This is a genomic window from Pseudomonas sp. CG7, from assembly GCF_023701885.1.
GTDB classification, from domain to species: domain Bacteria; phylum Pseudomonadota; class Gammaproteobacteria; order Pseudomonadales; family Pseudomonadaceae; genus Aquipseudomonas; species Aquipseudomonas zanjanensis.
In genome coordinates this window covers 48,489-89,471 of sequence record NZ_JABAEE010000018.1, presented here as the reverse complement: position 1 = coordinate 89,471, position 40,983 = coordinate 48,489, and the positions used below count along the sequence as shown (strand labels likewise).

Here is a 40,983-nt window from a genome sequence, read left to right as displayed (position 1 = left end):
TACTTCTTGGTCATGGAATATTCCTCAATAGGTGTAGTTTCACCTATTGAGGTGTCCGGGACTATTAGACCAGCTCAGGCCTCTTCGCGAGCAAGCCCGCTCCCACAAAGGCCTGCGTTGAGTCTGAGTTTTTAACCGCCCGGAGCCCGGCCCCATGCACAAGCTCGATCGCTACGACCTCAAGATCCTGCAGATCCTCGCCGAGGACGGGCGCATCACCAAGTCGAGCCTGGCCGAGGCCATCAACCTGTCGGTGACGCCGGCCTGGGAGCGGGTGCGCAAGCTGGAAGCGGCGGGCTTGATCATCGGTTACCGGGCGCAGATCGATTGGGGCGCGGTGTTCAAGCGCCAGCAGGTGCTGGTGGAGATCACCCTGGCCCGACACACCGCCCAGGACATGCGCCGTTTCGAGCAACGCATGATCGCCGCGCCGGAAGTGGCATTCTGTTACGCCACCGGTGGCGGTGTGGATTACCTGGCGATGATCCAGTCCCCGGACGTCGATGCCTATCAGCGTTTCGTCGACCAACTGCTGCTCGAAGACCTCGGCATCGAACGCTACTTCACCTACATCGTCACCAAGACCATCAAGACCGTCGGCGCGTTGCCGGCGGAGTTGGCGCCCTCTTCCTGAGCACCGCAGAAAACACGTTCCAGCAAGTCTTTTCCAGAAAAAAACCAAGGTATGGCCCTGCGCAAACACCCGAAAACCCAAGCATCGCTGCCCTAGCATGGATTCACGCAAACGGTCTGGAGTGAACGTCATGCCTTATCAACATCCGCTGCTGTTCAAAGCGCTTTGCTACATCGATGGCCATTGGGTCCACAGCGACAGTGGCCAAAGCATCGCGGTGCACAACCCTGCCGCCCGCACGGTTATCGGCCATGTGCCGATGCTCGATCAGGCGCAGATCGTCGCGGCGGTGGACGCAGCGCATCGCGCCTTCCCGGCGTGGCGCGAGCAGAGCCTGGAGACGCGCGGCGCGATCCTGCGGCGCTGGGCAGCGTTGATCACCGAACACAGCGAAGACCTCGCACACATCCTCAGCCTGGAACAGGGCAAACCGTTGGCCGAGTCCCGTGGCGAAATCGCCTATGCCGCCAGCTTCATCCCTTGGTTCGCCGAGGAAGCCCGGCGCCTTTACGGCCAGAACATCCCCAGCCATATCCCGAATGCGCACCTGGGCACCATCAAGGAGCCGGTGGGCGTCTGCGCGCTGCTCACACCGTGGAATTTCCCTTCGGCGATGATCACCCGCAAGGCCGCCGCGGCCCTGGCTGCCGGCTGCACGGTGGTGATCAAGCCCGCCCACGAAACACCGTACTCAGCGTTGGCCCTGGCGCAATTGGCCGAGGAAGCGGGCTTTCCCGCCGGAGTCTTCAACGTGGTCTTGGGCGAGCCGCAAATGGCCATGGAAACCCTGGTCAAGGACCGTCGTGTACACTCGGTGAGTTTCACTGGCTCGACCCGGGTCGGCAAACTGGTGCTGCAAGCGGCGGCCCATGACGTGAAGAAAGTCGCACTGGAACTGGGCGGCAACGCGCCGTTCATTGTCTGCGCCGATGCCGACCTGACGCTGGCAGTGAAAGTCGCTGTGGAAGCGAAGTTCCAGACCTCGGGCCAGGATTGCTGCGCGGCCAACCGAATCATGGTGCAACGCTCGGTGTACCCAGCGTTCCTCAGTCGTTTCGCCGCGGCGGTGCGTGGCTTGCGCGTCGGGCCGGCCATGGTCGGTCAACAGGAACAGGACGGGGATGTCGGGCCGTTGATGCACCAGGCGGCGTTCGATGCGACCGCTGATCGTGTCACCGATGCCCTGGCGCTGGGCGCTCAGCGCCTGGTGGGGGGCGAGGCCCATGCCTTGGGCGGGTTGTTCTATCAACCGACCGTGCTGGCCGATGTCACGCCGCAGATGCGCATCTACCGTGAAGAAAACTTCGCGCCCATTGCCGGGGTGATGCCGTTCGACACCCTGGACGAAGCCATCGAAATGGCCAACGACACCGAATACGGACTGGCGGCCTATATTTGTTCGAACCGCCTGGATGTCATTTATCCGCTGATCCGCCGTCTCGACCACGCCATGGTCGCGGTCAACGGCGTCAAGTTCACCGGCCACCCGATCCCCTTCGGTGGCATGAAAGCCTCCGGCCTCGGTCGTGAGGGTGGCAGCGAGGGCTTCGAGCCCTTTGTCGAAACCAAATATTTTTGCCTGCACCATCAAGGCCAGTTCCCAGGAGAGTCCGCATGAGCCAAGAACTCAATACGCTATTCGAACAAGACCGTGCGCATTTCATGCACCCCTCGACCCACGCCCATGACCATGCCAGCGGCGCGCTCAAGGGACGGATCATCAAGAGTGCGTCAGGCGTTCGCATTCGCGACCATGAGGGCCGTGAGTTCATCGACGCCTTCGCCGGCCTCTACTGCGTGAACATCGGCTACGGCCGCACGGAGGTGGCTGACGCCATCTATAAGCAGGCCAAGGAACTGGCCTACTACCACACCTACGTCGGCCACTCGAGCGAGGCGATCATTGAGCTGTCCAGTCGCATCATGGACTGGGCGCCGGAAGGGATGAAGAAGGTCTACTACGGATTGTCCGGCTCCGATGCCAACGAGACCCAAGTCAAATTGGTGCGCTACTACAACAACGTGCTGGGCCGGCCGCTGAAGAAAAAGATCATCTCGCGGGACCGTGGCTACCATGGTTCGGGCATCATGACCGGCAGCCTGACGGGGCTGGCGACCTTCCACCAGCATTTCGATCTTCCGGTGGAAGGGGTCAAGCACACCGTGTGCCCGCACTGGTATCGCAAGGCCCCGGTGGGCATGGACGAAGCGGCATTCGTGAGCTATTGCGCCGATGAGCTGGAGAAGATGATTCTCGCCGAAGGCCCGGACACCGTCGCGGCGTTCATCGGTGAACCGCTGATGGGCACCGGCGGCATCATTGTCCCGCCTGTCGGTTACTGGGATGCGATCCAGGCCGTGTTGAAGAAGTACGACGTGCTGTTGATTGCCGACGAGGTGGTCTGCGCGTTTGGTCGCCTGGGGTCGAAGATGGGCAGCCAGCGCTACGGCATGAAGCCGGACCTGATCACCACCGCCAAAGGCCTGACCAGTGCTTATGCACCGTTGTCGGCGGTGATCATCGGCGAGAAGGTCTGGAGCGTGATTGAAAAGGCCTCCCAGGCCGAAGGCGCCATGGGCCATGGCTGGACGTATTCCGGGCATCCGATCTGCGCGGCGGCGGCGTTGGCCAACGTCGACATCCTCGAACGGGAAAACCTCACGGCCAACGCCGAGAATGTTGGGGGCTACTTGAACCGTCGGTTGCGTGAAACGCTGGAAGGTCATCCGCTGGTGGGGGAGGTGCGCGGCGACGGCATGCTGGCCGCAGTGGAGTTCATGGCCGATCGTGAACAGCGCACGGCGTTCGACCCGGCACTTAAAGTCGGCCCGAAGGTCTCGGCTGCCTGCCTGGAGCGCGGCATGCTCGCCCGCGCCATGCCCCACGGCGACATCCTGGGCTTCGCCCCACCGCTGATCCTGACCCGCGAAGATGCGGACCTGATCGTCGACATCACCAAAGGGGCCATCGACCAGGTGGCGGGTGAGGTGTTGGCTTAACTGAGATGCCTCAGGACACCGATCCCTGTGGCGAGGGAGCTTGCTCCCGCTGGGCCGCGAAGCGGCCCCAAAACCAGGCAACTCGGTGTGTCAGGAAAATCGAGTTCGCTGCTATAGGGCTGCTTCGCAGCCCAGCGGGAGCAAGCTCCCTCGCCACGGGGGATCAAATTGAAATAGGGAATAGGAACCGATAAAAAGCCCGCCCGATCATGGGATCGGGCGGGCTTTTTGGTGTCGCTTGGAAATTACTTCTTCAAACCGTAATGCTCATCGAGCATGCCGGGCGAATTCGGGGCCTTTGGCGCGTAGTCCCGTGGCGGTTCCTGGATCCCTTTGGGTGGGGTCAGGCGTTCCCGTGGCGTCTGTGCCGCATCGGCTTGCAGGGCAGCCAGCAGGCGCTGGCGAGTCTGCTCGTCCAGGGCCAGGCGATTGGCACCCTCGGACAGATGATCCTGGACTTCCTGGTAGCTCTGGGTGAGTTTTTTCACCAGAGAGGCGGTGCTGTTGAAGTGGGTAACCACTTCATTCTGATAACTGTCGAAACGTTCCTGGATGTCGTCCAGCTGACGTTGGGTGCTGTTGGGCACCGCGTTGGGCAGCAGTCGGGCAAGCAGGAATCCAATGGCGACACCGGCAACCAGGGCAAGAGTAGGCAACAACCAAACTAAGAGCGAGTGTTCCACGAGTCCTTCCTCTATAAACGGCTTTGCTTTACGTTAACGGCTCGGACCTGCGCTGTATACCGCGAAGAACATCGCAATCATGCCAGGCACAGACTTTTAGCTAGACGAGTCGACCCCATTCGGGGTCACGGAGTTCTTTCCCTTGCTTATGCGCGAAACCCCTGTAGTCATCGATGGCCCCGTGGGCCAACTGGAAGCCTTGTACCTGGACAACGAGGCCCCCCGTGGCCTGGCGCTGATCTGCCACCCGAACCCGGTGCAGGGCGGGACCATGCTCAACAAAGTGGTCTCGACCCTGCAACGCACCGCCCGGGATGCCGGGCTGGTTACGTTGCGTTTCAATTATCGTGGCGTGGGCGCCAGTGCCGGCACTCATGACATGGGCACTGGTGAAGTGGACGACGCCCAGGCGGTCGCCCAATGGCTGCGGGAACAATACCCGCAATTGCCCCTGACCCTGTTCGGCTTTTCCTTCGGCGGATTCGTCGCCGCCAGCCTGGGTGGGCGCCTGGAAGCCCAGGGACAACCGGTCAAGCACTTGTTCATGGTGGCCCCGGCGGTGATGCGCCTGGATGAGCAGTCGCCCTTGCCGACCGGGGGCGACTTGACCGTGAGCCAGCCGGAAACCGACGAAGTGGTCGATCCGCAACTGGTCTACGCATGGTCCGACACGCTCCAACGTCCCCATGAGCTGCTGAAAGTGGCAGAATGCGGACACTTTTTTCATGGCAAGCTGACTGATCTCAAGGATCTGATCCTGCCGCGCCTCTCGAATTGACAGCAGTCTGACAAGCGATAACCCATGACGACGCGTACCCGTATCCTGACCGGCATCACCACCACCGGCACCCCGCACCTGGGCAACTATGCCGGCGCCATCCGTCCGGCGATCCTCGCCAGCCGCGACAGCAACGCCGATTCGTTCTACTTCCTGGCCGACTATCACGCCCTGATCAAGTGCGATGACCCGCTGCGTATCCAGCGTTCGCGCCTGGAAATCGCCGCCACCTGGCTGGCCGGCGGCCTGGACGTGGACCGCGTAACGTTCTATCGCCAGTCCGACATTCCCGAGATCCCGGAGCTGACCTGGCTGCTGACCTGCGTCGCCGCCAAGGGCCTGCTCAACCGCGCCCACGCCTACAAGGCCTCGGTGGACAAGAACGTCGAGACCGGCGAAGACCCGGACGCCGGCGTCACCATGGGCCTCTACAGCTACCCGATCCTCATGGCCGCCGACATCCTGATGTTCAACGCCCACAAGGTGCCGGTCGGCCGCGACCAGATCCAGCACGTGGAGATGGCCCGGGACATCGGCCAGCGCTTCAATCATCTGTTCGGCCAGGGCAAGGAGTTCTTCACCATGCCCGAGGCGCTGATCGAAGAAAGCGTCGCCACATTGCCGGGCCTCGATGGCCGCAAGATGTCCAAGAGCTACGACAACACCATTCCGCTGTTCAGCAGCGCCAAGGACATGAAGGACGCGATCTCGCGGATCGTCACCGACTCCCGCGCCCCGGGCGAAGCCAAGGATCCGGACAATTCGCACCTGTTCACCCTGTTCCAGGCTTTCGCCACTGCCGAGCAGTCCGCCGAGTTCCGCAGCGAACTGTTGCAGGGCCTGGGTTGGGGCGAAGCGAAGAACCGCCTGTTCCAGTTGCTCGACAGCGAGCTGGGTGAGGCCCGCGAACGTTATCACCAGTTCATCGAGCGTCCATCGGACCTCGAAGACATCCTGCAACTGGGCGCGAGCAAGGCCCGGGCCGTGGCAACGCCGTTCCTCAATGAACTGCGCGAGGCCGTTGGCTTGCGGTCCTTCGTCAGCCAGGTCCAGGTGGCCACCCAGACCAAAAAGAAAGCGGCCAAGGCGGCACGTTTCGTCAGCTTCCGCGAGGAGGACGGCAGTTTCCGTTTCCGCCTGCTTTCCGCCGAGGGTGAGCAACTGTTGCTCTCGAACAATTTTGCCGACGGCAAGACCGCAGGGCAGGTGACCAAGCAATTGCAGGCCGGCCAACCCCTGGACGTACGCAGCGACGAGCTGAGTTTCAGCGTCTGGCTCGAAGGCGAATGCGTGGCGAATAGCCCAGCGTTCACCGACAGTGCCGCCCGGGACGCGGCCATTGATGCCTTGCGCATTGCCCTGACGCCTGCCCAGGACTGATCCGGCGCGTCACCCGACCATCGGCCCGAATAAGGGCCGATTGCCATTCTTCCGGGCCATCGCTACAGTGACGGCCCGTTTTTGTTGCCTTGCTAACGAATATGACGCCCCTAGAACGATATCAAGCTGATCTGAAACGCCCGGAGTTCTTCCACGACGCAGCCCAGGAAACGGCGGTGCGGCATTTGCAGCGCCTGTACGACGACCTGGTCGCGGCATCGAAGAACAAGCCGGGCCTGTTGGGCAAACTGTTCGGCAAAAAAGACCAGGCGCCCGTCAAGGGCCTGTACTTCTGGGGCGGCGTTGGCCGTGGCAAGACCTACCTGGTGGATACCTTCTTCGAAGCGCTGCCGTTCAAGGAAAAGACACGGACACACTTCCACCGCTTCATGAAGCGCGTGCACGAGGAAATGAAGACCCTGGGTGGCGAAAAGAACCCGCTGACCATCATCGCCAAGCGTTTTTCCGACGAGCCCCGGGTGATCTGCTTCGATGAGTTTTTCGTTTCCGATATCACCGACGCGATGATCCTCGGCACCTTGATGGAAGAACTGTTCAAGAACGGCGTGACCCTGGTCGCCACCTCGAACATCGTGCCGGACGGCCTGTACAAGGATGGCCTGCAACGGGCGCGTTTCCTGCCGGCCATCGCGCTGATCAAGGAACACACCGAAATCGTCAACGTCGACAGCGGCGTCGACTACCGCCTGCGCCACCTCGAACAAGCGGAACTGTTCCACTTCCCGTTGGATGCCGCCGCCGAAGAAAGCCTGCGCAAGAGCTTCCGCGCCCTGACACCGGAATGCACCCAAGCGGTCGAAAACGACGAACTGATCATCGAAAATCGCAAGATCCGCGCCATTCGCACCTGCGACGACGTCGCCTGGTTCGACTTCCGCGAACTGTGCGACGGCCCGCGCAGCCAGAACGATTACATCGAACTGGGCAAGATCTTCCACGCCGTGTTGCTGAGTAATGTCGAGCAGATGAGCGTCACCACCGACGACATCGCCCGTCGCTTCATCAACATGGTCGACGAGTTCTACGACCGTAACGTGAAGCTGATCATTTCGGCTGAAGTCGAACTCAAGGATCTCTACACCGGCGGTCGCCTGACCTTCGAATTCCAGCGGACCCTGAGTCGCTTGTTGGAAATGCAATCCCACGAATTCCTGGCGCGGGCGCATAAGCCGTAGGGCGTTCGGAGCACAAAAAAAGGCCTGCGATTGCAGGCCTTTTTTGTGTGCGAGATTTAGCAGTCCTCCGCATAACCCTGTGGGAGCGGGCTTGCTCGCGAAGAGGGCGGCATGTTCAGCATCGATGCAAGCTGACCCACCGCTTTCGCGAGCAAGCCCGCTCCCACACTGGATTGTATTCAGCTCTGGTTCACGCCGCCTGCTGAAACTGCTGTCGATACTGGTTCGGCGACAGGTCGGTATGTTGCCGGAACAGTCGTGCGAAAAAGCTCGCGTCGTCGTAGCCGACTTCGTAGCTGATGGTCTTGATGCTCTTGCGGCTGCCGGAGAGCAGGCCCTTGGCGGTTTCGATCCGCAGCCGTTGCAGATAGTGCAGCGGTTTGTCGCCCGTGGCGGTCTGGAAGCGGCGCATGAAATTGCGGATGCTCATGCCATGTTCCCGGGCAACGTCCTCGAAGCGGAATTTATCGGCGAAGTGCTCTTCGAGCCATTGCTGGATCTGCAGGATGATCACGTCCTGGTGCAGTTTCTGCCCGCCGAAGCCGATCCGTCCTGGCGAATAGCTGCGTTGCACTTCATACAGGATGTCCCGCGCCACGGCCTGGGCCACGTTGGCGCCGCAGAAGCGTTCGATGAGGTAGATGTAGAGGTCGCAGGCTGAGGTCGTACCGCCAGCGCAGAACAGGTTGTCGGCGTCGGTCAGGTGTTTGTCCTGGTTCAGGTGCACCTGGGGGAAGCGCTCCTTGAAGGCATTGAAGAAGCGCCAGTAAGTGGTGGCTTCCTTGCCGTCGAGTAGCCCGGCCTCGGCCAGCCAGAACACCCCGGTGGCTTCGCCGCAGAGGACTGCGCCGCGAGCGTGTTGTTCGCGCAGCCAGGGCAAGACCTGGGGATAACGTTGGCAGAGGCCGGCGAAATCATCCCAGAAGGCTGGCAGGATGATGACGTCGGTATTTTCCAGGCCACCGTCCACCGGCATGATCACATCGCTGAAACTGTTCACCGGTTTGCCATCGGGGCTGACCAGCCGGGTTTCAAACGCCGGCGTCAGGCCGTGGCCCAGTTGTTTGCCATAGCGCAGGCTGGCCAGGTGGAAAAAATCCTTGGCTTGCATGAGGGTGGAGGCGAAGACCCGGTCGACTGCCAGGATGCTGACGCGCCGCAAGGGCGTGGAGGCGTGCATAGACATAATTCATCTTTATTTTTATAGGGGAAAGTGGTCAACAGACGGCTGGATCGTCTTATTTTTTGTCGGATGTGTCCAGTGTCCTGTCGTACGTCGCAGGCTTAGGCTCTGTCGGATAACCACGCCCAACAATAACCAAAGGTGCGCCATGATCCCAAGAACCCTGTTCAGTCCCGAGCACGAATTGTTTCGCGACAGCGTACGAACCTTCCTCGAAAAAGAAGCCGTGCCGTACCACAGTCAGTGGGAAAAACAGGGGCATGTCGATCGTCAACTCTGGAACAAAGCGGGGGAGGCGGGCATGTTGTGCTCGCACCTGCCAGAGGCCTATGGCGGGCTTGACGCGGATTTCCTCTACAGCACCGTGGTGATCGAGGAGATCGGCCGCCTGGGGCTGACGGGGATCGGCTTCTCGCTGCATTCCGACATCGTCGCGCCGTACATCCTGCATTACGGCAGCGAAGCGCTGAAACACAAGTACCTGCCGAAACTGGTGTCTGGCGAAATGGTCACGGCCATTGCCATGACCGAGCCGGGCGCCGGCTCCGACCTGCAAGGGGTGAAGACCACGGCGGTGCTCGACGGTGATGAATACGTCATCAACGGCTCGAAGACATTCATCACCAATGGCTTCCTGGCGGACCTGGTGATTGTGGTCGCCAAGACCGACCCCAAGGCCGGCGCCAAGGGCACCAGCCTGTTCCTGGTGGAGGCGGGCACCCCGGGCTTTGAAAAGGGCAAGCGCCTGGAGAAAGTCGGCATGAAGGCCCAGGACACGTCGGAACTGTTCTTCCAGGATGTCCGCGTGCCGAAGGAAAACCTGCTGGGGCAGGCCGGAATGGGCTTTGCCTACCTGATGCAAGAGCTGCCCCAGGAACGCCTGACCGTCGCCATCGGTGGCCTGGCTTCGGCCGAAGCGGCGCTGCAATGGACCCTGGACTACACCCGTGATCGCAAGGCGTTCGGCAAATCCATCGCCGACTTCCAGCACACCCGTTTCAAGCTCGCGGAAATGGCCACCGAAATCCAGATTGGCCGGGTCTTCGTCGACCGCTGCCTGGAGTTGCACCTGCAAGGCAAGCTGGACGTGCCGACGGCGGCGATGGCCAAGTACTGGGGCACCGACCTGCAATGCAAGGTGCTCGACGAGTGCGTGCAGTTGCATGGCGGCTACGGCTTCATGTGGGAATACCCGATTGCCCGGGCATGGGCGGATGCGCGGGTGCAGCGGATCTATGCCGGGACCAATGAAATCATGAAGGAGATCATTGCGCGGTCGCTTTGATAAGGGGGGGGGTTGAGTCGGCTATCGCGAGCTTGCTCGCGATGAGGCCTATGGATCAGGGCGCCGGGTTCGGCTGATCCTTGTGAATCGCCTCGATCCCCGCCAGCACTTCATCCGACAGCTTCAGATCGAAGCTGGCGATGTTGCTGTCCAGTTGCTCCAGCGTGGTGGCGCCGATGATGTTGCTGGTCACGAACGGCTGCTGGGTGACGAACGCCAGGGCCATCTGCGCCGGGTCCAGGCCGTGCTCACGGGCCAGGGCGACATAACGGCTGCAGGCGGCCTCCGACTGCGGGTTGAAGTAACGCATGAAGCGGCTGTAAAGGGTCAGGCGGCCCTTGGCGGGCCGTGCGCCGTTTTCGTATTTGCCCGACAGGAAGCCGAACGCCAGTGGCGAATAAGCCAGCAGTCCACATTGTTCGCGAATGGCGATTTCCGACAGGCCGATCTCGAAGCTGCGGTTGAGCAGGTTGTACGGGTTCTGGATCGACACCGCCCGCGGCCAGCCACGGGCCTCGGCCAGGGCGAGGAATTTCATGGTGCCCCAAGGCGTTTCGTTGGACAGGCCGATGTGGCGGATCTTGCCGGCGCGGACCTGCTCGTCCAGGGCTTCGAGGGTTTCCTCCAGCGGGGTGAACGTTTCGTCGGCCTTGTGCTGGTAGCCCAGTTGACCAAAGAAGTTGGTGCTGCGCTCGGGCCAATGCAGCTGGTAGAGATCGATCCAGTCGGTCTGCAGGCGCTTGAGGCTGGCGTCCACCGCTTCGACGATGTGGCGGCGGTTGTGCTTGAGGTTCTTGTCGCGGATGTAGTCGATGGTGTTGCCGGGGCCGGCGATCTTGCTCGCCAGGATCCAGTCGGCACGGTCGCCACGGCTCTTGAAGTAATTGCCGATGTAGCGCTCGGTGGTGGCGTAGGTATCGGCCTTGGGGGGGACCGGGTACATCTCGGCGGTGTCGATGAAATTGATGCCGGCACCCTTGGCGCGTTCGATCTGGGCGAAGGCCTCTGCCTCGCTGTTCTGCTCACCCCAGGTCATGGTGCCGAGGCACAGGGCGCTGACATTCAGATCGGTACGGCCTAGCTGGCGATAGTCCATCGGGAACTCCTCGGGCAAAACAATCATAAAAGCAGGTTGAAATATTTTTCGCAATCTGCATAATTGCGCACCTCTTTCTGCAGTGGAAGTGATGCGCCGCCGCCGAAGAATCTTGCCGTTGAACGGACGCGCCGACCCGAGCCCCCGAAAGCGTCTGTATCCGGCTGCCTTTGACTTGTCAAAGTACGCACTATTCAGTAAGATCCGCCGTCTAATTTACAGGGCGGCCCCTGAGGCTATAAAGAATGAAAACTTTTACTGCTAAACCGGAAACAGTAAAGCGCGACTGGTTTGTCGTCGACGCTGCTGGTCAGACCCTGGGTCGTCTGGCCACCGAAATCGCGAGCCGTCTGCGTGGCAAGCACAAGCCTGAGTACACCCCTCACGTTGACACCGGTGACTACATCGTCGTGATCAACGCTGAGCAAGTACGTGTTACTGGCGCTAAAACCACTGACAAAATGTACTACTCCCACTCCGGTTTTCCTGGCGGCATCAAGTCGATCAACTTCGAAAAGCTGATCGCCAAAGCCCCTGAGCGCGTGATCGAGACCGCGGTTAAAGGCATGCTGCCTAAGAACCCACTGGGTCGCGACATGTATCGTAAGCTGAAGGTTTATGCGGGCGCTGCTCACCCTCATACTGCTCAGCAGCCCCAAGAACTGAAGTTTTAACGGAATAGTTCATTATGTCGGCGACTCAAAATTACGGCACTGGCCGTCGCAAGACTGCAACCGCACGCGTTTTCCTGCGTCCGGGCACTGGTAACATCTCCATCAACAACCGCTCCCTGGATAACTTCTTCGGCCGCGAAACTGCCCGCATGGTAGTTCGTCAGCCGCTGGAACTGACCGAGACCGTCGAAAAATTCGACATCTACGTCACTGTTATCGGTGGTGGTGTAAGTGGTCAAGCTGGCGCAATCCGCCACGGCATCACTCGCGCCCTGATGGATTACGACGAGACTCTGCGTGGTGCTCTGCGCAAAGCCGGCTTCGTAACTCGCGATGCTCGCGAAGTTGAACGTAAGAAAGTCGGTCTGCGTAAAGCGCGTAAGCGTCCGCAGTACTCGAAGCGTTAATTTCGCTTCCGCTTTCAAAAGGCGCCCAGTTCCTCACGGAGCTGGGCGTTTTTTTATGGGCAAAAGAATTGCTCTGTGACAACTTGCCACATTCGTAGAGCCCCTATACTACAAGGCTTGGCGGTTTGGCCGCTTGGTAATTACCTTGTCAGAATTGGGGCTTTTCATTACCATTCGGCAAAATTTTTATAAGTTCAGATTTTTACTTAGTAGACGCCTGATCTAACAGGCCACAAAGCTGATGGGAGAGGACTGAATGAGCAATGACGGCGTGAATGCAGGCCGGCGTCGCTTCCTGGTAGCAGCCACATCCGTGGTGGGTGCTGCAGGAGCGGTGGGGGCTGCGGTCCCGTTCGTGGGGTCATGGTTTCCCAGCGCCAAGGCGAAAGCCGCAGGTGCACCGGTGAAAGTGAATGTCAGCAAGATCGAGCCAGGCCAGCAGATGATTGCTGAGTGGCGCGGCCAGCCGGTGTTCATCGTCCGCCGTACAGAGGAAATCCTGGGGAATCTGAAAAAGATCGAGGGTCAGTTGTCCGACCCGTCCTCCAAGAACTCGGTCCAACCGGAATACGTCAACCCTGAAACGCGTTCGATCAAGCCAGAGGTTCTGCTGCTGATCGGTATCTGCACGCACCTGGGTTGCTCGCCAACGTTCCGTCCTGAAGTGGCCCCTGCCGATCTGGGCAAGGACTGGGTCGGTGGCTATTTCTGCCCTTGCCACGGCTCCCACTACGACCTGGCCGGTCGCGTCTACAAATCGCAGCCTGCACCTCTGAACCTGCCAGTTCCCCCGCATTCCTATGAGACCGATGACATCATTGTCGTTGGCGTCGATACGGAGAAAGCGTGATGAGCAAACTTATGGATTGGGTTGATGCGCGCTTTCCCGCGACCAAGATGTGGGAAGACCATCTCAGCAAGTACTACGCTCCGAAGAACTTCAACTTCTTCTACTTCTTTGGCTCCCTGGCGCTGCTCGTTCTGGTCAACCAGATCGTCACCGGTGTCTGGCTGACCATGAGCTACACGCCGTCGGCGGAAGAGGCGTTCGCCTCCGTCGAATACATCATGCGCGACGTCGAGTACGGCTCGATCCTGCGTCTGCTGCACTCCACTGGCGCTTCGGCGTTCTTCATCGTGGTCTACCTGCACATGTTCCGTGGCTTGCTCTACGGTTCGTACCAGAAGCCCCGTGAGCTGGTGTGGGTCTTCGGCATGCTGATCTACCTGGCACTGATGGCCGAGGCCTTCATGGGTTACCTGCTGCCGTGGGGCCAGATGTCCTACTGGGGTGCCCAGGTGATCATCTCGCTGTTCGGTGCGATCCCGGTCATCGGCGACGACCTGACCCAATGGATCCGTGGTGACTACCTGATCTCAGGCATCACCTTGAACCGCTTTTTCGCCTTGCATGTCGTGGCCCTGCCGATCGTGATCCTCGGCCTGGTGGTGCTGCACATCCTCGCGCTGCACGAAGTCGGTTCGAACAACCCCGACGGCGTGGATATCAAGAAGCACAAGGACGAGAACGGCGTACCGCTGGATGGCATCGCCTTCCACCCGTACTACACCGTGAAAGACATCGTCGGCGTGGTGGTCTTCCTGTTCATCTTCTGCTCCATCGTGTTCTTCTTCCCGGAAATGGGCGGATACTTCCTCGAGAAGCCGAACTTCGAGCAGGCGAACGCGTTCAAGACCCCTGAGCACATTGCCCCGGTCTGGTACTTCACGCCGTTCTACGCGATCCTGCGGGCGATCCCGGACAAGCTGCTGGGTGTTATCGCCATGGGCGCGGCCATCGCCGTGCTGTTCGTCCTGCCGTGGCTGGACCGCAGCCCCGTCAAGTCGATGCGCTACAAAGGCTGGCTGAGCAAGATATGGCTCGTGGTGTTCTGCGTCTCGTTCGTGATCCTGGGCGTGCTGGGTGTACTGGCACCGACACCGGGCCGGACGCTGCTGTCGCAGGTCTGCACCTTCCTGTATTTCGCCTACTTCATTTTGATGCCGTTCTACACCAGGCTCGAGAAGACCAAACCGGTTCCGGAAAGGGTGACTGGCTGATGAAAAAGCTATTTGCTGTACTGATTCTTGCTGCTATGCCTGTACTGTCCTTCGCGGCTGAACACGGTGGTCCGGAGCTCGAAAAAGTCGACATCGACGTTTCCGACAAAGCGGCCATGCAGGACGGCGCCCGTACGTTCGCCAACTACTGCATGGGTTGCCACAGTGCCAAGTTCCAGCGCTACGAGCGTGTTGCCGATGACCTGGGCATCCCTCATGAGCTGATGCTCGAGAAGCTGGTGTTCACCGGTGCCAAGCTGGGTGACCACATGAACATCGGCATGCAGCCTGCGGATGCCAAGACCTGGTTCGGTGCCGCGCCGCCGGACCTGACCCTGGTTGCCCGTGTGCGTGGCACCGACTGGCTTTACGGCTACCTGCGTTCGTTCTACGAGGATCCTTCGCGTCCATGGGGCGTGAACAACAAGGTCTTCCCGAATGTCGGCATGCCTAACGTTCTGGTCGGCCTCCAGGGTCGCCAGGTGGTAGGCTGCAAACAGGTCCAGATCGTTGAAGACGGTAAAAAGCAATTCGATCCGCTGACCGGCTCCGCGTTGACTCACGAAGCTTGCGACCAGCTGACCGTATTGCCGAACACCGGCAGCCTGACCCCGGAGCAGTTTGACGAGAAGGTCAAGAACCTGGTGACCTTCCTGGCCTACTCGGCCAACCCGGTGAAGCTGGAACATCAGCGCATTGGTACCTATGTATTGCTGTACTTGGCGTTCTTCTTCGTATTCGCTTACCTGCTCAAGCGTGAATACTGGAAAGACGTGCATTGATAAAGCTGTAAGCCATTGCTGTTAATCGTGCGCGCCCAAGGGCGTCTCTGAAAATGTAACGAGCCTGGCCAGCCAGGTGTTACGGGAGGCGCCCTCTGGGCGCGCTCGCTTTTCCGTTTTTCGATAATTTCAACAAGCGAGGAGGATCGCCATGGGCGTGACCAATCGGTTGGCCTGTTACTCCGACCCCGCCGACCACTATTCCCACCGGGTACGCATCGTACTGGCAGAGAAGGGTGTCAGCGCCGAGATCATTTACGTCGAAGCGGGCCGTCAGCCGCCGAAGCTGATCGAGGTGAACCCTTACGGCAGCCTGCCCACACTGGTCGATCGTGACCTGGCGTTGTGGGAGTCGACTGTGGTGATGGAATATCTGGATGAGCGTTATCCGCATCCACCTTTACTGCCGGTTTATCCTGTCGCGCGTGCCAACAGCCGTTTGCTGATCCATCGCATCCAGCGTGACTGGTGCGGGTTGGTGGACTTGATCCTGGATTCCCGGACCAAGGAGCCGGCGCGGGTCGTGGCACGCAAGGAATTGCGTGAAAGCCTGACAGGCGTATCGCCGCTGTTCGTCGACAAGCCGTTTTTCCTCAGTGAGGAACAAAGTCTGGTGGATTGCTGCCTATTGCCCATACTCTGGCGTTTGCCGATTCTGGGTATCGAACTGCCGCGGCCTGCCAAGCCGCTGCTTGATTATATGGAGCGCCAATTTGCGCGTGAGGCATTCCAGGCGAGTCTGTCTGGTGTCGAACGCGACATGCGCTAAGGCTTAGGGAGCCGCTATGAACTCCAGTCGACCTTATCTGGTCCGCGCGCTCTACGAGTGGATTGTGGACAACGATTGCACCCCGCACATGCTGGTCAACGCCGAGTTTCCGTCGGTGCAGGTGCCGCAGGGTTTTGCCAATGACGGGCAGATTGTCCTGAACGTGTCGCCAGCCGCCGTGCGTCACTTGCACATGGATAACGATGCTGTCAGTTTCGAAGGGCGCTTCGGTGGTGTGCCGCATACCCTGTACGTGCCTGTTGCTGCGATCCTGGGCATTTATGCCCGGGAGAATGGCCAGGGCATGGTGTTCGAGCTGGAAGCGCCGCTGGACGGTGAGGAAGAGTTCGAGCCGGATGATGATTTGCCGCCACCGGATGACGAGCCGCCGCGTCCTAGTGGGCGGCCGAGTTTGAAAGTGGTGAAGTAGGTTGCCGATAAGTGCCAGTCACTGGTTGGGCGAAAGCCTGTAACTTGGTTAAGAAAATGCCTGTGTCGTGAGATGCGGGCATTTTTTTGTGTCGTGGTTTTGTGTGCATATTCGTTTCTGCGGTAACGCGTGCTTATGGTTCCGCTCTTGCAACCATCCCTTTCAAGGTCCTGTGGGAGCGGGCTTGCTCGCGAAGAGGCCGGCAAGCCCAGCATCCATTTGACTGAACCACCGCCATCGCGAGCAAGCTCGCTCCCACATTCAATCTCCAGTGGGCACAAAATTCATATCCAACACAGAACCCCTGTGGGAGCGAGCCTGCTCGCGAAGAGGCCGGCAAGCCCAACATCCATTTGACTGAACCACCGCCATCGCGAGCAAGCTCGCTCCCACATTCAATCTCCAGTGGGCACAAAATTCATATCCAACACAGAACCCCTGTGGGAGCGAGCCTGCTCGCGAAGAGGCCGGCAAGCCCAACATCCATTTGACTGAACCACCGCCATCGCGAGCAGGCTCGCTCCCACATTCAATCTCCAGTGGACACAAAATTCATATCCAATACAGAACCCCTGTGGGAGCGAGCTTGCTCGCGATGAGGCCAGTAAACCAACATCCATGTGACTGAGCCATCGCCTTCGCGGCGGCCCACGGAGCAATGCCTTCGTTCAGGCATGCCGAGCCCTGGCGAGGCACCGAGTGGTGAGGCAGAAGCGCTTTGGTTACTTTCGACTGGGCCGGCTTCCGGGCTTTTCGAAAGTGACCCGCCGCCAGGGCGGAACCCTAAGCGGCCGTTACCGCAGCAATGGATATACACACCGATCAACCAGCCCCAAAACGAAGCCATAAAAAAACGGCGCCTTCCTTTCCAGGAAAAGCGCCGTTCGTGTACCAGCATCTATATCAGTCAATATACTCAAACAACTTCACAATCTTCTGCACTCCAGACACACCCTGCACCAGATTAGTCGCCTGCGCCGCTTCCTGCTTGGTCAGCAACCCCAGCAAATACACGATGCCATTCTCAGTCACAACCTTGATGCGCGAACCAGGAATGCTGGCGTCGGTGAGCATCTGCGTCTTGATCTTGGTGGTCAGCCAGGCATCGTTCTGGCGCGCCAGCAGCGAAGAAGGTTGCAGAACCTGAAGCTCGTTATGCACGGTCTTGACCCGCTGCACGGCGCTGGCTTCTTGTTCGGCCTTGGCCTTGAGGTCGGCACGTGGGGTCTGGCCGGCCAGCAAGACAACGCCGTTGAAGCTGGTGACGACGATGTGCGAGTTGTTGTCCAGGTCCGGATCGGCCTTGGCGATGTTCACGCCGACCTTGGTTTCAATCAGGGAGTCGTCGATCTTGCTGCCGAAGGTGCGGGTGCCGCGGTCATCTTCAATCGGCTTTTCCCGGCTGGCGTTAACCACCGATGTGCAGCCGCTGATGCCGAGGCACAGGGTCAGGGCCAGAAGGCCTAGGCGATTAGGGGTCATTCTTCACTCCCGAACAGTTGGCTGTCGATCAAGTCGCAAAGGCAGTGGATCGCCAGCAGGTGGACTTCCTGGATACGTGCAGTGACATTGGCCGGTACGCGGATCTCGACGTCTTCGGGCAATAGCAGTGACGCCATGCCGCCGCCGTCACGACCGGTCAATGCTACGACAATCATTTCGCGATCATGTGCGGCCTGGATCGCTTGAATAATGTTGGCCGAGTTGCCGCTGGTGGAAATCGCCAGCAGGACATCGCCGGGTTGGCCCAGGGCGCGGATCTGTTTGGAGAAGACTTCGTTGTAGCTGTAGTCGTTGGCGATCGAGGTAATCGTCGAGCTGTCGGTGGTCAGGGCGATTGCCGGCAGGCTCGGGCGTTCGCGCTCGAAGCGGTTGAGCAATTCCGAGGAAAAATGCTGGGCGTCGCCGGCCGAGCCGCCGTTGCCGCACGAAAGCATCTTGCCCTCGTTGAGCAAGGCGTTGACCATCACTTGGCTGGCTTGCTCGATGTGCGGTGCAAGTACGTCCATCGCCTGTTGCTTGGTGTCGATACTGGCCTGAAAAAGCTGGCGAATTCGCGATTGCATGTCCATCTGTGTGACCTTAAGTAGCGCGACTTATCGGCACAAACATGTGCGGCGCGCAAAGCAAAGAGCAAAAAAGTTAGGTGAAGGTGTCCGGCTCGGCATGGGCGCTCAACTGTCGAAGGCGTTCTGCAGCCAGTTCAACTGGTCGGCGTTACTGTCGATGGCAACCACGTCGAAGCGGCAGGGATGATCGGCCCAGCGAGACTCGCGTTGCAGGAAGTACTGCGCGGCGAAAATCAGCTTTTGGCGCTTGCGCCCGTCAATGCTGTCGAGCGCGCCACCCCATTGGGTATTTTTTCTGTAGCGGACTTCGACGAATACTACTGTATCGCCGTCAAGCATGACCAGATCAAGCTCGCCGCGTTTGCACAACCAGTTCTGCGCCAGCAGCCGCAGGCCGTGTTGCTCGAGATGCGCGAGGGCCTGGCCCTCGGCATCCCGTCCGCTTTGCTGGCGTGATCGGTCAGGCATTAGCGCTGGGTGTCCGGCAGGCGCTGCACCTGGCCGTTGACGAACTCGGCCCAGGGCAGTTGACGCTGTACGCGCTGGGTGGGAGACACGGCCAGGCTGCCCGACAGGCCGTCGATGCGGCTGTCCGGCACCGTCTTGAGCTGGCCCAGGCGCGGCGCCAGGCGATAGGCGTCCGCCCCCATCGCGTACAACCGACCCAGGCTGCCACCCGCCTGGGGCCACTGCGCGGTGACCTGCTTGCGCAGCGGGTCATTGGCGTCGAGCAGCCAGGGGGTTTCACAGAAGCGGATGCCGCTCATGTCGTTGTACTGGTTCTGGTCGCCGCTGGCGCTGAACACCGAGGACGTTGCGTAGACCGGCACGTCGCCGGCGTACTGGAAGTTCAGGGTCGGCTTGATCTGCTGGGCCTGCTGCGGTGTCGAGGCGAGGAAGATGAACTCGATATCCTGGCGACGGGACGGCTGGGCCGCGACCGTGGTGCCGACGGTGTTTTGCAGGCTCTTGGCGCGACCTTCACTCTGGCGCAACTGGAACATGTCGGCGATCTGCTGGGCCAGCTGGACCGGCTGGTCGACACGTTCGATGGCGACGATGGTGCCGCCGTTGGCCTGCCAGTCCTGGCTGAAGGCCTTGAGCACGCGATCGCCCCATTCGCCCTTCGGCACCATGGCGGCGGCGCGGTGCAGGCCATCGGCACGGGCGCGACGGGATACTTCGCGGGCTTCATCCTCAGGTGCCAGGCCGAACTGGAACAGTTGCGGTGGCCCTTGTTCGCCTTCGCTGTAGTTCAGTGCCAGGGTGGTGATCGGCAATTGCGGGCGGGTGCTGATCTGCTTGACCAGCGGTTTTTCCAGCGGGCCGATGACCAGTTGCACGCCGTCGGCCTGGGCCTTGCGATAGAACTCGTCCATGGAGGTCAGGCTGGCGCTGTCATAGAACTGGATGCTTGGCGGCGTCTGCCCGGCCTGCTGGGCCTGGTAGTGGGCAGCCATGAAGCCCTCGCGCAAGGCCTTGGCAACCGCGGCCAACTGGCCACTCTGTGGCAGCAGCAGGGCGATCTTGCTCAATGGCTGGCTGGCCAGTTCCTTGAGCTTGACCAGGGGTGTCGGCAGTTGCAGGGCGGCAGGGTGCTTCGGGTTCTGTTCGCGCCAGTGGTCGATGGCCGCCTGCTGCTGGTCCAGGGTGCCAGCGGTCTTGACGACTTGGGCCAGGCTCAGCCAGCCGCCGAGATCGTCGTTGGAGGTTGGCTGCAACTGGTCGGTGGGCAGCGAGGCGATCAGCGACCAGATGGCTTCATGGTTTTTCGCTGCGGCGTCGTTCTCCAGCAGGGGCGCAAGGAAGATGCGCTCCTTGGCGGCGGCCAGGGTCTGGCCATCGGCTTCGAGGGCGCGGGCACGGACGGTGCCGGTGCGGACCTGCTGCTCCACCGGCATTTCGCTCAGGTGTTGCAGGCTTGGATGACTCAGGGCGGTCAGCGCAGCCTTGGGCTGGTTGCGGGTCATCGCCAGTTCAGCCGACAGCGTGCTGGCGAAAATCTGCTGGCCGGGCTTGAGTTGCTCCATCGGCACTTGTTGCAGGATCTGTGCGGACTGGCCGGCATTGCCCTGGCGGTAGGCCAGGTCCGCGGCGCTCAGGCGCAGCAGGGCGGCCTTTTCCGGGGTTTTGCTTTGGGTGGCCTGTTCGAGCAGTTGCTCGATACTGGCATCCGGGGTCCGTGGAAGTTCGCCAAGGCTGGACGAGGGCGAGCTGGCGCAAGCCGCCAGGAGGGCAGCGAGGCAAAGGGCGGAGAGCAGCCGCAGGCAAGCGATCATGTAAGTGTTCCTGATACGAGATCAAATTAGCGTCGAATTGTACCCAAGCACTGGCCGGGGCGCGATGTTAGTGGCGTGAATCGATCAATTTAGGTATTTCAAAGAGTGCGGCGCAGCACAAAAGACGCTGATCGCTCCGCAATATTGCCTTTGTGGCGAGGGAGCTTGCTCCCGCTGGGCTGCGTAGCAGCCCTAAGCCATTCAATACGCTACATCAATGTGGCTGGCAGATTTTTACGACTGCTGCGCAGCCGAGCGGGAGCAAGCTCCCTCGCCACAAGGGCTTGTGCAACCTTCTAGTGAGAGGTGGCGCCTCGGGGTGCCAGGTACTGCGAACAGCCGAGACCGCCGCTACACGCTACAATGGCGGTTTTTACCGATCATGAGGTGCGCGTTTTGACTGCTCCAGGTGCTTTGAATTCCGCTGCCGGCTCGCTTTATGTGGTGGCGACGCCCATCGGCAACCTGGACGATATCAGTGCCCGGGCGCTGAAAATCCTGCAGGAGGTCGCGCTGATCGCGGCTGAAGACACGCGCCACTCCCAGCGCCTGCTGCAACATTTCGGCATTTCCACGCCGTTGGCGGCCTGTCATGAACACAATGAGCGGGACGAAGGCAGTCGTTTCATCACCCGGCTGTTGGCGGGTGATAACGTCGCGTTGATTTCCGATGCCGGTACGCCGCTGATTTCCGACCCCGGCTACCATCTGGTGCGCCAGGCCCGCGCGGCTGGCATCAATGTGGTGCCTGTGCCGGGGGCTTGCGCATTGATCGCGGCGCTGTCGGCGGCAGGCCGGCCGTCGGACCGGTTCATTTTCGAGGGTTTCCTGCCGGCCAAGGCGGGAGGGCGGCGGGCGCGCCTGGAAGCTATAAAGGAAGAACCGCGCACGCTGATCTTTTATGAGGCGCCGCACCGCATCCTCGAATGCCTGCAAGACATGGAGCTGGCGTTCGGCCCCGAGCGCCAGGCGCTGCTGGCCCGGGAGTTGACCAAGACCTTTGACACCCTCAAGGGCCTGCCCTTGGCCGAGTTGCGCGCCTTCGTCGAAAGCGACAGCAACCAGCAGCGCGGTGAGTGCGTCGTGCTGGTGGCAGGCTGGACACCGCCGCAAAACGAGGACGCTGTCAGCAGCGAGGCGATGCGCGTCCTGAACCTGCTGCTCGAGGAAATGCCCCTCAAGCGCGCCGCGGCCCTTGCGGCGCAGATCACCGGCGAGCGCAAGAATGTGCTGTATCAGGTCGCACTGGAAAAACAGAAAGACCAGTGAAACCGGGACACGGTGCTGGCCCGGGGCTTTTAGCGCTTGTTCTTCAAGCGCTCTACCGTTAACCTTCGCGGCGGAGAGTCGATCGGACAGTCGCTGCCCTCTATGAAAATTAGAGGGGGGAGGAAAGTCCGGGCTCCATAGGGCGAAGTGCCAGGTAATGCCTGGGAGGCGTGAGCCTACGGAAAGTGCCACAGAAAATAACCGCCTAAGCGTTTCGGCGCCGGTAAGGGTGAAAAGGTGCGGTAAGAGCGCACCGCACGGCTGGCAACAGTTCGTGGCTAGGTAAACCCCACTTGGAGCAAGACCAAATAGGGTCCCAAGGCGTGGCCCGCGCTGGGACCGGGTAGGTTGCTAAAGATGTCCAGTGATGGCCATCGTAGACGAATGACTGTTCAAGACAGAACCCGGCTTACAGATCGACTCTCCACCTTTTCCCTTCCTGCCGGAATCACTGGCAGACGCAGTTCCTAATACCAAAAAAATCTTACTCTTAACAAATCACTTTAACTTGTGCGCGCAGTCCCCTGTGCAGCCTCAGGTTGAAGCGCCTTTTCCTACGTCAGATTCTTGTTACCCCTCCTGAAACGCTCCTAAATCTCCGATCTATAAGGCTTTTCCTTCATTCCGCGCCTTGACGGTGCGGTGGGCGCATTCCTATAGTGTGCGCAAGTGGCGGAAAGTGGCATGAAGTGGGTTTTTTTGAAGGTAAAACGCCAAAAAGTGGAGAAACGCAGACGTGTTTCGCGGAGCTAACGCTATCAGTCTCGATGCAAAAGGCCGGCTCGCCATGCCCAGCCGGTATCGTGACGAGCTCGTTTCGCGAAGTTCGGGGCAATTAATCGTCACAATCGACGCTGTTGACCCATGTTTGTGTGTCTACCCCTTGGATGAGTGGGAAATCATCGAAACCAAACTGCGCGCACTGCCTTCGCTGCGTGAAGAAAACCGCCGCCTGCAACGCTTGCTGATCGGTAATGCCGTCGACCTCGAGCTCGATGGCAGCGGTCGTTTCCTGGTGCCGCCGCGCCTGCGCGAGTACGCCAAGCTGGACAAGCGCGCGATGCTGGTGGGCCAACTGAACAAGGTCCAACTGTGGGACGAAGATGCCTGGAATGCGGTTTCTGCCGCTGACCTCGCTGCTATTCAACAACCGGGCGCCATGCCTGATGAACTGCGTGATTTGATCCTGTGACTATTGATAGCGGCTTTAACCACATCACCGTACTGCTTGACGAAGCCGTCGAGGCTCTCGCCGTACGTCCTGATGGCTGCTATCTGGACGGCACGTTCGGGCGTGGCGGGCACAGCCGGCTGATTCTCAGCCAGCTCGGTCCGGACGGTCGGTTGCTGGGGTTCGACAAGGATCCTCAAGCGATTGCCACCGGGCAAGCGCTGGCGGCCGAAGACGGCCGCTTTGTCGTTGTGCAGCGCAGCTTTGCCGAGTTGGGCGCGGAAGTCGCCGAGCGTGGCCTGGCGGGCAAGGTCAGTGGCGTGCTGCTCGACCTGGGCGTGTCGTCGCCGCAACTGGACGACCCGGAGCGCGGCTTCAGTTTCCTCAATGACGGTCCGTTGGACATGCGCATGGATCCGTCCCGTGGCATCAGCGCCGCCGAATTCGTCAACACCGCCCCGGTGGAAGAAATCGCCCGTGTCTTCAAGGAATACGGCGAAGAGCGTTTCTCCGGCCGCATGGCCCGTGCCGTGGTCGAACGCCGCGACGTCAAGCCCTTCGAGCGTACCGGCGACCTGGCCGAAGTGCTGAAAGTGGCCAACCCGGCCTGGGAGAAGGGCAAGCACCCGGCGACCCGTGCTTTCCAGGGCTTGCGCATCCACGTCAATAACGAGCTGGGCGATCTGGAAGTTGGTCTCGAAGCAGCGCTTGAGGCGCTGGAGATCGGCGGTCGGCTGGTGGTGATCAGCTTCCATTCCCTGGAAGACCGCATCGTCAAGCTGTTCATGCGCAAGCTCACCAAGGGCGAAGCCGATAACCTGCCGCGCAACCTGCCGGTGCGTTTCGAAGCCTTCGTACCGAAAATCAAGCTCCATGGCAAAGCGCAGTTCGCCTCCGACGCCGAACTCAAGGCCAACCCACGTGCCCGTAGCGCCGTCATGCGTGTCGCGGAGAAGTTGCGGTGAGCAAGCTCTTCGCCAAGCCCCTGCCTGGCGGCAGCTTTTTCATGCTGCTGCTGTTTATCGGCGTGCTCGTGTCGGCCATCGCCGTGTCCTATAGCGCGCACTGGAACCGGCAGTTGCTCAACACCCTCTACAACGAACTGAGCGTGCGCGACAAGGCGCAGGCCGAGTGGGGCCGGTTGATCCTGGAGCAAAGCACCTGGACCGCCCATAGCCGTATCGAAGTACTGGCTACCGAACAGCTGAAAATGCGCATTCCCGGCGCCGCCGAAGTGCAAATGGTGGCGCCATGATGACACTCGAAGGGGCGCTGTTCCCGTGGCGGTTTCGTCTGGGCCTGGGCTTGCTCGGGATCATGGTGGCGGCGATTTCGTGGCGCATCATCGACCTGCAGGTCATCGACCGTGACTTCCTCAAGGGGCAGGGCGACGCTCGCAGTGTGCGTCATATTCCGATTCCGGCGCACCGTGGCCTGATCACCGACCGCAACGGCGAACCCCTGGCCGTGAGTACCCCGGTGACCACCTTGTGGGCCAACGCCAAGGAAATGCAGCAAGCCAAGGAAAAATGGCCGGCCTTGGCCGCCGCCCTCGGGCAGGACCCCAAGGCCTTGGCCGAGCGTCTTGAAGCCCAAGCCAATAAGGAATTCATCTACCTGGTGCGCGGGTTGACGCCCGAGCAAGGCCAGGGCGTGCTCGACCTGAAAGTGCCCGGTGTCTACGGCATCGAAGAATTCCGGCGTTTCTACCCGGCCGGTGAAGTTACCGCCCACATGGTCGGGTTTACCGACATCGATGATCGAGGGCGCGAAGGGGTCGAGCTGGCCTATGACGAATGGCTCGCCGGGGTCGCCGGCAAGCGCCAGGTCATCAAGGATCGGCGCGGCAGGCTGATCAAGGATGTCCAAGTCACCAAAAACGCCAAGGCCGGCAAGCCCTTGGCGTTGTCCATTGACCTGCGCCTGCAATACCTGGCCAACCGCGAGCTGCGCAACGCCATCGTCGAGAACGGTGCCAAGGCCGGCAGCCTGGTGATCATGGACGTGAAGACCGGCGAGATCCTGGCGATGGTCAACCAGCCGACCTACAACCCGAACAACCGCCGCAACCTGCAACCGGCGATGATGCGCAACCGCGCGATGATCGACGTGTTCGAGCCGGGTTCGACCATGAAAGCCGTGTCCATGGCCGCCGCCCTGGAAACCGGGCGCTGGAAACCGAGCGACACCGTCGAGGTCTACCCGGGCACCTTGCAGATCGGCAAGTACACCATCCGTGACGTGTCCAAGACTGAAGGCCCGGTGCTCGACCTGACCGGCATCCTGATCAACTCCAGTAACGTCGGCATGAGCAAGATCGCCTTCGATATCGGCGGCGAGACGATTTATCGCCTGGCCCAGAAAATCGGCCTCGGCCAGGACACCGGCCTGGGCTTCCCGGGCGAGCGTGTCGGCAACCTGCCGAACTACCGTGACTGGCGCAAGGCTGAGACCGCCACGTTGTCCTATGGCTACGGCGTTTCCGTGACCGCGATCCAGTTGGTCCACGCGTTTTCCGCGCTGGCGAACAACGGGCGCATGGCACCGCTGACCCTGATCAAGACTGACAAGCCACCGCAGGCCACCCAGGTGATCCCGGAAAACGTCGCCAAGACCATGCAGGGCATGCTGCAACAGGTGATCGAGGCGCCGCGTGGTGTCTACCGCGCCCAGGTGCCGGCCTATCACGTGGCAGGCAAGTCGGGTACGGCCCGCAAAACCTCCGTGGGCACCAAAGGCTACGCCGAGAATTCCTACCGTTCGCTGTTTGCCGGCTTCGGGCCGATGAGCGACCCACGCTACGCCATCGTCGTGGTCATCGACGCACCGAGCAAGGCGGGCTACTTCGGTGGCCTGGTCTCGGCGCCGGTGTTCAGCAAAGTGATGTCCGGCACCCTGCGCCTGATGAACATTACCCCGGATAACCTTCCGCCGACCCAGCAGGCCAATACCGCACCGGTCATTCCCTTGAAAGCCGAAGGAGGGCGTGGCTGATGTCCCTGAGCCTGAACAAGATTTTTGCCCACGCCGGTCACGATCTGCTGATTCGTGAATTGGCCCTGGACAGCCGCAATGTACGTGCCGGGGACTTGTTCCTGGCGGTGCCGGGCGCCCGTGTCGATGGTCGCGACCATATCGCCGCCGCCCTGAAGCGCGGCGCGGCTGCCGTGGCGTATGAAGTGCAAGGCGCGACCGTGCTGCCGATCACTGACGTGCCGCTGATTCCGGTCAAGGGCCTGGCGGCGCAGCTGTCGGACATCGCCGGACGGTTCTATGGCGACCCGAGCCGCCACCTGAACCTGGTGGGCGTGACCGGCACCAACGGCAAGACCAGCGTGACCCAACTGGTGGCCCAGGCCTTGGACCTGCTCGGCCAGCATTGCGGCATTGTCGGCACCTTGGGCAACGGTTTTCATGGCGCGCTGGAAAGCGGCCTGCACACCACGCCGAACCCGATTGCCGTGCAAGCGACCCTGGCGGACCTGAAGAAGGCCGGTGCCAAGGCCGTTGCGATGGAAGTCTCGTCCCATGGCCTGGACCAGGGTCGTGTGACGGCGCTGGCGTTCGACGTCGCGGTGTTGACCAACCTGTCCCGCGACCACCTGGACTACCACGGCACCATGCAGGCCTACGGCGAAGCCAAGGCCAAGCTGTTTGCCTGGAGTGACTTGAAATGCCGGGTCATCAATCTCGACGACGAGTTCGGCCGGCAACTGGCCGCCGACAAGCGCGAGTCCCGGTTGATCACCTATAGCCTGGAAGATACCAGCGCCTACCTTTATATACGCCAGGCGCAGTTCGACGATGAAGGCGTGCGCGCCACACTGGTCACGCCCCAGGGCGAGCACCATCTGCGCAGCACCTTGCTCGGCCGCTTCAACCTGAGCAACGTATTGGCGGCCATCGGCGCCTTGCTCGGCCTGGACTACGCGCTGGACGAAATCCTCAAGGTGTTGCCAAGACTTGAAGGGCCGGCCGGGCGCATGCAGCGCCTCGGCGGCGGGGCCCAACCGTTGGTGGTGGTCGATTACGCCCATACCCCCGACGCGTTGGAAAAAGTCCTCACGGCCTTGCGTCCTCACGCCAAGGGCCGGCTGCTGTGCCTGTTCGGCTGCGGCGGCGATCGCGATCGCGGCAAGCGCCCGTTGATGGCAGAAGTGGTGGAGCGTCTGGCGGACGGCGTGCTGGTCACCGACGACAACCCGCGCAGCGAAGACCCGCTGCGGATCTTCGACGACATCCGCGCCGGTTTTACCGCTGTGGATAACGTCACCTTCGTCGCTGGTCGCGGCCAGGCCATTGCCCAGTTGATCGCCAGCGCCTCGGCGGACGATGTCATCGTCCTGGCCGGCAAGGGTCACGAGGACTATCAGGAAATCAACGGCGAACGCCATGGGTTCTCCGATCTGGTGGAAGCCGATCACGCCCTGACCGCGTGGGAGGTGGCCCATGCTTAAGGCCCTGAAACTCAGCGAGCTGACCAACGCCCTGAATGCGCGCCTCATTTCTGCGGACGCCACCTTCAGCGGCGTGAGCATCGACAGCCGGGCGATCGCGCCGGGGCAATTGTTCGTCGCCCTGACCGGTCCGCGTTTCGACGGCCACGATTACTTGAACGAGGTCGAGGGCAAAGGTGCGGTCGCCGCATTGGGCGAGCGGGAAGTGAGCACCAGCACGTTGCCGCAATTGCTCGTCAGCGACACTCGCCAGGCCCTGGGCCAGCTCGGTGCGCTGAACCGCGCAGCGTATGGCAACCCGGTCGCGGCCATTACCGGTTCCAGCGGCAAGACCACGGTCAAGGAAATGCTTGCCAGCATCCTGCGCACTCGTGGTGCGGTGCTGGCGACCCGTGGCAACCTGAACAACGACCTCGGTGTGCCCCTGACCTTGCTGGAACTGGCACCGGAACACAGCGCCGCCGTCATTGAATTGGGGGCTTCGCGGCGCGGCGAGATCGCCTACACCGTGGCCATGACCAAGCCCCACGTGGCGGTGCTCAACAACGCCGGGACCGCCCACGTCGGCGAGTTCGGCGGCCCGGAAAAAATCGTCGAGGCCAAGGGCGAGATCATCGACGGGCTGGATGCCAATGGCGTCGCCGTGCTGAATCTCGACGACAAGGCCTTCGAAATCTGGAAGACCCGGGCGGGGGAGCGCAAGGTGCTGAGCTTTGCCCTGAGCAACCTCGCCGCGAATTTCTACGCCAGCGACCTGGACCGTGATGCCCGCGGTTGCCCGGCCTTTAACCTGCACAGCCCCGACGGTGCCGAGCGGGTCCAATTGAACCTGCTGGGCACCCATAACGTCGCCAACGCCCTGGCCGCCGCAGCTGCCGCCCATGCCCTGGGCGTGTCGCTGCCGGGCATCGTTGCCGGGCTGAACGCCGTGCAGCCGGTCAAGGGGCGCTCTGTCGCGCAACTGGCCAGCAACGGCATGCGCGTGATCGACGACACCTATAACGCCAACCCGTCGTCCATGTGCGCGGCGGTGGATATCCTCGCCGGTTTCTCCGGCCGTACCGTGCTGGTGCTGGGGGATATCGGCGAGTTGGGCGAATGGGCGCAACAGGGACATCACGATGTCGGTGCCTATGCGCGCGGCAAGGTCGATGCGCTGTATGCGGTCGGTCCGATGATGGCCCATGCAGTCGCCGCGTTTGGCGAGCACGCACGGCATTTCACTACTCAAGCCGAATTGATCCAGGCCCTGGGCGCCGAGCAGGACCCGAACACCACCTTATTGATCAAGGGTTCACGCAGCGCAGCGATGGAAAACATCGTCGCGGCGCTGTGCGGCACCACCACGGAGAAACATTAATGCTGCTGCTGCTAGCGGAGTACCTGCAACAGTTCCACAAAGGCTTCGCGGTCTTCCAGTACCTGACCCTGCGCGGGATCCTGGGTGTGCTGACCGCGTTGTCGTTGTCGCTGTTCCTGGGCCCGTGGATGATCCGCACCCTGCAGAACCTGCAGATCGGCCAGTCGGTCCGTAACGACGGTCCGCAATCGCACCTGTCCAAATCCGGTACGCCGACCATGGGGGGCGCGCTGATCCTGTCGTCCATTGGCATCAGTACCGTGCTGTGGGCTGATTTGGCGAACCGTTATGTCTGGGTTGTGCTGTTGGTGACGTTGCTGTTCGGCGCCATCGGCTGGGTCGACGACTACCGCAAGGTCATCGAGAAGAACTCCCGTGGGCTGCCAAGCCGCTGGAAGTATTTCTGGCAATCGGTGTTCGGCCTCGGCGCGGCGATCTTCCTTTATATGACCGCCGCCTCGCCGGTGGAAACCACCCTGATCCTGCCGATGCTCAAGGACTACAGCATTCCGCTGGGCGCTGGTTTCATCGTATTGACCTACCTGGTGATCGTCGGTGCGAGCAACGCGGGCAATCTCACCGACGGCCTCGACGGCCTGGCGATCATGCCGACGGTCATGGTCGGCGGCGCCCTGGGGATCTTCTGCTACCTGTCGGGTAACGTGAAGTTCGCCGAATACCTGCTGATCCCGTATGTGCCGGGCGCGGGTGAATTGATTGTGTTCTGCGGTGCGCTGATCGGTGCCGGACTGGGCTTCCTGTGGTTCAACACCTACCCGGCGCAAGTCTTCATGGGCGACGTCGGCGCGCTGGCGCTGGGCGCGGCCCTGGGCACCATCGCCGTGATCGTTCGCCAGGAAATCGTCCTGTTCATCATGGGCGGTGTGTTCGTGATGGAGACCCTGTCAGTCGTCATTCAGGTTGCCTCCTTTAAATTGACCGGCCGCCGCGTATTCCGCATGGCGCCGATCCACCACCACTTTGAACTCAAGGGCTGGCCCGAGCCACGCGTGATCGTCCGTTTCTGGATCATCACCGTGATCCTGGTGCTGGTCGGCCTTGCCACCCTGAAGCTGAGGTAGAACGAGTGTCCCTGATCGCTTCTGACCACTTCCGCATCGTTGTCGGCCTCGGCAAGAGCGGCATGTCCCTGGTTCGCTTCCTGGCGAACCGGGGCGTGTCGTTTGCCGTGGCCGATACGCGGGAAAATCCGCCTGAGCTGGCCACGCTGTGCCGTGACTATCCACAGGTGGACGTGCGTTGTGGCGAGCTGGACGTCGAATTCCTGTGCCGTGCCGATGAACTCTACGTGAGTCCCGGCCTGGCCCTGGCGACCCCAGCCCTGCAGGCTGCCGCTGCCCGTGGCGTGAAGTTGTCCGGCGACATTGAGCTATTCGCGCGCAACGCCAAGGCGCCGATCGTTGCCATCAGCGGTTCCAATGCCAAGAGCACCGTCACCACCCTGGTGGGTGAGATGGCCGCGGCGGCCGGCAAGCGTGTCGCCGTGGGCGGCAACCTCGGTACCCCGGCACTGGACCTGCTCAGCGATGACGTCGAGTTGTACGTGATGGAACTGTCGAGCTTCCAGCTCGAGACCACCGACCACCTCGGTGCCGAAGTGGCCACCGTGCTCAACGTCAGCGAAGACCACATGGACCGCTACAGCGGCCTGCCGGCTTACCACCTGGCCAAGCACCGGATTTTCCGGGGTGCCCGGCAAGTGGTATTCAACCGCCAGGACGCCCTGCCCCGGCCGGTGTTGGGCGAGGGCATGCCGTGCTGGTCCTTCGGCCTGGGCGTTCCGGATTTCAAAGGCTTCGGGTTGCGCGAAGAGAACGGCGAGAAATACCTGGCCTTCGAATTCCAGATCCTGATGCCGGTGCGCGAGTTGAAAATTCGCGGCGCCCACAACCAGGCCAATGCCCTGGCTGCGTTGGCCCTGGGGCATGCGGTCGGCCTGCCGTTCGACGCCATGCTCTCGGCCCTGCGCACCTTCGCCGGCCTTGAGCACCGCTGCCAGTGGGTACGCGACCTCGATGGCGTGGCCTGGTACAACGACTCCAAGGCCACCAACGTCGGTGCCGCGCTCGCGGCCATCGAAGGCCTTGGCGCGGACATCGACGGCAAGCTCGTGCTGATCGCCGGCGGCGACGGCAAGGGTGCCGACTTCAAGGACCTGCGCGACCCCGTTGCCGCCAACTGCCGCGCCGTGGTGCTGATGGGCCGTGATCGCGAATTGATCGCCCAGGCCCTCGGCGATGCCGTGCCGCTGGTACGCGTCGCTTCGCTGGACGAGGCGGTGCAGCAATGCCGCGCCCTTGCCCAGCCGGGCGATGCGGTCCTGCTGTCGCCGGCCTGCGCCAGTTTCGACATGTTCAAGAACTACGAAGAGCGTGGGCAGTTGTTCGCCCAGGCCGCGGAGGACTTGGCATGAACCTGATGAACATCATCAAGCCGTACCCGTCGCCGCTGATCACCGGTCGTGGCATCGATCTGGATTTCCCGATGCTCGCCGGTTGCCTGGCCTTGCTGGGCCTGGGCCTGGTGATGATCACCTCCGCGTCGTCGGAAGTGGCCGCCGTGCAGTCGGGCAACACCCTTTACCACATGATCCGCCACCTGATTTACCTGGTGATCGGCCTGGGCGCGTGCATCGTCACCATGATGGTGCCGATCGCCACTTGGCAACGCCTGGGCTGGATGATGTTGCTCGGTGCCTTCGGCCTGTTGGTGATGGTGCTCTTGCCGGGTATTGGTCGCGAGGTCAACGGCTCGATGCGCTGGATCGGCTTCAGCTTCTTCAACGTCCAGCCTTCGGAGATCGCCAAGGTCTTCGTGGTGATCTACCTCGCCGGTTACCTGGTGCGTCGCCAGAAGGAAGTGCGCGAGAGCTGGATGGGGTTCTTCAAGCCGTTCATCGTGTTGCTGCCGATGGCCGGCCTGCTGCTGATGGAACCGGACTTCGGTGCCACGGTGGTGATGATGGGCGCGGCGGCGGCGATGCTGTTCCTCGGCGGCGTCGGGCTGTTCCGTTTCACCTTGATGGTCGCGCTGGCGGTTGCGGCGGTGACGGTGCTGGTGCAGGCGCAACCGTATCGGATGGCGCGCCTGATCACCTTTACCGATCCGTGGGCGGACCAGTTTGGTTCCGGCTATCAATTGACCCAGGCGCTGATTGCCTTCGGTCGCGGCGAGTGGCTGGGCGTGGGCCTGGGCAACAGCGTGCAGAAGCAGTTCTACCTGCCGGAAGCCCACACCGACTTCGTGTTCTCGGTCCTGGCCGAAGAACTGGGGATGGTGGGTTCCCTGTGCACCGTCGCCCTGTTCGTGTTCGTCTGCGTGCGTGGCATGTAGATCGGCTTGTGGGCGGAAAAGGCCAAACAGTTTTTCGCCGCCTATGTGGCGTATGGCTTGTCGTTCCTGTGGATCGGCCAGTTTTTGATCAACATCGGCGTGAACGTCGGCCTATTGCCGACCAAGGGCCTGACGCTGCCGTTCCTCAGTTATGGCGGCAGCTCCCTGGTGATCTGCTGTGCCTGTCTCGGCCTGTTGCTGCGTATCGAATGGTAGAGTCGAACCCACCTGGGCAGCGAAGAGATGGAATTCCAGGAGAGCGACTTCGCCGAGGAGCCGACTCATGGGCGCTACCGTGCTGATCATGGCGGGCGGTACCGGCGGGCACGTATTCCCGGCGCTGGCCTGTGCCCGGGAGTTCCAGGCACGCGGCTACACCGTGCATTGGTTGGGCACGCCACGGGGCATCGAGAACGAACTGGTGCCCGGCGCCGGCCTCGAACTGCACCGGATCGACGCCAGCGGCCTGCGGGGCAAGGGCAAGCTGTCGTTGCTCAAGGCACCGCTGATGCTGCTCAAGTCGGTCTGGCAAGCGCGGGCGATCATTCGTCGGCTGCGGCCGGTGTGCGTGGTCGGGTTCGGCGGTTATGTGACCGGGCCGGGCGGCGTTGCGGCAAAACTGGCCGGTGTGCCGGTGATCGTCCACGAGCAGAACGCCGTGGCCGGTACCGCCAATCGGTTACTGGTGCCGTTGGCCGCCCGGGTCTGTGAAGCCTTTCCCGACACCTTTACCCTGTCGGGCAGCCGCCGCACCACCGGCAATCCGGTGCGTACCGAGCTGTTCCTCGAAACACCGCGCCCGGCCCTGGCCGGACGCAAGGCGCGTTTGCTGGTCCTGGGTGGAAGCCTGGGGGCAGAACCGTTGAACAAATTGCTGCCCGAAGCCCTGTCGCAGGTCGCCCCCGAACTGCGCCCGGAAGTGTTTCACCAGGCCGGCAAAAACCACGATGAAGTGACCGCCGAGCGCTACCGCGCCGCCGGCGTCGAGGCGCAAGTGCAGCCTTTCATCAAAGACATGGCCCAAGCCTATGGCTGGGCCGACCTGGTGGTCTGCCGCGCAGGCGCGCTGACCATCAGTGAACTGGCTGCCGCCGGTCTGCCCTCGATGCTGGTGCCTTTGCCCCACGCCATCGACGATCACCAGACCCGTAACGCCGATTATTTGGCCCGTGAAGGCGCTGCCTTCCTGATGCCGCAAAGAACGACTGGCGCCGCGGATCTTGCCGCCCGCCTGACAGAGGTTTTGATGCAGCCGCAACGACTTGAAGACATGGCCCGCGCCGCCCGCCGCCTGGCCAAACCCGATGCCACGGCCCAAGTGGTCGATACCTGCCTGGAGGTGGCCCATGGTTGAGAATCGCAAAGCCATGCCGCAACCGGAAATGCGCCGTATCCGCCGCATCCACTTCGTCGGTATCGGCGGCGTGGGCATGTGCGGGATCGCCGAGGTGCTGCTGAACCTGGGTTACCAGGTCTCGGGTTCCGACCTGAAGGCTTCCCCGGTCACCGAGCGCCTGGAATCCTTCGGCGCGCAGATTTTTATCGGCCACCGTGCCGAGAACGCCGCCAATGCCGACGTGCTGGTGGTGTCCAGCGCCGTGAACACGTCCAACCCGGAAGTCGCCACCGCCCTGGAACGCCGCATCCCGGTGGGGCCACGGGCTGAGATGCTCGCCGAGCTGATGCGCTATCGCCACGGCATCGCCGTCGCCGGTACCCACGGCAAGACCACCACCACCAGCCTGATCGCCTCGGTGTTCGCCGCTGGTGGCCTGGACCCGACGTTCGTGATCGGTGGCCGCCTGAATGCCGCGGGCACTAATGCCCAACTGGGTACCAGCCGCTACCTGATCGCCGAAGCCGACGAGAGCGATGCGAGTTTCCTGCACCTGCAACCACTGGTGGCCGTGGTGACCAACATCGACGCCGACCACATGGCGACCTACGACGGCGACTTCAACAAGCTGAAGAAAACCTTCGTGGAGTTTCTGCACAACCTGCCGTTCTACGGTCTGGCGGTGGTGTGCCTGGACGATCCGGTGGTGCGTGAGATCCTGCCGCTGATCAAGCGTCCGACCGTGACCTACGGTTTTGGCGAAGACGCCGACGTACGCGCCATCAACGTGCGCCAGCAGGGCATGCAGACATTCTTCACCGTCTTGCGCCCTGATCGCGAGCCGTTGGACGTGTCGGTGAACATGCCTGGCAACCACAACGTGCTCAACGCCTTGGCCACTATCTGCATCGCCACCGACGAAGGTGTCAGCGATGAAGCCATCGTCCAGGGCCTGTCCGGGTTCCAGGGTGTGGGTCGACGCTTCCAGGTCTACGGCGAATTGCCGGTGGACGGCGGCAACGTGATGCTGGTGGATGACTACGGCCACCACCCGACCGAAGTCGCGGCGGTGATCAAGGCCGTGCGCGGTGGCTGGCCGGAGCGGCGCCTGGTGATGGTCTACCAGCCGCACCGCTACAGCCGCACCCGCGACCTGTACGACGACTTCGTCCAGGTATTGGCCGACGCCAACGTGCTGCTGTTGATGGAAGTCTACCCGGCCGGTGAAGAGCCGATCCCCGGGGCCGACAGCCGCCAGCTGTGCCACAGCATTCGCCAGCGTGGCCAGTTGGACCCGATCTACATCGAACGCGGCGTGGACCTCGCGCCGCTGGTCAAGCCGCTGCTGCGCGCCGGCGACATCCTGCTGTGCCAGGGTGCCGGCGACATCGGTGGCCTGGCCCCGAAACTGTTGAACAGTCCGTTATTCGCCGGAGCCATCGTGGCCTCCAGCGAGGGGAAACTGAAATGACTGCTGCCTACGCCAACCTGGTCTCGACCCTCGATCCGAAAGCCTTCGGCCGCGTTGCCGTGCTGTTCGGTGGCAAGAGCGCCGAGCGCGAGGTCTCCCTCAAGTCCGGCAACGCCGTGCTGCAAGCCTTGCAAAGCGCCGGCGTCGACGCCTTCGGCATCGATGTGGGCGACGATTTCCTGCAGCGCCTGCTCAGCGAAAAGATCGACCGCGCGTTCATCATTCTCCACGGTCGCGGCGGTGAAGACGGCAGCATGCAAGGCCTGCTCGAATGCCTGGGCATTCCCTACACCGGCAGCGGCATCCTCGCGTCTGCCCTGGCGATGGACAAGCTGCGCACCAAGCAGGTCTGGCACAGCCTCGGCATTCCAACGCCGCGTCACGCCGTGCTGGCGTCCGAGGCCGATTGTATTTCGGCGGCCACGGAACTGGGCTTCCCTTTGATCGTCAAACCGGCCCATGAAGGTTCAAGTATCGGCATGGCGAAAGTGAATTCGCTGCCTGAGTTGACCGCAGCCTGGAAGGACGCCAGTTCCTACGATTCGCAAGTGTTGGTCGAACAGTGGATCACCGGTCCCGAGTTCACCATCGCCACCCTGCGTGACCAGGTGTTGCCCCCGATTGCGCTGGGCACGCCCCACACGTTCTACGACTACGACGCCAAGTACATCGCCAACGATACCCAGTACCGCATTCCCTGCGGGCTGGATGCGGCCAAGGAAAAACAACTGATGGACCTCACGGCCAAGGCCTGTGAGGCGCTGGGTATTGCCGGTTGGGGCCGGGCGGACGTGATGCAGGACGCCGATGGGCAGTTCTGGTTCCTGGAAGTCAACACCGCCCCTGGCATGACCGATCACAGCCTGGTGCCGATGGCGGCCCGCGCCGCCGGCCTGGATTTCCAGCAACTGGTGCTGTCGATCCTGGCCGCCAGTGTCGGCCAACAAGAGCCAAGAGGTTAAGCCATGCAAGGCGCATCGCTTCGTCATCAGCCATCCGCACCCGGTCGCAAGCCGGTGCCGCGGGGTGCCAGCCGAATGGTGGCCAAAGAGCCGATGTCGGCGCGCTTGCCGAAAGCCAATTTTGGCTTTCTCAAGAGCCTGTTCTGGCCAGTGATGCTGGTTGCGCTGGGGTTCGGTACGTATGAAGGCGCGCAACGGTTGTTGCCGTATGCCGACCGGCCAATCGCCCGGATCAACGTCCAGGGCGACCTGAGCTACATCAGCCAGCAGGCGGTGCAGCAGCGGATCGCCCCGTTCGTCGCGTCGAGCTTCTTCACCATCGACCTGGCGGGCATGCGCACGGAGCTGGAGCAGATGCCCTGGATCGCCCACGCCGAAGTCCGGCGGGTGTGGCCCGACCAGGTGTCGATTCGCCTGGAAGAACAGCTGCCGGTGGCCCGTTGGGGCGACGAGTCGCTGTTGAACAACCAGGGCCAGGCGTTTACGCCGCGGGAACTGGCCAACTATGAACATTTGCCACAACTGTTCGGCCCACAGCGGGCCCAGCAGCAAGTCATGCAGCAATACCAGGTGTTGAGTCAGATGTTGCGGCCGTTGGGCTTCTCCATCGCGCGCCTGGAGTTGCGTGAGCGCGGCAGTTGGTTCCTGACCACTGGCGCGGGCAGCTCGGGGCCGGGCATCGAGCTGTTGCTCGGTCGCGGCAACCTGGTGGAAAAGATGCGCCGCTTCATCGCCATCTATGACAAGACGCTCAAAGAACAGATTACGAACATTGCGCGCATCGATCTGCGCTACGCCAACGGCCTGGCTGTTGGCTGGCGGGAACCTGTAGCGCCGACGACGGCCGAACCCGCCGTCGCGAAGAATTAAGAAGAGGCAGGCCCCATGGCAAACGTGCAAAGCGGGAAAATGATCGTCGGTCGCGATATCGGCACTTCCAAGGTGGTGGCGCTGGTAGGCGAAGTCGCGGACGACGGCACGCTGGTCATCGTCGGGATCGGTACACACCCGTCCCGCGGCTTGAAGAAAGGCGTGGTGGTGAACATCGAGTCCACCGTGCAATCGATCCAGCGCGCCATCGAAGAGGCGCAACTGATGGCCGGTTGCCGGATCCACTCGGCGTTCGTCGGCGTGGCGGGCAATCACATCCGCAGCCTGAACTCCCACGGCATCGTGGCGATTCGTGATCGCGAAGTCAGCTCCGCCGACCTCGAGCGCGTTCTCGACGCGGCCCAGGCCGTGGCAATCCCGGCCGACCAGCGTGTGCTGCACACCTTGCCGCAGGATTACGTGATCGATAACCAGGAAGGCGTGCGCGAGCCCCTGGGCATGTCCGGCGTGCGCCTGGAAGCCAAGGTCCACGTGGTGACCTGCGCGGTGAACGCCGCGCAGAACATCGAGAAGTGCGTGCGCCGCTGCGGCCTGGAAATCGACGACATCATCCTCGAGCAACTGGCCTCGGCCTACTCGGTGCTGACCGACGACGAGAAAGAGCTGGGCGTGTGCCTGGTGGACATCGGCGGCGGCACCACTGACATCGCGATCTTCACCGAAGGCGCGATCCGCCACACGGCCGTGATCCCGATTGCCGGCGACCAGGTGACCAACGACATCGCCATGGCGTTGCGCACCCCGACCCAGTACGCCGAGGAAATCAAGATCCGCTACGCCTGTGCCCTGGCGAAACTGGCCGGTGCCGGTGAAACCATCAAGGTGCCAAGCGTCGGCGACCGTCCACCGCGCGAACTGTCGCGCCAGGCCCTGGCCGAAGTGGTCGAGCCGCGTTACGACGAGCTGTTCACGCTGATCCAGGCCGAACTGCGTCGCAGTGGCTACGAAGACCTGATCCCGGCCGGCATCGTGCTGACCGGCGGTACGTCGAAGATGGAAGGCGCGGTCGAGCTGGCCGAGGAGATTTTCCACATGCCGGTGCGCCTGGGCGTGCCCCATGGCGTCAAGGGCCTGGATGACGTGGTCCGTAACCCGATCTATTCCACCGGCGTGGGCCTGTTGATGTACGGCCTGCAAAAACAGTCCGACGGGATCTCGTTCTCGGGCATTGGCAGTCGCGACAGCTACAGCAGCGACGAGCCTAAGGCACCGCTGTTCGAGCGTCTCCAGGCTTGGGTCAAGGGCAATTTCTAACAGTTTCAAAGCTTCACGCGGCAGGTTTCAGGCCTGGCGCTGGAAGACGCGGCAAACGCAGTAGGCGAAAAAACTAGAGAATGAAAGGAGAGGGAACATGTTCGAACTCGTAGACAACATCCCCGCTAGCCCGGTTATCAAAGTAATCGGTGTCGGCGGTGGCGGCGGCAACGCTGTCAACCACATGGTCAAGAGCAACATCGAAGGCGTCGAGTTCATCTGCTCCAACACTGATGCCCCGGCGCTGAAATCCATCGGCGCGCGGACCCTCCTGCAATTGGGCACTGGCGTAACCAAAGGCCTCGGCGCCGGCGCCACCCCGGAAGTCGGTCGTCAGGCCGCGCTCGAAGACCGTGAGCGCATCGCTGAAGTCCTGCAAGGCACCAACATGGTGTTCATCACCACCGGCAGGGGCGGCGGTACCGGTACTGGTGCTGCACCGATCATCGCCGAAGTGGCCAAGGAAATGGGGATCCTCACCGTTGCGGTGGTGACTCGTCCGTTCCCGTTCGAAGGCCGCAAGCGTATGCAGATCGCCGACGAAGGTATCCGTCTGCTGTCTGAAAGCGTTGACTCGTTGATCACCATTCCCAACGAGAAGCTGCTGACCATCCTGGGTAAAGATGCAAGCCTGCTGTCGGCTTTCGCCAAGGCTGACGACGTACTGGCCGGTGCCGTTCGCGGTATCTCCGACATCATCAAGCGTCCAGGCATGATCAACGTCGACTTTGCCGACGTACGGACAGTTATGAGCGAAATGGGCATGGCGATGATGGGCACTGGCTGCGCCAGCGGTCCGAACCGTGCACGCGAGGCCACCGAAGCGGCCATTCGCAACCCGTTGCTCGAAGACGTGAACCTGCAAGGTGCACGCGGCATCCTGGTGAACATCACCGCCGGTCCTGACCTGTCCCTGGGTGAGTACTCCGACGTGGGTAGCATCATCGAAGCCTTCGCTTCCGAGCACGCGATGGTCAAGGTCGGTACCGTTATCGATCCGGACATGCGCGACGAGTTGCACGTGACCGTGGTTGCCACGGGCCTGGGCGCGAAAATCGAGAAGCCCGTGAAGGTCATCGACAACACCGTTCACACTTCCATGGCTTCGCAACCGCAACAACAAGCGGCTTCGCGTCAGGAAGCGCCTGCGGTGAACTACCGTGACCTGGACCGTCCGACCGTCATGCGCAACCAGGCCCAGGCCGGTGCTGCGACTGCCGCGAAGATGAATCCGCAAGACGATCTGGATTACCTGGACATCCCGGCTTTCCTGCGTCGTCAGGCCGATTGATGAAATGTATCAGGGGGATACAGGTGATTGGTGTTCAGCAAAGGTCTGGTCTGCTATCATCGCCAGCCTTTGTTGATACCAGTTCGCAATTTGCGCTGAAGCGGCCCATGCCATGATTAAACAACGCACCCTGAAGAATATTATCCGTGCCACAGGTGTCGGTCTGCACTCCGGCGAGAAGGTCTACCTGACCCTCAAGCCCGCGCCTGTCGACACCGGCATCGTGTTTTGTCGTGCCGACCTCGACCCTGTGGTGCAGATTCCTGCTCGCGCGGAAAACGTTGGTGAAACCACTATGTCGACCACACTGGTCAACGGTGACGTCAAAGTGGACACGGTGGAGCATTTGCTCTCGGCCATGGCTGGCCTGGGCATCGATAACGCCTACGTCGAGCTCTCCGCGTCCGAAGTCCCGATCATGGATGGCAGCGCCGGACCCTTTGTATTCCTGATTCAATCGGCTGGCCTGGAAGAGCAGGACGCAGCCAAGAAGTTCATCCGCATCCTGCGGGAAGTGACAGTGGAAGACGGCGACAAGCGCGCCACTTTCGTCCCTTTCGAGGGTTTCAAGGTGAGCTTCGAGATCGATTTCGATCACCCGGTTTTCCGTGACCGCACCCAGAGTGCAAGCGTGGATTTTTCCAGCACTTCGTTCGTGAAAGAAGTCAGCCGCGCCCGTACCTTTGGTTTCATGAGTGATATCGAGTACCTGCGCAAGCACAACCTCGCACTCGGCGGCAGTGTTGAAAACGCGATCGTGGTCGATTCCGATGGTGTATTGAACGAAGACGGTCTTCGCTATGAAGACGAATTCGTCAAGCACAAGATCCTCGATGCAATCGGCGACCTCTACCTGCTGGGCAATAGCTTGATTGGTGAGTTCAAGGGCTTCAAGTCCGGCCACGCACTGAACAACCAGCTGCTGCGCAAGTTGATTGAGCAGAAAGATGCTTGGGAAGTCGTGACGTTCGAAGACGCCAGCACCGCACCAATCTCTTACATGCGTCCTGTCGCGGCCGTGTAATCAAAAAAACCTCTCTAGTTTTTGAAGGCTGCCTTTGGGTGGCCTTTTTTTATGGTTGCTTTTGGGTGTGTATATCCGTTTTTTGTAACGGCTGCTTATGGTTCCGCCCTTACGGCCCACTCCACAATACCTGCGTTCGGCCATCGTGGTTAACGGGGCGCCCGAGATCGACGTCCACGCCTAGGCGGTCTGATAGCCGACCTGGCTCTGGGTGACCGCGTTTCTCCTGTGGGAGCGAGCCTGCTCGCGAAGAGGCCGGCATATCCAACATCATCGGCACAGACACACCGCCATCGCGAGCAGGCTCGCTCCCACAGTGTTTACCGTTGATCAATCTGTGGCGTGATGGCTGGGAAGCTTTTGTGGCGAGGGCGCTTGCTCCCGCGTGAGTGCGCAGCGCTCATCGCTTTTTTGGGGCCGCTGCGCACTCAAGCGGG

37 protein-coding genes, 1 other RNA gene and 1 pseudogene are annotated in these 40,983 nt (G+C 61.5%); 32 read left to right on the top strand and 7 right to left on the bottom strand.

Annotated features, from left to right (window positions below; genetic code table 11):
* Positions 1-154: 154 nt before the first annotated feature.
* From HGO40_RS10355 to HGO40_RS10345, 3 genes are all read left to right on the top strand, one after another.
* Positions 155-634 (top strand): Lrp/AsnC family transcriptional regulator, encoded by a 480-nt coding sequence (locus HGO40_RS10355; protein ID WP_250962897.1) that lies wholly within the window; start codon positions 155-157, stop codon positions 632-634.
* Positions 635-764: 130 nt separating this feature from the next.
* Positions 765-2,252, top strand: a complete 1,488-nt coding sequence (locus HGO40_RS10350) for an NAD-dependent succinate-semialdehyde dehydrogenase (RefSeq protein WP_250962896.1) — start codon at positions 765-767, stop codon at positions 2,250-2,252.
* The gene (locus HGO40_RS10345) at positions 2,249-3,634 is read left to right on the top strand and encodes an aspartate aminotransferase family protein (RefSeq protein ID WP_250962895.1); all 1,386 of its coding nucleotides are present in this window, start codon (positions 2,249-2,251) and stop codon (positions 3,632-3,634) included. Before HGO40_RS10350 ends, HGO40_RS10345 begins: the two co-directional genes overlap by 4 nt.
* Before the next feature lie 245 nt (positions 3,635-3,879).
* Here HGO40_RS10345 and HGO40_RS10340 read toward each other — a convergent pair whose 3' ends face one another.
* Positions 3,880-4,317: a Z-ring associated ZapG family protein gene (locus HGO40_RS10340; protein WP_181287677.1), complete on the bottom strand. Its 438-nt coding sequence runs from the start codon at positions 4,315-4,317 to the stop codon at positions 3,880-3,882.
* Positions 4,318-4,465: 148 nt separating this feature from the next.
* On the opposite strand from HGO40_RS10340, the gene HGO40_RS10335 reads away from it, so the two are divergent.
* The 3 genes from HGO40_RS10335 to zapE all read left to right on the top strand — a co-directional run bounded on the left by HGO40_RS10335 (position 4,466) and on the right by zapE (position 7,671).
* Complete coding sequence (locus tag HGO40_RS10335) at positions 4,466-5,095, top strand: alpha/beta hydrolase (RefSeq protein ID WP_250962901.1); 630 nt, start codon at positions 4,466-4,468, stop codon at positions 5,093-5,095.
* Positions 5,096-5,119: 24 nt separating this feature from the next.
* A complete protein-coding gene (locus HGO40_RS10330) occupies positions 5,120-6,475 on the top strand; it encodes a tryptophan--tRNA ligase (RefSeq protein ID WP_250962894.1) in 1,356 nt (451 codons plus the stop codon).
* A 101-nt stretch (positions 6,476-6,576) separates the two neighbouring features.
* Positions 6,577-7,671: a cell division protein ZapE gene (zapE, locus tag HGO40_RS10325; protein ID WP_250962893.1), complete on the top strand. Its 1,095-nt coding sequence runs from the start codon at positions 6,577-6,579 to the stop codon at positions 7,669-7,671.
* A 190-nt stretch (positions 7,672-7,861) separates the two neighbouring features.
* Here zapE and HGO40_RS10320 read toward each other — a convergent pair whose 3' ends face one another.
* On the bottom strand, positions 7,862-8,758 hold the full coding sequence (locus tag HGO40_RS10320) for a GlxA family transcriptional regulator (protein ID WP_186705196.1): 897 nt from the start codon (positions 8,756-8,758) through the stop codon (positions 7,862-7,864).
* A 244-nt stretch (positions 8,759-9,002) separates the two neighbouring features.
* On the opposite strand from HGO40_RS10320, the gene HGO40_RS10315 reads away from it, so the two are divergent.
* Positions 9,003-10,139, top strand: a complete 1,137-nt coding sequence (locus HGO40_RS10315; RefSeq protein ID WP_250962892.1) for an acyl-CoA dehydrogenase family protein — start codon at positions 9,003-9,005, stop codon at positions 10,137-10,139.
* 55 nt (positions 10,140-10,194) lie between these two features.
* On the opposite strand, the gene HGO40_RS10310 is transcribed toward HGO40_RS10315, so the two are convergent.
* Positions 10,195-11,235, bottom strand: a complete 1,041-nt coding sequence (locus tag HGO40_RS10310; protein ID WP_250962891.1) for an NADP(H)-dependent aldo-keto reductase — start codon at positions 11,233-11,235, stop codon at positions 10,195-10,197.
* A 245-nt stretch (positions 11,236-11,480) separates the two neighbouring features.
* On the opposite strand from HGO40_RS10310, the gene rplM reads away from it, so the two are divergent.
* The 7 genes from rplM (at position 11,481) to HGO40_RS10275 (ending at position 16,358) form a co-directional block, all read left to right on the top strand.
* Entirely contained in the window at positions 11,481-11,909 is a 429-nt protein-coding gene (gene rplM / locus HGO40_RS10305) for a 50S ribosomal protein L13 (RefSeq protein ID WP_003205365.1), read from the top strand.
* A 14-nt stretch (positions 11,910-11,923) separates the two neighbouring features.
* Entirely contained in the window at positions 11,924-12,316 is a 393-nt protein-coding gene (rpsI, locus tag HGO40_RS10300) for a 30S ribosomal protein S9 (protein ID WP_003205364.1), read from the top strand.
* Between the two features lie 256 nt (positions 12,317-12,572).
* Positions 12,573-13,166: a ubiquinol-cytochrome c reductase iron-sulfur subunit gene (petA, locus tag HGO40_RS10295; protein WP_039591565.1), complete on the top strand. Its 594-nt coding sequence runs from the start codon at positions 12,573-12,575 to the stop codon at positions 13,164-13,166.
* Positions 13,166-14,377, top strand: a complete 1,212-nt coding sequence (locus tag HGO40_RS10290) for a cytochrome b (protein ID WP_186705118.1) — start codon at positions 13,166-13,168, stop codon at positions 14,375-14,377. Before petA ends, HGO40_RS10290 begins: the two co-directional genes overlap by 1 nt.
* Entirely contained in the window at positions 14,377-15,159 is a 783-nt protein-coding gene (locus HGO40_RS10285) for a cytochrome c1 (protein ID WP_186729579.1), read from the top strand. The genes HGO40_RS10290 and HGO40_RS10285 overlap by 1 nt, the downstream gene beginning before the upstream one ends.
* Before the next feature lie 151 nt (positions 15,160-15,310).
* Positions 15,311-15,928, top strand: coding sequence for a glutathione S-transferase N-terminal domain-containing protein (locus HGO40_RS10280; protein WP_003178195.1), 618 nt, complete (start codon positions 15,311-15,313; stop codon positions 15,926-15,928).
* A gap of 16 nt (positions 15,929-15,944) precedes the next feature.
* Positions 15,945-16,358, top strand: coding sequence for a ClpXP protease specificity-enhancing factor (locus HGO40_RS10275; protein ID WP_053124982.1), 414 nt, complete (start codon positions 15,945-15,947; stop codon positions 16,356-16,358).
* A 903-nt stretch (positions 16,359-17,261) separates the two neighbouring features.
* On the opposite strand, the gene HGO40_RS10270 is transcribed toward HGO40_RS10275, so the two are convergent.
* The 4 genes from HGO40_RS10270 to HGO40_RS10255 form a co-directional block, all read right to left on the bottom strand.
* Positions 17,262-17,840, bottom strand: a complete 579-nt coding sequence (locus HGO40_RS10270; protein ID WP_030139689.1) for a BON domain-containing protein — start codon at positions 17,838-17,840, stop codon at positions 17,262-17,264.
* On the bottom strand, positions 17,837-18,430 hold the full coding sequence (locus HGO40_RS10265; protein ID WP_007928463.1) for a phosphoheptose isomerase: 594 nt from the start codon (positions 18,428-18,430) through the stop codon (positions 17,837-17,839). The genes HGO40_RS10270 and HGO40_RS10265 overlap by 4 nt, the downstream gene beginning before the upstream one ends.
* A 102-nt stretch (positions 18,431-18,532) precedes the next feature.
* Positions 18,533-18,895 carry a YraN family protein gene (locus tag HGO40_RS10260; RefSeq protein WP_186705120.1) on the bottom strand — a complete coding sequence of 121 codons (363 nt, stop codon included), beginning with the start codon at positions 18,893-18,895 and terminating at the stop codon, positions 18,533-18,535.
* Complete coding sequence (locus tag HGO40_RS10255) at positions 18,895-20,706, bottom strand: penicillin-binding protein activator (protein WP_250962890.1); 1,812 nt, start codon at positions 20,704-20,706, stop codon at positions 18,895-18,897. Before HGO40_RS10255 ends, HGO40_RS10260 begins: the two co-directional genes overlap by 1 nt.
* Positions 20,707-21,069: 363 nt before the next feature.
* Between HGO40_RS10255 and rsmI the strand changes: the two genes are divergently transcribed.
* From rsmI to lpxC, 18 genes and pseudogenes are all read left to right on the top strand, one after another.
* Positions 21,070-21,975, top strand: a complete 906-nt coding sequence (gene rsmI, locus HGO40_RS10250; RefSeq protein ID WP_250962889.1) for a 16S rRNA (cytidine(1402)-2'-O)-methyltransferase — start codon at positions 21,070-21,072, stop codon at positions 21,973-21,975.
* 74 nt (positions 21,976-22,049) lie between these two features.
* An RNA gene (rnpB, locus tag HGO40_RS10245) (RNase P RNA component class A) lies at positions 22,050-22,403 on the top strand.
* Between the two features lie 308 nt (positions 22,404-22,711).
* Positions 22,712-23,167, top strand: a complete 456-nt coding sequence (mraZ, locus tag HGO40_RS10240; protein WP_250962888.1) for a division/cell wall cluster transcriptional repressor MraZ — start codon at positions 22,712-22,714, stop codon at positions 23,165-23,167.
* Positions 23,164-24,111, top strand: coding sequence for a 16S rRNA (cytosine(1402)-N(4))-methyltransferase RsmH (rsmH, locus tag HGO40_RS10235; protein WP_502943254.1), 948 nt, complete (start codon positions 23,164-23,166; stop codon positions 24,109-24,111). The genes mraZ and rsmH overlap by 4 nt, the downstream gene beginning before the upstream one ends.
* Positions 24,108-24,401 (top strand): cell division protein FtsL, encoded by a 294-nt coding sequence (gene ftsL, locus HGO40_RS10230; protein WP_003178214.1) that lies wholly within the window; start codon positions 24,108-24,110, stop codon positions 24,399-24,401. Before rsmH ends, ftsL begins: the two co-directional genes overlap by 4 nt.
* Entirely contained in the window at positions 24,398-26,140 is a 1,743-nt protein-coding gene (locus HGO40_RS10225) for a peptidoglycan D,D-transpeptidase FtsI family protein (protein ID WP_502943253.1), read from the top strand. Before ftsL ends, HGO40_RS10225 begins: the two co-directional genes overlap by 4 nt.
* Entirely contained in the window at positions 26,140-27,603 is a 1,464-nt protein-coding gene (locus tag HGO40_RS10220; protein WP_250962887.1) for a UDP-N-acetylmuramoyl-L-alanyl-D-glutamate--2,6-diaminopimelate ligase, read from the top strand. The genes HGO40_RS10225 and HGO40_RS10220 overlap by 1 nt, the downstream gene beginning before the upstream one ends.
* Complete coding sequence (locus tag HGO40_RS10215) at positions 27,596-28,963, top strand: UDP-N-acetylmuramoyl-tripeptide--D-alanyl-D-alanine ligase (RefSeq protein WP_250962886.1); 1,368 nt, start codon at positions 27,596-27,598, stop codon at positions 28,961-28,963. Before HGO40_RS10220 ends, HGO40_RS10215 begins: the two co-directional genes overlap by 8 nt.
* A complete protein-coding gene (gene mraY / locus HGO40_RS10210) occupies positions 28,963-30,045 on the top strand; it encodes a phospho-N-acetylmuramoyl-pentapeptide-transferase (protein ID WP_250962885.1) in 1,083 nt (360 codons plus the stop codon). The genes HGO40_RS10215 and mraY overlap by 1 nt, the downstream gene beginning before the upstream one ends.
* Positions 30,046-30,050: 5 nt before the next feature.
* Positions 30,051-31,397, top strand: coding sequence for a UDP-N-acetylmuramoyl-L-alanine--D-glutamate ligase (gene murD, locus HGO40_RS10205; RefSeq protein WP_250962884.1), 1,347 nt, complete (start codon positions 30,051-30,053; stop codon positions 31,395-31,397).
* Positions 31,394-32,593 (top strand): annotated as a pseudogene (gene ftsW / locus HGO40_RS10200) (putative lipid II flippase FtsW); the annotation flags it as partial. The gene murD and the pseudogene ftsW, both read left to right, overlap by 4 nt.
* Before the next feature lie 7 nt (positions 32,594-32,600).
* A complete protein-coding gene (gene murG / locus HGO40_RS10195) occupies positions 32,601-33,671 on the top strand; it encodes an undecaprenyldiphospho-muramoylpentapeptide beta-N-acetylglucosaminyltransferase (RefSeq protein ID WP_250962883.1) in 1,071 nt (356 codons plus the stop codon).
* The gene (murC, locus tag HGO40_RS10190; RefSeq protein WP_250962882.1) at positions 33,664-35,124 is read left to right on the top strand and encodes a UDP-N-acetylmuramate--L-alanine ligase; all 1,461 of its coding nucleotides are present in this window, start codon (positions 33,664-33,666) and stop codon (positions 35,122-35,124) included. Before murG ends, murC begins: the two co-directional genes overlap by 8 nt.
* The gene (locus HGO40_RS10185) at positions 35,121-36,086 is read left to right on the top strand and encodes a D-alanine--D-alanine ligase (protein ID WP_053124955.1); all 966 of its coding nucleotides are present in this window, start codon (positions 35,121-35,123) and stop codon (positions 36,084-36,086) included. The genes murC and HGO40_RS10185 overlap by 4 nt, the downstream gene beginning before the upstream one ends.
* Before the next feature lie 3 nt (positions 36,087-36,089).
* On the top strand, positions 36,090-36,956 hold the full coding sequence (locus HGO40_RS10180) for a cell division protein FtsQ/DivIB (protein ID WP_186705128.1): 867 nt from the start codon (positions 36,090-36,092) through the stop codon (positions 36,954-36,956).
* Positions 36,957-36,971: 15 nt separating this feature from the next.
* The gene (gene ftsA / locus HGO40_RS10175; protein ID WP_250962881.1) at positions 36,972-38,231 is read left to right on the top strand and encodes a cell division protein FtsA; all 1,260 of its coding nucleotides are present in this window, start codon (positions 36,972-36,974) and stop codon (positions 38,229-38,231) included.
* A gap of 97 nt (positions 38,232-38,328) precedes the next feature.
* The gene (gene ftsZ, locus HGO40_RS10170; RefSeq protein ID WP_250962880.1) at positions 38,329-39,522 is read left to right on the top strand and encodes a cell division protein FtsZ; all 1,194 of its coding nucleotides are present in this window, start codon (positions 38,329-38,331) and stop codon (positions 39,520-39,522) included.
* Between the two features lie 112 nt (positions 39,523-39,634).
* Positions 39,635-40,546 carry a UDP-3-O-acyl-N-acetylglucosamine deacetylase gene (lpxC, locus tag HGO40_RS10165; RefSeq protein ID WP_095106092.1) on the top strand — a complete coding sequence of 304 codons (912 nt, stop codon included), beginning with the start codon at positions 39,635-39,637 and terminating at the stop codon, positions 40,544-40,546.
* Positions 40,547-40,983 lie beyond the last annotated feature (437 nt).

Coding starts and splice junctions, on each gene's coding strand:
- HGO40_RS10355 (WP_250962897.1), top strand. CDS start 155: ATGCACAAGCTCGATCGCTACGACCTCAAGATCCTGCAGATCCTCGCC.
- HGO40_RS10350 (WP_250962896.1), top strand. CDS start 765: ATGCCTTATCAACATCCGCTGCTGTTCAAAGCGCTTTGCTACATCGAT.
- HGO40_RS10345 (WP_250962895.1), top strand. CDS start 2,249: ATGAGCCAAGAACTCAATACGCTATTCGAACAAGACCGTGCGCATTTC.
- HGO40_RS10335 (WP_250962901.1), top strand. CDS start 4,466: ATGCGCGAAACCCCTGTAGTCATCGATGGCCCCGTGGGCCAACTGGAA.
- HGO40_RS10330 (WP_250962894.1), top strand. CDS start 5,120: ATGACGACGCGTACCCGTATCCTGACCGGCATCACCACCACCGGCACC.
- zapE (WP_250962893.1), top strand. CDS start 6,577: ATGACGCCCCTAGAACGATATCAAGCTGATCTGAAACGCCCGGAGTTC.
- HGO40_RS10315 (WP_250962892.1), top strand. CDS start 9,003: ATGATCCCAAGAACCCTGTTCAGTCCCGAGCACGAATTGTTTCGCGAC.
- HGO40_RS10310 (WP_250962891.1), bottom strand. CDS start 11,235: ATGGACTATCGCCAGCTAGGCCGTACCGATCTGAATGTCAGCGCCCTG.
- rplM (WP_003205365.1), top strand. CDS start 11,481: ATGAAAACTTTTACTGCTAAACCGGAAACAGTAAAGCGCGACTGGTTT.
- rpsI (WP_003205364.1), top strand. CDS start 11,924: ATGTCGGCGACTCAAAATTACGGCACTGGCCGTCGCAAGACTGCAACC.
- petA (WP_039591565.1), top strand. CDS start 12,573: ATGAGCAATGACGGCGTGAATGCAGGCCGGCGTCGCTTCCTGGTAGCA.
- HGO40_RS10290 (WP_186705118.1), top strand. CDS start 13,166: ATGAGCAAACTTATGGATTGGGTTGATGCGCGCTTTCCCGCGACCAAG.
- HGO40_RS10285 (WP_186729579.1), top strand. CDS start 14,377: ATGAAAAAGCTATTTGCTGTACTGATTCTTGCTGCTATGCCTGTACTG.
- HGO40_RS10280 (WP_003178195.1), top strand. CDS start 15,311: ATGGGCGTGACCAATCGGTTGGCCTGTTACTCCGACCCCGCCGACCAC.
- HGO40_RS10275 (WP_053124982.1), top strand. CDS start 15,945: ATGAACTCCAGTCGACCTTATCTGGTCCGCGCGCTCTACGAGTGGATT.
- HGO40_RS10270 (WP_030139689.1), bottom strand. CDS start 17,840: ATGACCCCTAATCGCCTAGGCCTTCTGGCCCTGACCCTGTGCCTCGGC.
- HGO40_RS10265 (WP_007928463.1), bottom strand. CDS start 18,430: ATGGACATGCAATCGCGAATTCGCCAGCTTTTTCAGGCCAGTATCGAC.
- HGO40_RS10260 (WP_186705120.1), bottom strand. CDS start 18,895: ATGCCTGACCGATCACGCCAGCAAAGCGGACGGGATGCCGAGGGCCAG.
- HGO40_RS10255 (WP_250962890.1), bottom strand. CDS start 20,706: ATGATCGCTTGCCTGCGGCTGCTCTCCGCCCTTTGCCTCGCTGCCCTC.
- rsmI (WP_250962889.1), top strand. CDS start 21,070: ATGGCGGTTTTTACCGATCATGAGGTGCGCGTTTTGACTGCTCCAGGT.
- HGO40_RS10225 (WP_502943253.1), top strand. CDS start 24,398: ATGATGACACTCGAAGGGGCGCTGTTCCCGTGGCGGTTTCGTCTGGGC.
- HGO40_RS10220 (WP_250962887.1), top strand. CDS start 26,140: ATGTCCCTGAGCCTGAACAAGATTTTTGCCCACGCCGGTCACGATCTG.
- HGO40_RS10215 (WP_250962886.1), top strand. CDS start 27,596: ATGCTTAAGGCCCTGAAACTCAGCGAGCTGACCAACGCCCTGAATGCG.
- mraY (WP_250962885.1), top strand. CDS start 28,963: ATGCTGCTGCTGCTAGCGGAGTACCTGCAACAGTTCCACAAAGGCTTC.
- murG (WP_250962883.1), top strand. CDS start 32,601: ATGGGCGCTACCGTGCTGATCATGGCGGGCGGTACCGGCGGGCACGTA.
- murC (WP_250962882.1), top strand. CDS start 33,664: ATGGTTGAGAATCGCAAAGCCATGCCGCAACCGGAAATGCGCCGTATC.
- HGO40_RS10185 (WP_053124955.1), top strand. CDS start 35,121: ATGACTGCTGCCTACGCCAACCTGGTCTCGACCCTCGATCCGAAAGCC.
- HGO40_RS10180 (WP_186705128.1), top strand. CDS start 36,090: ATGCAAGGCGCATCGCTTCGTCATCAGCCATCCGCACCCGGTCGCAAG.
- ftsA (WP_250962881.1), top strand. CDS start 36,972: ATGGCAAACGTGCAAAGCGGGAAAATGATCGTCGGTCGCGATATCGGC.
- ftsZ (WP_250962880.1), top strand. CDS start 38,329: ATGTTCGAACTCGTAGACAACATCCCCGCTAGCCCGGTTATCAAAGTA.
- lpxC (WP_095106092.1), top strand. CDS start 39,635: ATGATTAAACAACGCACCCTGAAGAATATTATCCGTGCCACAGGTGTC.